Source organism: Butyrivibrio sp. VCB2006, assembly GCF_000420945.1.
Classification (GTDB): domain Bacteria; phylum Bacillota; class Clostridia; order Lachnospirales; family Lachnospiraceae; genus Butyrivibrio.
The window spans coordinates 1-57671 of record NZ_ATVX01000008.1 but is presented as its reverse complement, the minus strand read 5'-3'; the positions used below and the strand labels follow the sequence as shown (position 1 = coordinate 57671).

44 protein-coding genes, 2 pseudogenes, 1 riboswitch and 1 other annotated feature (1 of these 48 running past the window's edge) are annotated in these 57671 nt (G+C 40.1%); of the genes and pseudogenes, 44 read left to right on the top strand and 2 right to left on the bottom strand.

The window, feature by feature from the left end; all coding sequences use genetic code 11:
* The 25 genes from G613_RS0109360 to G613_RS0109240 form a co-directional block, all read left to right on the top strand.
* Window positions 1–381 carry the end of a hypothetical protein gene (locus G613_RS0109360; RefSeq protein WP_029232415.1) on the top strand. The gene continues 732 nt to the left of window position 1, outside the view, so 381 of the gene's 1113 nt are visible here — the last part of the coding sequence; its start codon lies off the left edge, out of view; its stop codon occupies window positions 379–381.
* The gene (locus tag G613_RS0109355) at window positions 378–1337 is read left to right on the top strand and encodes a vWA domain-containing protein (RefSeq protein ID WP_029232414.1); all 960 of its coding nucleotides are present in this window, start codon (window positions 378–380) and stop codon (window positions 1335–1337) included. Before G613_RS0109360 ends, G613_RS0109355 begins: the two co-directional genes overlap by 4 nt.
* Before the next feature lie 88 nt (window positions 1338–1425).
* Complete coding sequence (locus tag G613_RS0109350) at window positions 1426–2205, top strand: tetratricopeptide repeat protein (RefSeq protein ID WP_029232413.1); 780 nt, start codon at window positions 1426–1428, stop codon at window positions 2203–2205.
* 347 nt (window positions 2206–2552) lie between these two features.
* A complete protein-coding gene (locus G613_RS0109345; protein WP_051151058.1) occupies window positions 2553–3497 on the top strand; it encodes a hypothetical protein in 945 nt (314 codons plus the stop codon).
* Between the two features lie 110 nt (window positions 3498–3607).
* Complete coding sequence (locus G613_RS19865; protein ID WP_029232411.1) at window positions 3608–6247, top strand: flagellin N-terminal helical domain-containing protein; 2640 nt, start codon at window positions 3608–3610, stop codon at window positions 6245–6247.
* A 314-nt stretch (window positions 6248–6561) separates the two neighbouring features.
* Window positions 6562–7125: a hypothetical protein gene (locus tag G613_RS0109335; protein ID WP_029232410.1), complete on the top strand. Its 564-nt coding sequence runs from the start codon at window positions 6562–6564 to the stop codon at window positions 7123–7125.
* A gap of 62 nt (window positions 7126–7187) precedes the next feature.
* Window positions 7188–8672 (top strand): hypothetical protein, encoded by a 1485-nt coding sequence (locus G613_RS0109330; RefSeq protein WP_029232409.1) that lies wholly within the window; start codon window positions 7188–7190, stop codon window positions 8670–8672.
* A gap of 157 nt (window positions 8673–8829) precedes the next feature.
* Window positions 8830–9498 (top strand): acetyltransferase, encoded by a 669-nt coding sequence (locus G613_RS0109325; RefSeq protein ID WP_029232408.1) that lies wholly within the window; start codon window positions 8830–8832, stop codon window positions 9496–9498.
* A gap of 21 nt (window positions 9499–9519) precedes the next feature.
* Window positions 9520–10458 carry a hypothetical protein gene (locus tag G613_RS0109320; RefSeq protein ID WP_051151057.1) on the top strand — a complete coding sequence of 313 codons (939 nt, stop codon included), beginning with the start codon at window positions 9520–9522 and terminating at the stop codon, window positions 10456–10458.
* Window positions 10459–10465: 7 nt separating this feature from the next.
* Window positions 10466–11098, top strand: a complete 633-nt coding sequence (locus tag G613_RS0109315; RefSeq protein ID WP_029232406.1) for a class I SAM-dependent methyltransferase — start codon at window positions 10466–10468, stop codon at window positions 11096–11098.
* Window positions 11099–11110: 12 nt separating this feature from the next.
* A complete protein-coding gene (locus G613_RS0109310) occupies window positions 11111–11842 on the top strand; it encodes a WbqC family protein (RefSeq protein WP_029232405.1) in 732 nt (243 codons plus the stop codon).
* 28 nt (window positions 11843–11870) lie between these two features.
* Complete coding sequence (locus tag G613_RS0109305) at window positions 11871–12977, top strand: DegT/DnrJ/EryC1/StrS family aminotransferase (protein WP_029232404.1); 1107 nt, start codon at window positions 11871–11873, stop codon at window positions 12975–12977.
* Between the two features lie 16 nt (window positions 12978–12993).
* A complete protein-coding gene (locus G613_RS0109300) occupies window positions 12994–14088 on the top strand; it encodes a hypothetical protein (RefSeq protein WP_029232403.1) in 1095 nt (364 codons plus the stop codon).
* Window positions 14078–15187 (top strand): TDP-N-acetylfucosamine:lipid II N-acetylfucosaminyltransferase, encoded by a 1110-nt coding sequence (locus G613_RS0109295; protein WP_029232402.1) that lies wholly within the window; start codon window positions 14078–14080, stop codon window positions 15185–15187. The genes G613_RS0109300 and G613_RS0109295 overlap by 11 nt, the downstream gene beginning before the upstream one ends.
* Before the next feature lie 47 nt (window positions 15188–15234).
* A complete protein-coding gene (locus G613_RS0109290; protein WP_029232401.1) occupies window positions 15235–16452 on the top strand; it encodes a glycosyltransferase family 2 protein in 1218 nt (405 codons plus the stop codon).
* The gene (locus G613_RS0109285) at window positions 16452–18002 is read left to right on the top strand and encodes a glycosyltransferase family 4 protein (RefSeq protein WP_029232400.1); all 1551 of its coding nucleotides are present in this window, start codon (window positions 16452–16454) and stop codon (window positions 18000–18002) included. Before G613_RS0109290 ends, G613_RS0109285 begins: the two co-directional genes overlap by 1 nt.
* Before the next feature lie 4 nt (window positions 18003–18006).
* Window positions 18007–18981, top strand: coding sequence for a methyltransferase domain-containing protein (locus tag G613_RS18635; RefSeq protein ID WP_029232399.1), 975 nt, complete (start codon window positions 18007–18009; stop codon window positions 18979–18981).
* Window positions 18982–18990: 9 nt separating this feature from the next.
* Complete coding sequence (locus G613_RS0109275) at window positions 18991–20244, top strand: polysaccharide deacetylase family protein (RefSeq protein WP_029232398.1); 1254 nt, start codon at window positions 18991–18993, stop codon at window positions 20242–20244.
* A 33-nt stretch (window positions 20245–20277) separates the two neighbouring features.
* Window positions 20278–21399, top strand: a complete 1122-nt coding sequence (locus tag G613_RS0109270; protein WP_029232397.1) for a glycosyltransferase family 2 protein — start codon at window positions 20278–20280, stop codon at window positions 21397–21399.
* Window positions 21400–21439: 40 nt separating this feature from the next.
* A complete protein-coding gene (locus G613_RS18630; protein ID WP_051151056.1) occupies window positions 21440–22528 on the top strand; it encodes a glycosyltransferase family 32 protein in 1089 nt (362 codons plus the stop codon).
* 41 nt (window positions 22529–22569) lie between these two features.
* Complete coding sequence (locus G613_RS0109260; protein ID WP_196805051.1) at window positions 22570–23763, top strand: methyltransferase domain-containing protein; 1194 nt, start codon at window positions 22570–22572, stop codon at window positions 23761–23763.
* A 10-nt stretch (window positions 23764–23773) separates the two neighbouring features.
* Window positions 23774–24946 carry a radical SAM protein gene (locus G613_RS0109255; RefSeq protein WP_029674766.1) on the top strand — a complete coding sequence of 391 codons (1173 nt, stop codon included), beginning with the start codon at window positions 23774–23776 and terminating at the stop codon, window positions 24944–24946.
* Window positions 24947–24951: 5 nt separating this feature from the next.
* Window positions 24952–26118, top strand: a complete 1167-nt coding sequence (locus G613_RS18625; RefSeq protein ID WP_029232393.1) for a glycosyltransferase family 2 protein — start codon at window positions 24952–24954, stop codon at window positions 26116–26118.
* The gene (locus G613_RS18620) at window positions 26115–27221 is read left to right on the top strand and encodes a glycosyltransferase family 32 protein (protein ID WP_029232392.1); all 1107 of its coding nucleotides are present in this window, start codon (window positions 26115–26117) and stop codon (window positions 27219–27221) included. The genes G613_RS18625 and G613_RS18620 overlap by 4 nt, the downstream gene beginning before the upstream one ends.
* 487 nt (window positions 27222–27708) lie before the next feature.
* A riboswitch (TPP riboswitch) is annotated at window positions 27709–27810 on the top strand.
* A gap of 50 nt (window positions 27811–27860) precedes the next feature.
* Window positions 27861–28577 (top strand): energy-coupled thiamine transporter ThiT, encoded by a 717-nt coding sequence (locus G613_RS0109240; RefSeq protein ID WP_029232391.1) that lies wholly within the window; start codon window positions 27861–27863, stop codon window positions 28575–28577.
* Between the two features lie 146 nt (window positions 28578–28723).
* Here G613_RS0109240 and hflX read toward each other — a convergent pair whose 3' ends face one another.
* Both hflX and asnA read right to left on the bottom strand, forming a co-directional pair.
* The gene (gene hflX / locus G613_RS0109235; RefSeq protein WP_029232390.1) at window positions 28724–30055 is read right to left on the bottom strand and encodes a GTPase HflX; all 1332 of its coding nucleotides are present in this window, start codon (window positions 30053–30055) and stop codon (window positions 28724–28726) included.
* Window positions 30056–30366: 311 nt separating this feature from the next.
* A complete protein-coding gene (asnA, locus tag G613_RS0109230; RefSeq protein WP_029232389.1) occupies window positions 30367–31377 on the bottom strand; it encodes an aspartate--ammonia ligase in 1011 nt (336 codons plus the stop codon).
* 516 nt (window positions 31378–31893) lie between these two features.
* Here asnA and G613_RS0109225 point away from each other — a divergent pair.
* From G613_RS0109225 to G613_RS17985, 19 genes and pseudogenes are all read left to right on the top strand, one after another.
* A complete protein-coding gene (locus tag G613_RS0109225) occupies window positions 31894–32130 on the top strand; it encodes an HPr family phosphocarrier protein (protein WP_029674761.1) in 237 nt (78 codons plus the stop codon).
* 151 nt (window positions 32131–32281) lie between these two features.
* Window positions 32282–34741 carry an ATP-dependent DNA helicase gene (locus G613_RS0109220; protein ID WP_029674760.1) on the top strand — a complete coding sequence of 820 codons (2460 nt, stop codon included), beginning with the start codon at window positions 32282–32284 and terminating at the stop codon, window positions 34739–34741.
* 537 nt (window positions 34742–35278) lie between these two features.
* Window positions 35279–36892: a tetratricopeptide repeat-containing diguanylate cyclase gene (locus tag G613_RS0109215; protein ID WP_029232386.1), complete on the top strand. Its 1614-nt coding sequence runs from the start codon at window positions 35279–35281 to the stop codon at window positions 36890–36892.
* 73 nt (window positions 36893–36965) lie between these two features.
* Window positions 36966–37220, top strand: a binding site (T-box leader).
* Window positions 37221–37287: 67 nt separating this feature from the next.
* Entirely contained in the window at window positions 37288–39960 is a 2673-nt protein-coding gene (locus G613_RS0109210; RefSeq protein ID WP_029232385.1) for a valine--tRNA ligase, read from the top strand.
* A gap of 208 nt (window positions 39961–40168) precedes the next feature.
* Window positions 40169–41575 carry a bifunctional folylpolyglutamate synthase/dihydrofolate synthase gene (locus G613_RS0109205; protein ID WP_029232384.1) on the top strand — a complete coding sequence of 469 codons (1407 nt, stop codon included), beginning with the start codon at window positions 40169–40171 and terminating at the stop codon, window positions 41573–41575.
* A 58-nt stretch (window positions 41576–41633) separates the two neighbouring features.
* Window positions 41634–41798 carry a hypothetical protein gene (locus G613_RS19670; RefSeq protein ID WP_013281541.1) on the top strand — a complete coding sequence of 55 codons (165 nt, stop codon included), beginning with the start codon at window positions 41634–41636 and terminating at the stop codon, window positions 41796–41798.
* Window positions 41799–41800: 2 nt separating this feature from the next.
* On the top strand, window positions 41801–43219 hold the full coding sequence (locus tag G613_RS0109195) for a tetratricopeptide repeat protein (RefSeq protein ID WP_029232383.1): 1419 nt from the start codon (window positions 41801–41803) through the stop codon (window positions 43217–43219).
* A 50-nt stretch (window positions 43220–43269) separates the two neighbouring features.
* A complete protein-coding gene (locus tag G613_RS0109190; protein ID WP_029232382.1) occupies window positions 43270–44778 on the top strand; it encodes an MBOAT family O-acyltransferase in 1509 nt (502 codons plus the stop codon).
* Window positions 44779–44798: 20 nt separating this feature from the next.
* The gene (locus tag G613_RS17990; protein ID WP_029232381.1) at window positions 44799–45809 is read left to right on the top strand and encodes a GDSL-type esterase/lipase family protein; all 1011 of its coding nucleotides are present in this window, start codon (window positions 44799–44801) and stop codon (window positions 45807–45809) included.
* Window positions 45810–45877: 68 nt separating this feature from the next.
* Window positions 45878–46117, top strand: coding sequence for a hypothetical protein (locus G613_RS0109180; RefSeq protein ID WP_029232380.1), 240 nt, complete (start codon window positions 45878–45880; stop codon window positions 46115–46117).
* A gap of 19 nt (window positions 46118–46136) precedes the next feature.
* Window positions 46137–46514, top strand: a complete 378-nt coding sequence (locus G613_RS0109175) for a RidA family protein (RefSeq protein ID WP_029232379.1) — start codon at window positions 46137–46139, stop codon at window positions 46512–46514.
* A 29-nt stretch (window positions 46515–46543) separates the two neighbouring features.
* Window positions 46544–47593 (top strand): tetratricopeptide repeat protein, encoded by a 1050-nt coding sequence (locus G613_RS0109170; protein ID WP_029232378.1) that lies wholly within the window; start codon window positions 46544–46546, stop codon window positions 47591–47593.
* Window positions 47594–47718: 125 nt separating this feature from the next.
* Window positions 47719–48192, top strand: a pseudogene (locus G613_RS20115) (glycoside hydrolase family 43 protein); the annotation flags it as partial.
* Window positions 48193–48621: 429 nt separating this feature from the next.
* Window positions 48622–49413, top strand: a complete 792-nt coding sequence (locus G613_RS20110; RefSeq protein ID WP_051151059.1) for a carbohydrate-binding protein — start codon at window positions 48622–48624, stop codon at window positions 49411–49413.
* Between the two features lie 22 nt (window positions 49414–49435).
* Window positions 49436–51379, top strand: coding sequence for a heparinase II/III domain-containing protein (locus tag G613_RS0109155; RefSeq protein WP_029232377.1), 1944 nt, complete (start codon window positions 49436–49438; stop codon window positions 51377–51379).
* Window positions 51380–51397: 18 nt separating this feature from the next.
* Entirely contained in the window at window positions 51398–52579 is a 1182-nt protein-coding gene (locus G613_RS0109150) for a glycoside hydrolase family 88 protein (RefSeq protein WP_029232376.1), read from the top strand.
* Between the two features lie 78 nt (window positions 52580–52657).
* Window positions 52658–54712 carry a DUF2264 domain-containing protein gene (locus tag G613_RS0109145; protein WP_029232375.1) on the top strand — a complete coding sequence of 685 codons (2055 nt, stop codon included), beginning with the start codon at window positions 52658–52660 and terminating at the stop codon, window positions 54710–54712.
* A 148-nt stretch (window positions 54713–54860) separates the two neighbouring features.
* On the top strand, window positions 54861–57290 hold the full coding sequence (gene leuS, locus G613_RS0109140) for a leucine--tRNA ligase (protein WP_029232374.1): 2430 nt from the start codon (window positions 54861–54863) through the stop codon (window positions 57288–57290).
* A gap of 179 nt (window positions 57291–57469) precedes the next feature.
* Window positions 57470–57671, top strand: a pseudogene (locus G613_RS17985) (IS5/IS1182 family transposase); the annotation flags it as partial.

Genomic DNA, 57671 nt, shown 5'->3' with positions numbered 1-57671 from the left:
ATGAGCACGGACAACGAGCTCAATGCCTTCGCAGGTCAGATCATGAATCTGGATGAGGCGTCTACCTACTGCAAGAACAAGAATGTTACATTGTTTGCTATTTTCCCTGCCAGGGAAGTTTTCTATGATCCGGAGCACTACGACTACGATACCTGCATGAACCAACTGGAGAAAGCAGCTAATAAAACAGGAGGGCTTTTGTATGTGAGAACTGATGACCTTCCGGTTTCTGCAATTGTTCAGGATATTCAGAGGCAGGAGGTTATGCTGGTCAACATGGTAATGACCAGAGAAACTCAGGATATGCCGCAGACTCCCTTTATAGCATTATTTATTTGCCTCGCATTTACCTGTGCGGCAGGATTGGTGTTACAGAAATGAAGATGAGACCTATTTTACCACCTGGCCTGATGCTGCTGGTTTTTGCCATCTTTATGGTGCTGACAGTATTTATCATAGCCAGGAATAAGACTAGTTTAATAGAAAAAGCAGGCTCCATAGGTAGAATGGCAGTTATTTATCTGCTGGTTCTCATAATAGGCCTTAGACCTGTGACCATCAGAACGGACTACGAGTTTGCCACCAAGAACCTTGATGTTCTATTTGTAATCGACGGAACCCTCAGTATGTGGGCCCTGGATTACAACGGACGTGAGGAGAGAATGGAGGGTGTTAAGCAGGACGTAAACTTCATCCTGTCAGAGCTTGCAGGCAGTAACTTTGGACTTGTGACCTTTGATGACACCGCCCACGTTCTGTCTCCTTTTACTCAGGACCTTAAGTACATCTCAGATATGGTGGATGTAATGGCAACTCCGGAGACCTACTATTCTTCCGGATCTAACCTTGCAACCCCATACAAGGACATGGAGGCGCTACTTCTATCCTCCAATAAAAAAGAGAACCGGAAGACCATAGTTTTTTTCCTAAGCGATGGAGAAGTAACTAACGACAGTCTGGAGGGCTCCTATGAGGAGTTTGCCCAGTACATCGATGCAGGCGCGGTTCTTGGCTACGGCTCTGAAGCCGGCGGCAAGATGAAGGAATATCATAGCTATGTCTACGACTATGATACTCACGATGACGCCATCTCCAGGATCGATGAGGAGAATTTGAAGCGAATTGCTAATGAAATGGGCGTTCAGTACATGAACATGAATGGGGGCAACACAGCCCTTACAGGCCTCATCGAGATGATAAAAGAGCAGAGCGCCACCGTGGTTGAGCAGGCAGACGGCGCAGAAAGGTATGTGGATACCTACTATTACTATGCGGCTGTTCTGGCAGCTATGCTGATCCTCGAGACTGCGGTGTTTATCAGGAAGGGAAGGCTGTGAACTTAATCAGGATCATATCTATCAGGTAAATATGATATGAAGGAATTACAAGATATGTTATCTGAGATAGAATTGAAAGGACATAAGTATGGACTTCAAGAAAATTCCAATTAAGATATATGGATTAATAGTGCTGGCAGTTGTTCTTGCAGTACTTGCAGGGATTTTGACCACGCGAATACTGGTTAATCACTCCTTTGTTAAGGCTTATAACAAGGGAGATTATCAGACCCAGAAAGAGGAATCTCTTTTGGTGGGTAATGTGCCTGAAGGATATCTTCCTTATTATAATCTCGGAAATGTTGCCTTCGAAAGAAAGGATTATAACAGTGCAATCGGATACTACAATAAGGCCCTTGAGCGCTATCCTGTAGGGAAAAAAGAGTGCGACATTCGAATCAACCTTGCTCTTGCCATGTGCTACAGCATCGATTTTGATGCTCTCACAACCCAGGAGGCCCTTGATACAGCGCAGCTTATTCTCATCAAGGCCAGGGACATTCTTCTTGAGAACAACTGGGCTACAGATAACGGTGTGGGTCACAGAGATGATGATGCCCAGCAGCTCAAAGAGGACATTGACCGTATGCTGGAACAGCTCCAAAACAAGAATGGCGACCAATCCCAGGATGATGACGAAAACGCCCAGCAAAAGGACGATAATAAAGGCCAGAATTCTGACGGCTCTGACCAGTCCAAGAATAACTCCGAAAAGGAAAAACGCCAGAAAGATAAACTGGACAAGAATAAAAAGAATGCCATGGAAGAGCGCCAAAAAGATCAGGACTTCCTTGATAAATACGGCAATTATGGCAACGATGAAAACGGCAACGAAGTAGGCGGCGGTGGAAGCTATAAGCCATGGTGAATATGAACTTCCGGGTGGTTACTACATGTAATTACTCGGAAGTTTTTTTATTTGAACTTTTAGGCATGTGCTATGGAAAATAATGTTTATCAACAAATGTAAAATAGCAAACTTTTTAAGATTTTCTTAATGTTGAACTCATTATATTTACATTTCTTTTCCTAAATGATAGTCTGTAGGTCGTACTGCTCCAGTCGGAGCAATCGGTTAACGCAGCATATAGTCACTGCGTAAATGTGATTACAGTCAGTAGTCATATTTTCCCAACAAATAATAAAAAATATGATAGTATTAATGTAGTCTAGAAGTACGTCTTTTCTGCATTAGTGCGGAAAGGATGTGAATAATTGGGAATCAAGAGAAGAAAATTAGTATTTAAGAAACTAAGATGGCCATGGGCTAACAGGAAGTACAAGGATACTGTGTTTAGGCTCCTGTTTAAGGAGGATAGGAAAGCGCTTCTGGATCTATATAATGCAATTAACCATTCGCATTATAACAATCCGGATGAACTTATCGTCAACACTTTGGACAATGCCATATTTATGGGGATGCACAATGACCTGTCATTTATCATTGACACCCACCTTAATATTTATGAGCATCAATCTACGAAGTGCCCTAACATACCACTTAGGTGTCTCTTCTATGTTAGCAGCTTGTATTCACAGCTAATTGATGAGGACAAGATCTATGGAGATAGCCGAATTAGCATTCCTGAGCCACATTTCGTAGTATTCTACAATGGTACAGATGAGATGCCAGAGGAAATGACATACCGTCTGTCAGAACTCTATGAGAGTTGCTCTGATTCTCCGGATCTCGAACTTACCGTAAAGGTGCTCAATATCAATCACGGTATGAACAACGACCTGATGCATAGCTGTCAGAAACTCAACGAATACTCATTGTATGTGGCTAAAGTCAGGGAATACTCTCAGACACTGTCTCTTACTCAGGCAGTTCAAAGAGCCATTGATTATTGCATTGATCATGATATCCTTAAAGATTTCTTGATAAAAGAGAGAAAGGCGGTCATTATGTATAGTTTGTATGAATATAATAAAGCTGGTCATATGAAAGCCATCAAGGAAGAATCATTTGAGCAAGGGCGTAGTGAAGGAAGAGAAGAAGTCAGAGATGAGCTGACACCCATTATTGAGGAGAAAGATGCAGTCATTGCTAGCAAAGATGCAACTATTGCAGACAAAGATGCCACTATTGCAACCAAAGACGCTACAATTGCGGAACTTCAAGCCAAAATCAAAGAGTTGGAGAACAATAAGAATTAAGATTTTTTTCCATATAGAAATAACTCAATTATGCCGATACATATCTTGAAACCATGTAATGTCAACAACTATCAATTCGTATCCAAGAAACGGATGTCTGGGAGAATGATATGGTAATACAGCATAATATAGCGGCAATGACAGGAAGCCGCGAGTTAAATATTGTTACTAATAATAAAGCTAAATCCGCGGAGAAACTTTCTTCCGGTTATCGTATAAATCGCGCAGCTGATGACGCAGCAGGTCTGGCCATCAGTGAGAAAATGCGCAGAGAAATTCGTGGCCTTTCTCAAGGCTCACGCAATATTCAGGAAGGCATAAGTCTATGCCAGGTTGCAGACGGTTATCTTGCCGAAGTTCATGACATGATCCAGCGTATCAATGAGCTGGCTGTTAAGGGTGCTAACGATACCCTGACCAGTAGTGATAGGAGCTTCATTAATGATGAAGTTCAAGCTATCAAGACTGAAATGAGTCGTATATTTGACACTGCAACATACAACGAGATCCCAATTTTTCATGTTCCATATATGCTGGAGGTTGAACCGGATCCTGAGCCTTATGACATCCAGCTCTTTTATTCAAGTAGTGGAGTTATAGGTGGTTTGGAGTTTAATAATATTAGATATAGTATTGAAGAGCTTAGAAACATTCCTGCAAGCCAGGGGCAAAGCATGAAACTGGATGCAAATGGTATTGCAACGGAAGATCAGGAAGTTACCTTTAAACTAAACTACGAAAGTGGAGAAGAGGTAAAATTAAAGCTTAAAAAGGGTCAATCCCTTGCAGAAGTTAAAAGAGAATACAACTGGAACGCGGACGATACAGGTATTTACGTTAATAATGTTTTGGCTGCGACATGGGCAGAACTAGGAATATCTAGTACTGATAATGCTGCAAGAAATGTAGCATTTACCCATAGAGGAATGAAAATCTCCTTTGATGTTGAAGAAGGCCATGGCATTAATGATATTAAAAATGGAATAAATGGTGATAGCTTTACCTCCGCCGCAACTTGGGATATTGGTGTTTCAGGAGCAACAGGAAGAGCTATAGCTCCTATTGTTGGGAATAGTACAACCCGCGTAGCGGTTACAAATTCCAATAAAGATGATATTAACGATAAATACTACATTTCAGCCACATCAGACGGCCTTGCAATTACCAAGACTGAAGCGGATGGCTCAAATTCCACTACAACTTCAAGAACAGCCTGGAATAATATTAGTTACAGCGGCAATCCTATAGTTGACTGGGGTGAAGATGTAGATAACAACGATAGTAGCCAGATTAGTTTTGACAATAATTCAACATATCATTATGTAAGCCCTGATTCAGGTGTACCGATTCAGTATTATTTCAAACTTGCAGATGCGGCAAGTAAGCCGGAGGTAATAAACATTCTTGATGGAACTGCAATTACAGGAAGTATTGTCTGTCCAACCAGCACAACATCAAGCAATTCAGCTTTGACCATATCTGATAAAAGAATCGACGGCAACAATGATGACGCATTTGCACTTCAGAATTCCTATGGCAGAAATTTTGATAGTAGCCAGAGTAGCGGCTCTACAGCACTTGGCGGAAATGTGACATGGAAGAAAATTATCGTAGGTGATGCCAGACAGAATGAGTACGATGATCCGGAAACAGGAAGGGTGGTTACCGGTTCTACGGATAATACTACAGATGTTGAGCGACTCTACAAAGTTGATCAAGGAGATGGAACCTATAAGTATTATAAGGTTACCGAAACTCAACATGATCAGAACTGGAACTATGCAAGGTACAAAACATATCATTGGGAAGAAAAATGTAAGCTTGAGTATTCAGGCCAGCTTGGCAGTGCAGTGATGGATTCCATTGAAGGTAATGAGATATCTTTCAATGTGTCAAGAACAGATACTACATCATATACAGGAAATGAAAAATACAACTATTATAGTAACATGTTAGAAATAACGGATTTGGATTCAGCTGGATTGGTAGATGGTGATTTTACCGAGAAAACATATAGCGAATTTGAAGTTGGAAGAAGATATAATACACAGGCTGAACGCTATTCTGCTGAGACAACCAGTACCGGTAGCAATGTGATTAGTAATGGCAGTAATAGCTATACTACGAGTGGTGAGTTTGTTAAAGACGGAGATAATTCAAGCGACTATGCATTTAAGTTTACGCACAGAATAACATATCAAGAATTATACAACATGATATCAGGATCAACGGGTTCTTCGAGCATTACTACTAAGTCATCGGGAGCAGCATATAGGAATTTTACACCAAATCAGCCTGTTGGAACGTTGTCAGAGCCGGATTTTCTCAGCATAACAGTAAACCCTCCCAAGAAGCACTGCATTATTCAGTGTGCGCCTGATGTTGAGGATCAGCATGAGATAAATATGGAGTGGAGCCCTCTCAATCTTTCCATAGCGGGTATTTCCGGAGCAGATTGCACCACAAAAGCTAGAAGTTTATCTACAATAACTCTGGCAAAAGAGTCACTTAATATTATTGCTGAAGAAAGAAGTACTTTTGGATCATATCAGAACAGGCTTGAGCATGCAGCGAGATATACAGATAATACGGTTGAGAATACTCAGGCTTCTGAAAGTAGAATTCGTGACACTGAGATGGCTCACGAATTGTCTTACTATAGCAATGCCCAGATAATTGCACAGGCTGGACAGATGATTCTTGCACAGGCAAACCAGACGACGCAAGGCGTTATGAATCTATTACAGTAGATTTATGAAAACTTTACTATTTTTTATTTTATGTTAATAGCAATAATAAACCAAAATGCTAAACTAATGAGACAGATAATCCGATATAACACATAGTAAACGACCGTTGATAGCACATCACTGTGATAGTCAAGAGAGAGGTGATGCCAATGTATCAGAATATTAGTAAGAGTACAAAACGGCCTAAAGATAATTGTTTAAAAAGGGAGGTGGGAGATCTTCCGCCATAAAGGTGGACAAGATAAGCAAATGGAAAAACATGAAACTACTAACCAATATGTGAGGATACCTTAATTTAGGAGGAATGAAGACCAATGTCTGATTCAAATCAGAAGAGTAATAAGGGGCTAATCATTATTTTGATACTATTATTTATTATAGTTATAGTATTAGTTGCTGTTATAGCGTTTTTGCTGGGACGCAATGGAAACAGCGGCAATGATGATTCGGCAGCCAGAGCTTCTGTGGCGACAAGACAGGTCGAAGAATCCGCCAGGGTTATACTTGATGAGGAAAGCGCAGACAAAGTAATGGAAGAGATGCGCAAGGAAGTAGCAGAGGGAATGTTCGAATGCCAGATGTCTATGACATGGACCTTTGACGATGGGAAGTCTGAATCAAGGGATGCGTATGTAGGCAATAGTGAGAATAATCAGTTTCCACTCTACTTTGATGTATATCTAGAGGACACCGGCGAACTATTGTATTCATCTCCGGTTCTGCCTGTAGGAACAAATCTGACAAATATAAAGTTGGATAAAGAACTTCCGGCGGGAAATCACAGAGCAAAAGTAATGTACACTATAATCAGAGATGAAACAACACAAGAAGTAGTCAGTCAGGCTGGATTTATTATTAAACTCAATGTCCTAAATTAAGATATTAAATAATTAAATATGATTATTTGTAACAAACTGAAAACCAAGGAGGGAATATTCAGATGAAATTTTCAAGGAAGATAATAGGATTTGCAGCAGCTTTAACATTATTCGCTACACAGTTTACACCAGTTATGGCTACAGAGGGTACTGGTACCGGTCAGATTTTGGAGTATGCAGTTGATACTGTATTGGTACCAACTACATTTAAATTTGCGATAAATCCACGTCAGTATCCGGTTACATACACATACACGCTGATTACAGCTGCTAGTAACGCAACAGCAAAGACATATTCACCTACAACAGTGTATTTTACTCCGGATACTACACCTGGTACTTTTAAGAAAGACACAACTATTGTAAGCCAGACAACATTAGATGATGCTATTACAGCTGGGACTGTTTATTTAGGCGAGACCTCGACTGATCAGGTTGTTTCTCTTGGCTATGGTATAGCTAGTAAGGCAACAGAGGCTAAGAATGTTAACATCAAATTAGAGGTACAGGCGTATACTCCTGCTCAGAATAAGACTGCAATAGAGTTCGTTTCAGATGTTGATTCTGCAACACTTAAGACTTCTGGCGGATCAGGAACTGCAGAAAATGGCGAGATGAAGATGTATATGGCTGTTGCGTCTACCAGTGCAACACCTACTGTTCAGTCATATAATCCTACATATGAAAAGAAGCCTTTGACATATGATTGGGCAGCGTATGATGCAGAAACAACTAAGCCTACGTTGTTTGTAAAAACAGGAACTGGTGATGCTGCAACGTATGCAAAGACATATGATAACACAACAACGATTGCGGAAGCTGATTATCCTACAAAATTAGCAGCAGGATTGTATACTGAGACAACAACTATCGGACCGGAAATCAGAACAAAGGATCTTGCTGATGTCACTTTCGCTAAAGCAGCTGTAGGCAATGCAGTTTTTGCAGATAATGGTGGTTCAAACAAGGCTGAGACCAAGATTGGCTATAAGCTTGATAAAGCAACATACACACCTAAGCCAGGAACATTTATTGGTTTTAGTACAACAGCAGCAAATTTAAGTGATAATCTTGAACTCACAACTCTTGGTGAAGTTACTGCTTTTACTCTTACAGGTGCTCTTAACAAAGGTGCTGACTGGTCAAAGGCAGATGCAACAAGCTTGAATATTATTGCTACATATGAAATTACAGCATCAGATGGTAGCGAGCAGCTTGTAAGCGGAACAAAGTTCCAGCTTGAGCCAAGTGAGAGGCCGAGTGTATCTGGTAGTTTAGCTATTTTGAAGAATGGTGAAAATGCTGTTTTAAGTGTTGATTTAGGAGTTGGATCTGCAGCAGCTACAGCTGTAACAGGCTTTGTAGTTAAGTCTACAAATAGAGATTGGCTTGCTGAAGGCGGTGTAACGTATAGCAACGGTGAGATTACTATTCCTGCTACATATGTTGAATATTTGATATCAACAGAAGCAGCAAGAGTTGTCACAATAGTGTTTAATGATCCTGCAAATACTTCTGTAGATGTTACTCTTGCTTTAAAACAGTAATTATTTAGATTGACATAAGATTTATTTTGTGAAAAAGGGCTGTCGCTAAGTGGCGACGGCCCCTTTTTAAATAGTAATTTTTGAATTAGGGTTGATAGTACATTTTACATGTCACATCAACTTTTTTTTGTTATTATATATATGGAGGAACGTATATATGAGCGATAAATTAAAAATTGTTTTGTGGGGCACAGGCCAATTATCTGAAGTGGCATATTTTTATATTAGCCGTGAAGCTAGATATGAAGTTATAGCATTTTGCATGGATTCAGAGTATATCAAATGTGAAGAATTTCATGGGTGTCCCGTTGTAGCGTTTGAAAAGTTAGAAGAGAAATATTTGCCAAGTGAATGTAAGCTTTTATTTTTAATAAGTTATAACGATATGAACAGATTAAGAGAAAAAAAATACCTAGACGCTAAGAGACGAGGGTATGATTTTATTTCTTATGTTAGTCCCAATTGTACATACTACGGATCCGAGATAGGCGAAAATGTCTTCATTTTTGAAAATAATGTTATTCAGCCTTTCTCTAAGATTGGGAATAATGTGATTCTGTGGAGTGGTAATCATATTGGGCATCATTCGTATATACAAGATAATTGCTTTATTGCGTCTCATGTAGTGGTGTCAGGAGCAGCAGTTATAGGAAATAATAGTTTTTTGGGAGTGAATAGTACTATACGAGATAATATAAGAATTGGATCATTTAATCTGATAGGCGCAGGGGCAACCATTCTTAAAGATACAAACGACTATGAAGTCTTCAAAGCTAATGGTGCGATTAAAGTTGATAAAAAAAGTACTGATATCAGCAAAATCTGATAATCACCAATGAGGGTTATTATGAAATGGAGAAAAAAAGGTATTATATTTGATCCACGGAATAGAAACGAGTGGATGAATGCTTATGCACAAATCCCATATCCGCTTGAACTAGATGATAGGATAAGAATATTTTTTGCTACTCGAGAAGCATATAAGAATGATTTATGTAGAAGTTTTGGAGCATATATTGATGTCGATAAAAATGATTTTTCAAATATTCTCAGTGTTTCTGATACACCGGCAATTTCGCCGGGAGGGATTGGAGAATTTGATGAATTTGGAACAATGCCAGCAAGTGTTGTTGAGATGGGCGATGAATTCTATATGTATTATTGTGGCTGGACGAGAATGGTAGGAGTTCCGCATAAGGAGGAAATAGGAATAGCATTTAGTACAGATGGGAAAAACTTTAAGAAAAGATGGAAAGGCCCAGTGCTAGGGGATGATTTATTTGAGCCATTTACTCAATCATATCCGATAGTTGTAAAATTCGATAATAAACTACACATGTTTTACCATTCTGGCCAAAGATGGATAGACGACGGAATAAGGAAAGAAGAACAATATGTAATTAGACATGCAGAATCTAAAGATGGTATATATTGGAAAAGAGATTATAAAGACTTGATTGAACCAAAACTTGAATTTGAAAGCCAGACGTCCCCTTCTGTTTTTTATAAGGATGGGGAATATCATATGTTCTTTTGTTATAGAAATAGTACCGACTTTAGAGATAATAAAGAACGAAGCTATAACATTGGTTATGCAGTGTCTAATGATTTACATACGTGGGAAAGAAAAGATGAAGAATGTGGAATAGCAACATCTGATAAAGGGTGGGACTCAGAGATGATTTGTTATCCATCTGTGAAGATGCTAAATGGAAAATACTATATGTTCTATTGTGGAAATCATTTTGGTAGAGATGGATTTGGATATGCAGTATTAGAAGGATGATGTACCAATGAAAAATGACGAATACTACAAAATAATAAATCATTATGAACAGTGTTATATAAAGAATGGAGATAACCACTTGGGCGTAGATTGGCCTAATGAATGTGATGCAGAAAAGCGCTATGGGGTAATGCTTGATGTTATACGATATGATAGTACTCCAGATATTGAAAAAACTAATATTTTGGACTTTGGCTGTGGACTAGGGCATCTGTATAACTATATTCAAAATCATGGAATTAATGTTCGTTATACAGGGTTGGATGTGTCTGAAATATTTGTGAAGAAGTGTTCAGAGAAATATCCGGAAGTGAATTTTATTTGTAGTGATATTTTGAAAGCTGATCTAAAGGGAAAATATGGATATATCATAATGAATGGCGTTTTTACCGAGAAAAGAGAATTATCTTATGAGAATATGAAAATATATTTTATGAATGTTATTACTAAGGTATTTGATCACTGCGAAAGAGGAATTGCTTTCAATGTGATGTCTAAAGATGTTGATTGGGAAAGAGAAGATCTTTTTCACGTTCCTTTAAATGAACTTAGCGCATTTTTGACAAAGAATATTTCAAGAAATTTCGTAATAAGAAATGATTATGGATTGTATGAGTATACTACTTATGTTTATAGATAATAAGGAGTAAGTATGAAAATAGCTGTTATGCAGCCGTATTTTTTCCCATATTTAGGATATTGGCAGTTGATTAACCATGTTGATTGCTTTGTCGTTTTTGATGATGTGAATTATATAAAGCGGGGATGGATTAATAGAAATAGGATATTATCTGAAAAGAAATCTTACATAAACCTGCCACTTTTGGCTGTTAGTCAAAATAAATTGATAAATGCTATAGAAATAAATCAAAAGGATCTTTTTTCTAGACGACTTTCTGCTATTATTCATGAAACTTATAGAAATGCTCCATTTTATGATGAGACTCATGTATTACTTGAAAAAAGTTTATATTTGGAAAAAAAGATTCTTTCATATTATTTATATGATCAGATTAAAATAATGTGCGTTGGATTAGGAATTGAAACAGAAATTGTTTTGTCTTCTGATATTCCCAAAAAAGAAGGGCTAAAAGGCCAAGATAAAATATTAGCTATATGCAAGAAATTAGGTGCGGATGAATATATTAATCCAATCGGCGGGATAGATTTATATAGTGGCAAATTTTTTGTTGACAATGGTGTTCAATTATGCTTTCTAAAATCCAAATTAACACCTTATGAGCAATTTGGCGGTGAATTCATTCCTGCACTTTCAATAATTGATGTATTGGCATTTAATGGAATAACTGGAACAAGAAAAATGTTGGATGATTATGAGATTATCAATTGTAATTCAATGTGGCAATCTTTAAAAAGTTGTTGAAAACACGCTATTGCGATAAAATAATAGTATGAAAAAAGATATCTATGTAACTAGATCTTCTATGCCAACTTACGAAGAGTACTGTGAAGCCATAAAGCCATTGTGGGAGTCACGATGGCTCACCAATATGGGACAGTATCATCAGGAACTGGAGCAGAAGTTAAAAGAATATCTTGAAGTTCCAGAAGTGTCGCTGACTGTTAATGGGCACATGGCGCTAGAACTTGCAATTCAGTCTTTTGGGTTTTCTGAAGGTTCTGAAGTGATTACTACGCCATTTACATTCATTTCCACAACCCATGCAATAGTAAGAAACAGACTGCAACCGGTCTTCTGTGATGTCAAAGAATCTGATGGAACAATTGATGAAACAAAAATAGAAGAGCTAATAACGCCTAAAACGGTAGCTATTCTTCCGGTTCATGTCTATGGCCATATATGTAATGTTGAGGCAATTCAACAGATAGCGGATAAATATGGCCTGAAAGTAATATATGATGCTGCTCATGCTTTTGGCGAAAAGTATAATGGAGTGGGTGTGGCCAATTTTGGCGATGCATCAATTTTTAGTTTTCATGCGACTAAGGTATTTAATACCATCGAAGGGGGCGCGGTCTGCTCCAAGAATCACGAAATATATGAAAAATTGTATAATCTGAAGAATTTTGGCATTAGAGGTGAGGAACTGGTGGCTTCTGTCGGCGCTAATGCTAAAATGAATGAGTTTTGTGCAATTATGGGGTTGCTAAATCTTAAGCATTTATCTGAGTCTATAACAGACAGAAAAAGGGTACATGAGGAATATTGTGGGGCATTGACGGGAGTCAACGGAATAAAGGTATTTGACATGGAAGATTGTAGTATAACGAGAAATTACGCATATTTTCCGATACTAATCGACGAAAACTATTCACTATCAAGAGACGAATTATATAATAAATTAGCAGAAAATGGGATACATGTGAGAAAGTATTTTTATCCGGCAACTGCAGATCAAGCTTGTTTTAAAAATTTGTATAAAAATGTAGAACTTAATTACGCTAGAGAATTGGTAAAAAAAGTATTGGTACTTCCCATTTATGAAGGTATGTCACAAGAAGATATTTCCAGAGTAATCGATACTATAATTCAATAAAGCAATAGGAGCATAAATGGTAAAGAAAACAAATAAAAAATACGAGCTTGCGTTTACAAATTTTGGTTATTCTCCGTTGGATGATTCGCTATATGGTTTTACAGATACAGGCTTTTTAATAAAGATTAATTGCGAGAACTATACAGTCAAGTATATTTCTCCTGAACGTTCAGGAGAACAGTATGATTTTATCGTGGCTGAACACTCAATAACAGTTGAGGGAAATATAGTGTTCTATGACAGTAGGGGAACAGACTTCTTAGTATATGACTTAAGGAAGAATGTGCTTAAGAAAAAAAATATACCCAATATAGTGCCGTCGCAATATGATGAACGATCCAATATTCTTTGTGTTTTACAGTGCAATGGGCACTTAATAGCACTAATTAGGAATTCCAGTGAAATTATTACAATTGATCGGAATACATTTGAGATAGTAGATAGGACTGAGCTGGACTTTTCTTTGAAAAACGCATTTGCAGCGACCAAAGGAAATAAAATATATGTTTTCTTTGACAATACTTCTGTTGTTAAGGAACTGGATCTAAGTGCGAATTCTATTTCTGAACTTGATAGCGGTTTTGTTTTCAATGATTTTCAATGTGTAAATGTTTTTGATGATTTTTTCTATTTACTCTCCAATACAGGAAAAGTTTGCGAAACAGATTTACAGAATAATACAAAGTTTTATGACATCGGAGGTCGCAAAAACGAGTTTTGTCTTGATGTAAAGGCCTGCAATAGAATATGGGTATTTCCATGGACTGGAGATGATATTTACTATATTGAAAATGGAAATATTCATTTATACCAGGAATATGATGATGATTTTGAATATGGTGCCAGCGAGAGGATGTTTTCTATAGGAGGTAAATACATAAATTATGTATATACAAATAGAGGCGTTTTTTTACCGGCTAGAGTTGGAAACAAGATTGCACTAATTGATGAGAATGGGGACTTAAAATGGAAAAAAATGATTATTCCTAATCGGATTTATAGGCTAAGAGCGGAAATGCAAAATAATGGCTATGTTAATGAAAAAGATTATGATCTGAAGCTATTGATTAAGCAGATTGATTCTAATGGAGTCATAGAGGATGTTAATTGACAAGAAAAAAGTAGTTCATATTGTCACACATGATAAATTCACGAAAGGATATATTATTTTTTTTAGAAGATTTTTTGCTGATTATGACAATATTTTTTTAGTTCATGAGTATTCTTGTTCAAAAGATGTTTCGTTATGGGACGAGAAGGACTTTAACTACAGTGATGTTATAAGCTATTCGAGATTTGGAGATTTAGTCAGGGATTTCAATATAGTGGGTGTTTTGGAAAAAGCTGATAGGATAATAGTTTCAGGCATATTTGGCTTTGAGGAGCGATTGTTTGAATTGCCCAAAAGTATAAAAAAGAAAATGTATTGGCAGTTTTGGGGAGGAGATTTGTTGAGATATGATGAAAGCAACATATCTCATGATGCAGATGGATTAGAAAAGAAAAAAAGGTTTGTGTCGTGTTTGGAAGAGATTAAAGCTTGTATCTTTCTGACACCATTAGAGTATAAGGAATATGTACGAATATTCGGAACGGAAAAGGAACATTATGTAGCTGCAATGCCATATGATCCTGAAGATTATTGTTGTGATTACACGTTATTCATTAGTAAAGAAAAAAACTCTGCTTTAAGAATAATAGTTGGAAACAGTGCTTCTTCAGAGAATGAACATGAGCGAGTTTTTGATTTGCTAAGCCCTTTCAATGATCAAGATATTTTAATAATATGTCCCTTGGTATACGGAGACGAAGAATATAAGGAAGACGTTATAGCTAAAGGGAAGAAGATTTTTGGAAATAAATTTTTGCCTGTCACCGAGTGGAGCAACCTTAAACAATACCATTATTTTTTGGGAACAATGGATATTGGAATATTTGCCATGAAAAGGCAACAAGCAATGGGGAATATTCTTGCATTATTAAAAATGGGGAAAAAAATTTACTTGGAAAAAGATGGACTGAATTATAGGCATTTCACAAAGAACTATGGATTTTATTGTTATGACATTGGTGAATTGGATGACATGCGTTTCGTTGACTTTGCTTATATCGATAAAGAAATAGCAAGGACAAATATGGAAATAGGGCTAAGAGACAACCCTATAGATAATATGGTAATGGAGTGGAAAAAGGTATTAAAGGACATGTAGTAAATACGATACTAAGGATATTGGTTTAAGGGCCGGGAATAGTCATTATGAAAATAGCCACTGTATTATTTACATTCAATAGACCAAAGCATACGCATGCTGTTTTGGAGGCGTTAAGAAAAAACAGCGAGTTGCCGGATAAACTGTTCGTGTTTCATGATGGTTATAAAGATGGCAAGAATCTATCGGAGTGGGATGAGGTAACAAAAGTCATCACTCAAATCGATTGGTGTGAACATGAGATAATTACGGCTACAAAGAATAAGGGGTTAGCAAATTCAATAATTGATGGCGTTAATCATGCGTTTAAAAGCTACGATGCAGTTATTGTACTGGAGGATGATTGTGTTCCGCATAGGTTGTTCATGGAATACATGATTTTGGCGTTAGAAAAATACAAAAATAACCCCAAGGTTTATTGCATAGGAGCTTCATCAGAACCTGTTATGGTTCCATCGAATGGCTGTGACGCTTACTTTATGGGAAGAATAAACTCATGCGGATGGGCCACGTGGAATGACAGATGGAAACATTTTTCCAGAGACTATCGCCTTATTGGAGATATCAAGAAAAATCCGGAACTAAAGGAATGGCTGGATATTTGGGGACAGGATATTGAACCTATGATAATCGGTGATGCTTTGGGAAATGTGGATACATGGGCTTCTTTTTGGGCGTTATCTGTAATAAAGAAAAAAGGGCTATGTTTGGCTCCGTATAAATCATTTATTGACAATATTGGATATGATGGCTCAGGTATTCATAGTGGCGGTGAAAAACCGGATTTTATATATGTTGATGAGAATAAGAAAGAAATAGTATTGCCAGATGAAGTGGAAATAATTGCGGATTACCAAAATGTGTTTGCTGATTATTATCCATGGACAGAGCCTTCTATTAGAGAATTGTACTATAAAAATGTGCTGTTAAAATGGCTCGATTTAGAGCAACAACACTATGACTATAAGAAATGGTTTGAGACTCATCGGATAAGTAAAGCTTGCATTTGGGGAATGGGAGCTATAGGTAACAAATTATTAAATTTGTTGGAGAATATTGTAGAAGTATTGGCTATCATTGAATCACATCCTAAAAGTGATGAAATAAAAGGAATGCGATGTGTTCATCCGGACAATATTCCGGAAAATGCTGATTGCATTATTGTTGTTCCTGGATATGACATGAAGCGAATAGCTAGGATGGTTGATGAAAAAACATCGAAAAAACTAATATCAATTGATGAATTCTTTGAGAGTATGGCTTAGTGAGAATAATTTATTTTCTTGATTACGGAAAATATTATGGAGGGGCAGTAAATACCCTTATACAGCAGGCATGCATCATGAGAGATGCAGGCCATAGTGTTGTTGTATTTTTTTCTGATTATCATGGAGACGGATTGGGACAACAAACTAAAGAAAAGTTGGATGAATACAGAATTATACCTAACCGAATGACTTATCAGGTGACCAATAATCCTGAAGATATAGATGTGATGTGCATCGATGAAAACTATGAAATGGATTATGAAATAATAAAGGGACTTAATGCTGATATTCTTCATTCAGTTCAACTTAATCCGTTGGTGGAACTAATTAGTCGCGAGCTTAATCTTCCACATATTATGAATATCTATCCATTTCTTGATGATTTTTTTAAAGTGCATTATTCAGATATTTTTCCAAAATACATGACATGTGATTCGAATTATTGGGGGGATAAATGGAAACAAAAAATTAATGTTGACTTCGTATGTATAAGAACAGCAGTAAAACATTGCGAATATGCTGGGCGAAGAATAAATCCAAATAACATTCGATGTATTATGGTTGGCGATATATACAAGGGAAAGAATCAGCTAAATGTTATAAAGGGATTTAGAGAAGCTGTGGATTCAGGGTTCGGTGGTATTTTGGAGCTATACGGTAATAATCTGAGTGATTATGCTAAAGAATGTAAAACATACGTAATTGATAATGATATGGAGAGCAGAGTTATTTTTCATGGCTTTGTTTCTGATATTGATAACGTATATAAGAACTCAGATGTACTAATATGTGGAAGCATCAGAGAATCTTATCCCAATGTTATTTCAGAAGCGCTATCTCATGGATTGTTGGTTGTTTCTACACCAGTTGCGGGCATTCCCGAAGTTGTTGTTGATGGTAAAAATGGGTTATTGACAGATGGATATGAGAAAGAGGACTTTGCAAAGGCACTTATTAAAGCTAAGGAATATGTAATAAACGGAAAAGTTGGCAAAATAGCGTTGGAAGCAGTCGAGACTGCAAAAGTAATCCATTCAAAAGAAAAGGTTTATGAAGGACTATTTGCACTATATAACAAAGCAACGAAAGAGAGTTTATGCTGTGATAGGCGATATTTAATAACTGATTTTCGAAAAGAGTTTTTTGAACTAATTAATTGCTATAAGAAGAAAGAAACGACTTTTTCTGATAAGGAATTGATTAGACTGAAACTATGGTATTTGCGCTACTGGAAAAAGGCAATTCTAGATTCTTTAGGAAAAGGAAAGCATTTTTATTTATGGGGCGCTGGTAATAATGCGAAAAAGGTCCTGGAGATAATTTCTGTTTTTTTGCCTGAAGTTAGACTTAAGGCTGTTATTGATAGTAATAAAAAAGGAATGTTTGAGAATTACCAAATAATATCACCCGAAGAGTATTGGCGCGATGTGGAAGGAGCAGCTATATTATCTCTTTATAATGGCCAAGCAGATGTGGTTGATCTATTTAAGGGTAGAGGGAAGCAATATGGAACGGATTACTTTATTTTAGGGCCGAGGGAGTGGTAAATAATTGAGCTTTAATGAGATATTAGATAATAATCAGAATTTTATAATATACGGTGCAGGTAATTATGGACGAAAATTATGCGATTTACTGATGACACTAGGGAAAACAGTCGATTGTTTTGTGGTATCTGATAATGCACAAGGGGGTCCTGATAAAGTATCTGGCATTAAAATATATCCATTTTTGGAGTGGATTTCAAAGGATAAGGCGCAGAAGAGAATCTTGCTTGTTGCTGTTAGCGAGTGCTTTAGAACTGAAATAGAGTCTACATTGGAAACGCAAGGAATGGACTACTATTACGTTGAAAACAGTGATTACCAGCTATTAACTAGGAAAGCGCATCCTGTTTCGAGCAATTCGTTTTTGCAGTCTACAGAGCCAGTTAGTGTTGAATTTGGATTTGACAGAGGCCTTCCTATAGATAGATATTACATTGAAAGTTTTCTTTCGGATAATGCATCGAGAATTAAAAATGTGAAAAGTGCTATTGAAGTAGGTGAAGACAAATATTTAAGTAGGTTCTTTGGGGGTGAAGACTGTCAAAGAGATATACTCGAGTATGATAAAGGAATGAATTTAACTGATTCAAAAACATTACCTTTTGAGAAATATGATGTTTTCATATGTACTCAGGTTTTTAATTTTATTTATGATGTTAAACAAGCAATAAAAGGCAGCTGGCAGTTACTTAAGCCTGGTGGGGTAATGCTTGCGACGGTTGCAGGAAACATAAGCCAGGTAAGCTGGATGGATATGGATGATTATGGGGACTATTGGAGGTTTACTTATAAAGCCGTTGAGAGGTTATTTCAAGAGAACTTTGAAGGGAATATCGAAGTAATCCCTTACGGCAATGTGGTAGCGGCTACAGCGTTTGTTCAGGGCTGTGCCATTGAAGATTTACCTGATATTAACGTATTAAATAGAGTTGATTCCGGATTTGCAATATGTATAGGTGTTGTTGCCAAGAAGAGGTGAAATTACTTGATGCTTTCCAATGATGTAATTGAGTATGTAAAGGGGCATGATGTAGTCTATTGTTATGGAGCGGGAAGATTCGGTAAGATAGCTCGTGTATTTCTTTCTGAAAATGGGTGTCCCATTGATGGTTTTGTCGTTTCTAAGATTGAAAATGGGCAAAGAGAATGTCTGGAATTGCCTATTTACGAGATTTCCGAGGCCGCGGAAAATATTAAAAGTGGTGCGGGAATAATAATATGTGTTAATCAGACTCTGGTCGATATTTTTGTGAACCATTTAAAGGAAATTGAAGCTAAGGATTATTTGATTGTTGATGAAAATGTCATAGCTCAAATGGACCAGATGAATAGTTATGATAAGGTTTTTCACCAAAAAGGCAGAACCAGAACTCTTTTATACCATAGGATACAGAAGCTAGAAAAAGATATTTGGGGGATCGCATGTTCACCACAAAGCTTTGAGCTACAGATGAAGATACTTAAGGAGCATTTTGAGGTTGTGCCAATAGACGATATTATTGTATGTACTGATAAGGATAGAATAATTATTTCTTTTGATGATGGATATAAAGATAATTATGAGAATGCTTTACCTATTTTAGAAAAGTATAATATTCCGGCAGTGATTTATGTGAGCACAGGAAATATTGGAAGTGATAAAGAATTTTGGTGGGATGAGATAGAAAGAATAATATGTAGTAATGAAAAATGTCCGGATAATATTTTGTTTATGGGGGATGAATATGCTTTAACCGATATGGGATTAAAAGTTGGCGCGTGCTATAAAATCAGGGAAAATTTGCTTCGGATGCTACCAGAAGAACGGGATGAACAACTAAGCATATTGCGTGAAATAACTCTTGATGATGGGGCAGGAAGAATGGATAACAAATCCATTTCAGCGAATGAGCTGAAAATGTTGGATAAAGCAGCTGTAATTACGATAGGTGGACACACAGTTTCTCATAGCAGACTTTCAGCTGAGCCTGAAGAAATGCAGCGATGGGAAATTGAGGAGTCAAAACATGTAATAGAGAACTATATTGGGCATGTAATAACTACCTTCTCTTTTCCATTTGGGGGAATAGAAGATTATGATGAAAAAACTATAAGCGTCGCTAGAGAAGCAGGGTATGAGATAATCGCAGCGGTTACAAGGAAGTACTATGATCCTAAAATGGATGAATATAACTTTGGACGGATATGTGTACAAAATATTGAGTCGGCCAGGGATTTTAAGCGCTTTTTGAGTTTAAATTAAAAAGTCTCAAAATGATCTGCTATTGAGGTTAAGATGAAGCATTCCATAATAACTGTAACATATAACTGTGCATCAACAATAGAAAGAACCATAAAATCGGTTCTTTCTCAGGAAGATTGTGCCTATGAGTATATAGTTATTGATGGGGCGTCTACGGATGGCACGGCGCAAATTATAGATAAATATAGAGATAAGCTCGCATACTATGTATCTGAACCGGATAGTGGAATGTATGAAGCTATGAATAAGGGACTAAGACACGTCACTGGTGATTTGGTCCTGTTTCTTAATGGGGATGATTATCTTGTTGATAATACAGCTCTTTCAAGGATGGTGAAGCACTATGTGGATGAGAATACTATTTTGATTGGAAGGCTTTATCAAGGTGAAAAGCTATCTCCTGATAATACACATACTGTTTTTAAATCAAAGTATTATGGTATTTTTTATCCTCATCAGGCAACTTTTGTGCCCAAAGCACTATATGATACAATTGGCGGCTTTGATGAAAGTTATAGAGTGTCGGCAGATTTTGAATGGATATGTCGTGCAATGCTAAATGGATATCCTATTGAATGGGTAGATGAGATTGTAAGTGTTTTTAGTGTCGGGGGATTGAGTTCGACAATTCAGTGCAAAATAGATGAATATAACATTTCAAACAAGTATATGACTCTTTCAAAAGATCCGTACATGGATGATATGGTCGTGCAAACGGTAGACAAAGCGCGGAGTTTCTTTTTCAGAAAAATGCTTGTTGATGAAAAGTGTATCATAGCATTTCAGAAATTATTTGAAAATGAAGGGATTATTGGTCCTGTGCAGCTCTGGGGGGCAGGTGCGTGGGCGTCATATTATCTAAATATACTTAGAAAATGCAATATTAGCGTAGACTATATTTTTGATTCAGATAAGAGCAAGCGGGAATTTGATGGGATTTCGATAATGCCTTTTGATAAAGATAGGGCTACTTATGTGATTGTCTCTACTGAGAATTATGATGATGAAGTAGCAGAGCAATTGAGGGTATATGGTTTAGAAGAAAAGAAAGATTTCTTAAAATTTCACACTTTTAGGGATAATATTCTTACACAATTTGATAGAGAAGATGAAGAATACATTAGCTTTATAAGCCAAACAGGGCTTAATGTTTAAAAATAATTTTTGAACTAATAAGGCAAAGAGTGGTGACGCAATGATTATAAAAAAATGCGGAGTTAGAGACTTTTCTGCGGCTTTAGGTAATAGGAAGATTGTTGCTTTTGGAGCTTCAATTTTGATGCAAGTTATTTCGGATAATTATAAAGAGCTTGGATTAGAAGAAAAAGTAAGCTATATCATTGATAATGATCCAAATAAAAATGGCACAAAGTACCAGCTTGGTCAGAGCATGAAAGACATTCATTCTCCTGATTATTTGCTTAATGATAATTTAGAAAACATAGCAATTTTACTTGCGTCAGATGCCTATGCTTATGAAATGTATAGGCAGCTTGAGGATAAGAAAGAGCTTGAGAATGTTCCATGTTTTTGCCTTTCAACTATGCTTATGAGTAATGTTGATGACACCTGTGAACATATGGATATTCCTTCAACTCAGAATATTCCCAAAATCATACACTGCTTCTGGTTTAGTGGTGATGAAAAGGATGATCTTTCCAAGAGGTGCATGGAGAGTTGGAGAAAGTATTGTCCTGACTATGAGATAAAAGAGTGGAATACAACTAATTATGACGTGACTAAGAATCCGTATATGTATGAAGCATTTAAGGCGAGAAAATGGGCATATGTCACGGACTATGCAAGACTTGACATGGTACATGAGTACGGAGGCTTTTATTTCGATTTGGACCTTGAGCTTGTTAAGAGTATTGATCCTTTGCTTGGAGCTTCATTCGTGGCTGGCTTTGGACCTATTAGAGATGTGGAATTGGCAGCGTTCGGAGCAGAGAAGGGGTTTGCAGTTGTAGCCAAGTTTTTGAAAGGTTACGAGGACAGAGTATTTGATCCTGGGCAAAAGCTTACACTTAAGGATGTTCAGCCTCTCTATATTGGAAAAATCATGGAGAGAATGGGCTTTGAAATCAATGGCAAGTATCAGAACAGGGAAGGAGTAGTTCTTTTGCCAAGGGATTCGTTTTCTCCAAGAAATTGGTTTACCGGAGAAGTGAGTGTAGAACAAACATCCTATGGAATCCATCACTGTGCAGGAGGATGGGCTTCAAGGGAAGAAAACAAGAAAAAGCAGCAAAACATGATGTCAGCTAGAGAGATTTTTACTTAAAGGTAAATATGATGAAAAATGAGAAATTGCTGGAAAATACCTTGAACAAGAATAATAGCTATGTAATTTGGGGGTGCGGTTACAGCGGTAAAGGCATAGCTAACATATTGACAGACCTTGGATATCATGTGGCTTGTTTTATCGATATTGATGAGGATAAAAACGGGAAGCTATATAATGACATCCCTACAGTTACACCGGATTGTTTTGCGGAATTAGAATGCGGGGAATGTACGATTATCATCGGGGTAGAGAGTTTAAAGGATGAGACCGATATTTTAGCTTTCATTCAGCAGATAAATAATCGAGGACAGGAGTGCATTAAGAATTTACTAAGATATACGGAAATAAAAAACTGTTTATGCATGGAATGTACTGACTTCTATAGGGAGAAAAGAATATACAGATGGGAGATTGATTTTGATGAGAGCTTAAGAAACTGGGTCGGTAATATAGATTCGGAAATTGATTATTGGAAAGGGGTCTGCTATAACCATGGGCCAGCCCATGATGAGTATGTTTCCAGAATCAAAAATGAGAGTTTTTCCGGAATGTATAAAAACACAGTAGATATTGAAGATAGATTGTCAAAAGGGGATATTGTTGTAGATCTGGGCTGTGGACTGACTTCTATGTACGGTAAGCTTGCAAAAAATGGTGAAATAAAGCTCATTTCGATGGACCCGCTGGCTGCTTATTACAATAAGCTTAATAAGGTTTTTTCAGCGAAAGAAAATGTTAGTATTGATAAGTGCCGCTATGGTTTATTTGAGTTTTTGGATTGTTTTCTTCCTGATAATTATGCGGATTGTATTATTATTAATAACGCATTGGATCATTGCATAGATCCTTTTAGAGCTATTTGCAAGTGCCTGAAAGTGTTGAAAGTCGGCGCTGTTCTCCATATGAGACATCGTCAGTCTGAAGCTGTATACGAGGGCTGGATTGGACTTCATAGATGGAACATTGATTACGAGAATGATGATCTAGTAATTTGGAATAAAGAAAATGCCATAAATGTATCAGATGAGATAAGATCTTTTGCCAAGACTGTAGTGACTAGTCCGGCAGATGATATAAATGCGGGTAACAAATATATAACAGTAGACATAATTAAGACGTGCGATATTGAAGAGAATATCAAGGAATATAGCAAGGAAAAAGCTGAATTGGCTCTACTATCTGAACTGTTGCTGGAAAAGGATGCGGAGCTAAGGCTCAACGGTTCTATGTGAAAGGAAGTATATGGCTACTTCTAAATATCTGATTTTTGGTGCCGGCTTCTATGGCGAAAATGCTTTAATTCAATATGGTTCTGACAATGTGGATTTTTTTATTGATAATGACAGTAAGAAAATCGGCACTACATATCATGGAAAAGAGATTGTTTCTCCGGCAAAGGCAGCAGAACTGTGTAAAGATGGTAATTATACAGTTATTATTGCTAGCCTTTATGCTGAGAGCATGGCTGCGCAGCTGGAGGAACTTGGGGTAAAAGATTATTCTTTTTACCTAAGCCCTGTTCATGGGATGTATGAGACTGATGAGCTTATTGTAAATCCATATTTGCAACAGAAAGAGGCAAAGTCTGAAGAAGAGTGGTCTGATTCTCAGAAACTCGAGTTTTCCAGAGAAGAAGTTAATAAGGCGGTAGAAAGGCTATACAAGAATCTGCCTTTGTTTAATCATGTGGAGATAGAGACTATCAACAGATGTAATGGTATATGTAGTTTTTGCCCTGTTAATAGGAATTCGGATCCACGAGAAAAAGCAGTTATGTCTGAAGAATTGTTCAAGGATATTATTAGGCAATTGGAGGAACTGCAGTATTCAGGCAGGATTACTACTTTTTCGAATAATGAGCCGCTACTTGATGATAGAATAATTGATTTTAACAGGTATGTCAGGGAGCATTTGCCAAAGGCCAGAATTCACATGTATACCAATGGGACGCTTTTTACTTTGGATAAATTCAAGACTTTGGTTGAAGTGCTGGATGAATTGATAATCGATAATTACAATCAGGAGCTTCAGCTGATAACACCGGTAAAAGAGATTGTTGAATATTGTGAGACTCATCCTGAACTTGAACTTAATAAGAAAGTGACTATCGTACTTAGAAAACCCCAGGAGATACTTACATCCCGTGGCGGTGATGCGCCTAACAGAAAGGATTTAAGGGAATATCCGGATGATAGATGTCTTTTACCATTCAAGCAGATGATAATAAGGCCAACAGGTCAGGTATCTCTTTGTTGCAATGATGCCCTTGGTAAGTGGACATTGGGAGATTTAACCAAGGAATCTATTACGGACGTCTGGTATGGAACTAAGTTTACAAAGGTCAGGGAAGCTTTGTACAAGGGGAGAAAGTTCTGCGGCAATTGTAAGTACTGTGACACGTTTACGATGGGGTAAAAAATATGCTGATTACAGTTATAGTCCCTATATATAACGCAAGTACATATCTTGAAGAGTGCCTGGAATCTATAGTTAATCAGGATTATAAGGATTTGGAGATTATTCTGGTTAATGATGGTTCAACTGATGGAAGTTTGGCTATATGTGAAAAGTATGCATTGGGTGATGAGCGGATTAAGGTAATCAATCAGGAAAACAAAGGACTTGTCCGTTCCCGTAAGGTTGGGATTAGTTCTGCATCAGGGGAGTATATTTCTTTTGTTGATGCGGATGATTACATTGATCAGAATATGTATTCTGAGCTTGCAAAGTATGTAAGCTGGAGAGATTGCGAGACTAAAGGTGATTGGTCGAATGATTTGGATATAGCAAATGCTCCGGAGATTATTAGCTTTGGTCATGTGGAGGAATATGCAGATCACAGTGTCACCAGAACGGATGGTTTTGATCCGGGAAGGTACGATAAAGCCCGAATAACTTCCGAAGTGATTCCGCAAATGCTTAGCAAAGGGGGATTTTTCAGCTTCGGCATGCTTCCGAATATTTGGTGCAAGTTAATAAAAAGGTCTTTTCTTGAGCCTTGTGACCTGCAGGTTTCCGACATAGTAAGAATCGGCGAAGATGCAGATATGTTTTTCCAGTTGCTTCCCCAGGCAAATAGTTTGCAGATAGTTGATTTCTGCCCATATCACTATCGAAAGCTGGATTCTTCTATGATGCAGACAGAAACCAATCTTGAGGCGATTGAGGCACTTTACAAGGATTTATATAGTTCTTTTACCAGATTGAACATATTGGATGTGATGGAGAAGCAGTTTGCGGAGTATATGGCGTTTATAAGGCTTTTGAAGGCGCCGGAAACTGTGGAGGAAGTTGAGTCGGTATTTGGAACCGGTAAGCGTATTGCACTGTATGGCGCAGGAGGCTTTGGAAAGGCACTGTACAGCAGATTCAAGGATAGTATCACTTTATGGGTTGATGCTGCATATGACAGATATAGTGCCAGCGGACTCGAGGTTTGTCCGGTTGATAAGCTTGTGGAATGTCAGGATGAATACGACCTTGTCTATATAGCTATTTTGAAAACGGATATATGCAAATCGGTGATGGAAGATTTGCGTGGCAGAGGAGTCAGTAAGATCATTAGGTATTACGGATTGGATTTATGAAGATAAAAAACGTTCCTTTTGAGGACTTTGTTTCCGATATCAGACAGTTTAATAAAAGAATTGTTGTCTTTGGAGCGGGCGTGATTGGGACTGTGACGGTTCCGAATGTTCTGAGGCAGTACGGAGAATTAGAGAGACTATTTTGCTACATCGACAATGATGTTAATAATCAGGGGACTGCTGCGCCTATTGAGGGCATAAGTGTCCCTGTTTTTGGTGCCAAGTATCTTGAGAGCCTTAATCCTTCTGAGTATGTACTGGTGCTGGCTATCAGCAGATTTATGGAAGTGCTGGAACAGCTTGAAAGTTACGAGTGGACTAAGGAATGGGAGTGCTACCTTGCGCCTTCCATGTCCATTGAAAGCTTTGCAGGCACCGGCGGAAAAGGAGCTGTTAAGGATTTTGATCATCCGGTTATTCCAAAGAAAATCCATTATATGTGGCTTGGAGGAAAGCCTATTCCGTCATTCCTTGAAAAGTGCATGGAGAGCTGGAAAAAGTTCTGCCCTGACTATGAGATCATCAGATGGGATGAGAGTAACTATGACCTAAATAAAAATCTTTATATGCGACAGGCCTATGACAATGGGGCGTACGGATTTGTGCCGGATTATGGCCGCATTGACATTTTGCTTGAGCACGGCGGGATTTATCTGGATACGGATGTGGAACTTATCAGGCCCATAGATGATTTGCTGTATCAGGAGGCTTTCTGCGGCGTTGAGAAGTGGCAGACTATTAACCTTGGAGGAATGAGCGGAAGTATTCCGGGCCAGGCGGGGATGAAAGCTCTTTTGACTAATAGGGAAGATTTGGTATTTGTAGATGCTGATGGAAAGCTTAACAAAAGAACTTGTGGCTTCTATGATACCAAAGCTCTGATTGCCCATGGCTACAAGCTAAATGGGCAGATTCAGAAGATTCTGGGTATGAATGTCTATACCAGTGACTTCTTTCACCCTTATGATTACATGTCAGGAAGACTTGAGCAGACTTCAGATACTTATTCTATTCACCACTTTAACGGCGGCTGGCTCACAGAGGAGATGCGTAGGCAAAATGAGCTCATTAGGAAGAAGTATGATGAGCTTTTGCAGCATTAAGAATTCTGATGCGCGATATATAGTCAAATTCTTGCGATTTTCTTAAGGCTTTCTTAAGATTTCTTTAAGATTGCCCCAAACCTATTTACAGAAAACAAACCTTTTGCTAATCTGTCAAAGGTGCGTTTGAGAATGTAAACAAAAGCCAATGCTGATGAGGACCTGGCGGTCACATCAATGGCTTTGCGTGATACATAAACTTCAAAAACTCTGCTCCATTCGGAGCTACCGGTTATGCAGACAGCGCGTCTAATGCGCTGCACTTCCTTGAACAAGAATTCTGGCATGACTGGTGTCTTTCAAACACTTTACCTATAGGGATTATCCTTTAGACTCCGTGCACATTTGTCTGTGCTTTCTTTAGTGCGCCCATTTTCGCGTGGATAGCGCATGTCTTTGATCCCTATAGGTGGGTGTATTGTCTAAACTGACACAAAATGCATCTTGACATATAGTATCTATGAGTGTTTAATGTAATAGAACTTAATAAAACCGCTAGGGGAGCTTTGCTGAGATTGATGCCATGTGCGTCTAACCCTTATTACCTGATTCGGATAATACTGACGTAGGGAAGCTATTATTTTACGAGGAACTTAGAATCCTCCCTGGATGCGGATAGACTTCAAGGGAGGATTTTTTATGAGCTTATTTTTAGAAAAGGTAGTAGAAGATGGATATGTAACCTACAACATTACAAAGGGGGGATATTTTCTCATTGTAGTGTTGGCAATTCTGGCATTTGCCACAATCAGCTTTTTCAAAAATGCTGACGGTAAGGGCAAGATGAGTATTAAGCAGATCACTGTTTCTGCGCTGTGTCTGGCTTTGGCGTTTGTTCTATCAAACATCAAACTTTTCAAGCTTCCAATGGGTGGATCTTTCACAGTATTTAGCATGTTCTTTGTTACATTTATTGGATATTTGTATGGCCCAAGAGTTAGTATTTCAGCTGCTTTTGCATATGGACTTCTTCAGATGATCGCTGATCCTTATATTATCAGTATTCCTCAGATGCTCTGCGATTATATTCTGGCGTTTACTGCACTTGGTCTTGCCGGATTCTTCCATAACACTAAATGGGGAATTTACAAGGGATATCTGGTTGGAGTTCTTGGAAGATACTTCTTTGCTGTTCTTTCCGGCGTGATTTTCTTTGCTGACTATGCACCTGAGAATATGTCTCCACTTGCATATTCAATGGCTTACAACGCAATCTATATTTCAGCTGAGGCTGCGCTCACCGTAGCAGCACTTCTTGTTCCACCTGTAAGAGCTGCACTTAACAGGGTTAAGGCTGAGGCTCTTGAAAAGGGAGTTGCCAAGGGAGCAAACATCGAACTTGCCAAGCAGGCGTGAGATGGTATTTGAAGAAATTATTTGAGGATTATTATAGGCTTTTAATTTAAAAAAGATTTGTTACCAATTCCGATATGGTAAAGGTAACAAATCTTTTTTATTGAATAGATAATTTTGGAATTACTGTGACAGCATCTTATGATTTATTATTCTGTAATGAAGGATGCGTATTTATTTGACTCCGCAGGATTTAGCAGTACGCTGATCTTCACTCCTTCAGCAAGATATTCTGTATTCTTCACCTTGCCAGCCTCTGTCAGCATATTGAGAATGCCGCCTTCTGAATAGGGCAGGAGCATTTCATAGAGAGTATCCTCTGCTCCAAGTTTTTTCTCAATGAGCTCGATCAGAGCATCGAGACTGTCCTGATTCTTGGCACAGATGTAGGCTCTGTCATCAATGGTGCGTGGAACATCCATTACGAGCTGATTGTTGCCACGCTGTTCATTCTGCACTAAATCTGACTTATTGAATACGTAGATAATCGGAATGTCACCGGCACCAATCTCTGCAAGAGTATCTCTGGTGACATCCATGTGAAATCTATACTCAGGATCAGAGAAGTCAATTATTTCTAGCAAAATATCTGCATACTTGGCTTCTTCCAAAGTTGATCTGAAAGCCTTAACCAGCGTATGTGGTAGTTCACTGATAAATCCAACTGTATCAGTTAAAAGAAAAGGTCTCTTTCCTGGAGCTGTAATCTTGCGGACAGAGGTATCGAGAGTGGCAAAAAGCATATCCTTTTCCAAAACCTGCTTGTCCTCTGAGGCTTCGCCGCCGTACAGACGAAGGAGATTGTTCATAATAGTGGACTTGCCGGCATTGGTATAACCAACCAAAGATACCTTGGGAGTTCCAGAGTTTACGCGCTTTCCGCGCTGAGTGTCTCTTTCTTTTTCTACAGCTTCCAGTTCTCTTCGAAGCTCAGCCATTCTGTGCTCGATGCGTCTTCTATCAAGCTCAAGCTGTTTCTCACCTGAACCCTTATTGGAAAGTCTGCCGCTTCCGCCGCCCTGACGGGAAAGGGAACTTCTCATTCCTACAAGCCTTGGCAGCATGTACTGAAGCTGAGCATATTCAACCTGAAGACGAGATTCTCTGGTCTTGGCGCGCTTTGCAAAAATCTGCAGGATAAGTCCTGTTCGGTCAATTACCTCAGTATCAAGTACCTTTTCCAGGTTTCTGATCTGCATGGGAGAGATGTCGTCGTTGAAAATCACAATGTCAGCGTCAAACATCTCAACGGCGCCTTTGATTTCTTCGACTTTACCGCTTCCAACATAGGTACTTCTGTCGGGAGTTGGAAGATTCTGAATTGTAGTGCATGCAACCTCTATGTCCAGGGCTTTTGTCAGCTCTTTTAACTCATGCATTGATCTTTCGAACTCATCGTCAGTCTTGTTGGTATTCAGACCAACCAATATCGCTCGAACCTGCTTTGTATCTGCTACTACTTGATGAATAACATTTTTCATTAATTTCTAGTCTCCTAAATTAAACATCATTCCAGATATCATTTATCTGGGAATTAGCATAGTTACGCATTCATGCCTTTATAAATCCAAATGATCATGTTGTTCACCTCCGAAAGAATCAATCTTTTCTATTACCAACCCTTTTTTATTCAAAGGCGGTATTCTTTTATGAGCTACAGCCTGTTGTATATATTCCGCCTTTCAGCGCAACACAAAAGGGTGCATCCCCGGCTGTACAATGATTGATGCAAAATTTGTGCATCAGAATATGCAACCGGATGACACACCCCTAATTTTAACCTATTAACCAATTACAGCAAATGAATTCCATTCTTGTCACATTCGCTTACCATCTCTTCAGGCCAGATAGAGCACTGAACCTCACCGATGTGAGCTTTTCTAAGGAAGAACATACATATTCTGGATTGGCCGATACCGCCGCCGATGGTGTATGGAAGTTCCTTATCCAAAATAGCCTTCTGGAATGGGAGCTGAGCTCGCTCTGTGCAACCAGCCTTCTCAAGCTGCTCTGCAAGAGACTTCTCATCAACTCTGATACCCATACTTGAAAGCTCAAGAGCGATATCAAGAATAGGATAGTAAACAATGATATCAGCATTGAGCTTCCAGTCATCATAGTCTGGAGCTCTGCCGTCGTGCTTGTCGCCGGAAGCAAGTTCGTCACCAATCTGCATGATGCATACAGCACCCTTAGCCTTGGCGATGTAGTACTCACGCTCCTTGGCTGTGTACTCAGGGAACATATCCTCAAGTTCCTGAGTTGTGATAAAGAAGATATCATCAGGAAGAATCTCTTCTATATAGTCATACTGAATTGACATAAACTTTTCAGTCTTGCGAAGGACCTTGTAAACGTCACGGACTGTAGCCTTGAGGAAGTCCATGTTACGGTCTTCCTTGCGGATTACCTTCTCCCAATCCCACTGATCTACGAAGATTGAATGGATATTATCAGGTACCTCGTCTCTTCTGATAGCATTCATATCAGTATAAAGACCTTCACCTACATTGAAACCATACTTCTTGAGTGCAAATCTCTTCCATTTAGCAAGAGAGTGAACGACCTCTGCAGGTCTCTGATTTTCATTGAGAATATCGAATGCTACAGGGCGCTCAACGCCATTAAGGTTATCGTTAAGACCGGACTCAGGTGTTACAAACAAAGGAGCTGTTACACGCTGAAGATTAAGTCTTGTAGCCAGCATACCCTGAAAAAAGTCTTTAACTGTCTTGATTCCAACCTGGGTATCGTGAAGATCCAGAGAGGACTCATAGTTCTTGGGAATCTTTAGGTTCTCCATATTAGTTCTCCAATTCAATAAATATGTGTTATCTAAATTACTACAAATTATGCTCAATAATGTTTAATCTGATAAAGTGTCTTTAACACATTAAATCAATGCATAAATTTACTTATTACATATTAAAACCATGATTTCTATATTGCAAGATATTTATATGTTAAATTCACCATCGTTTCATTGATGATATATGCATTTTTATAAATATCTCAACTAAGATAACTAATAGCTTTTAAATCATGGTAGTTATTTATCATAGCGTTATAGTAGCATGATAAAGCACAAAAATGTGTGGAAAAGAGTAAAAAACCATGACCGCAAAGCCCCTATCCATGCGACTTTGGAAGCGGTTACATAAAATTCGAATTTTCGTCACAGTTTCGTCACAAAAAACTATTTACATAAACGATTTAGTTATGTATATTACTCATCATAGTACGTAACAGAATTACGTTTTTATTCCACGGATGGATGGAGTGGTTTTCGGGATTATTACTTGTCCCAAGGAGGTTTTTTATGTTAGGAAATGTTATTAAGAAGCATATTATGTTACAGCCTGCTCAGGTTGAAGATTTTGTAAAAGAAGCAACTAAGTGCGATTTTGATGTTGATATATACTACAACAGATACGTTGTTGATGCTAAGTCAATTTTAGGAGTATTTGGTCTTGATCTTACCAAGACTCTTACAGTTGAGTATCAGGGTGTGAACCAGCAGTTTGAGCAGTTCCTTAACGGTCTTGCAGTAGCATAAGATAAAGGCGAATGGCCTCCACAGTTAATCTGTGGAGGTTTTTTTATGCCATAATACCGGCAGGGCAATGCGGATATGTCCATATTCATGATACAATAATGCCTGTAAATTCATGCGATTATTTCAAATAATCGCATTTGGGGAAAAGATAATGACGATTTCAATTTCAGTCCGTGGTCTGGTGGAGTTTATCCTAAGGAGCGGAAATATAGACAACAGAATACATCAGGCACCTACTGATGCAATGCAGGAGGGTGGCAGAATTCACCGCATGATCCAAAAGAGCATGGGGCCTGATTATCATGCAGAGGTGCCCCTGGCCTACGTTCATCACACTGATAACTACGACCTTCTTATCGAAGGAAGAGCTGACGGAATATTAGATAAGTATATAGATGACGAGAACGCCTATGATGCTCAGGAGAGCTTTATTGAAAAGCCCAAGCCTGCGCCACTTATTGATGAGATCAAAGGGACTTACAGGGACCTCAAGAAAATGAAGGAACCTGTTGATGTGCACCTGGCTCAGGCTAAATGCTACGCAGCCATGTACTGCAAGGACAGGCATTGTCCAAATATCAACGTTCGCATGAGTTATTGCAACATTGATTCTGAGGATATGAAGTATTTTGATTATTCTTTTACCTATGAGGAAATAACCAAGTGGTTCGATGACCTCGTCCAAATGTATCTCAAATGGTCTGATTTCGAATTTGAGTGGGGCAGAATACGAACCACCTCCATCAAGGCTGTTCAGTTCCCGTTCCCTTACAGAGATGGGCAAAAAGACCTGGCGGCTGCAGTTTACAGAACAATCATTCACGGAAAAAAGCTGTTTCTTGAGGCTCCTACAGGAACCGGCAAGACCATAACCACAGTATTTCCTACCGTTAAGGCAATCGGTGAGGGCAAGATCAGTAAGCTCTTTTACCTTACAGCCAAGACAATAACAAGGACTGTGGCAGAGGAGGCTTTTTCTACCCTTCGAACCGCTCAGAATCTTAGATTCAAGACGGTTACAATCACAGCAAGAGACAAGATATGCTTCCTGGACGAGGAAAAAAGAAATTGCAATCCGGAGGCCTGCCCCTATGCAAATGGACATTTTGACCGCATAAATGATGCTATCTATGACCTTCTTACAAACGAAGATTCTTTTGACAGGGAAAAGATTATTGAGTATGCCACAAAACATCAGGTTTGCCCCTTTGAGATGTCTCTTGATATGAGTCTTTGGGCTGATGGTGTGATCTGCGACTACAACTATGTTTTTGATCCCTTTGTGTACCTTAGAAGGTTCTTTGCTGAGGGTAAAAAGAAGGACTATGTATTTCTGGTGGATGAGACCCATAACCTTTTGGACAGAGGCCGCGATATGTACAGCGCTGTCATTAGAAAAGAGAGCTTCCTTGAGTTAAAGAGCTCCATCAAAGAGTTTCATCCAAGTATTGCAGGGCACCTTGATAAGTGCAATAAGGCAATGCTGGAGCTGAAAAGAGAGTGCGATGGCTGCAGCGTATTGACATCAATAGATAAGGTTATAAATCCCTTAAACAGGCTCTCCGGTATTATTTCAGAGTATCTTGAGGATCATAATGAAGGCCCTTGCAGAGATGAAATATTGGAGTTTTATTTTGAGGTGTCCAGATTTTTGACAATCTATGACCTGGTGGATGACCACTACGTGATTTATAGCGAGTTTGCAGAGGATGGAAGCTTTCTTTTGCGCCTATCCTGCGCTGATCCATCAAGAAACCTGGCTCAGTGCATGGAAAGAGGCAGATCTTCGATTCTCTTTTCTGCCACACTTCTTCCTATCCAGTATTACAAAAAGCTTTTGGGCGGAACCGAAGAAGACTACGAAATATACGCAAAGTCCATATTTGATCCGGCCAAACTTGGCGTGTATCTTGGGGTTGATGTTACAAGCAAGTATTCAGAGCGAGGCGAGACAATGTATTACAATATCGCCAGCTATATAGACAGCGTTGTAGGGGCAAGAAACGGCAATTACCTTATCTTTTTCCCATCTCATCAGTTCCTGGAGGAAGTTCTCTACATATATGAAGAGGAATTTCTTGATGAGGAGAATACCGAGCTTTTGGTGCAGCGGGATTTCATGAGTGAGGAAGCCAGAGAAGCATTTCTTGACCGCTTCTCGGTTGGTAATAATATGGACCTTTCCGAAGTTATCCACATGGACCTGGAGATTGTAGAGGACAAGAATGTACTGGGCTTTTGCGTAATGGGCGGAATCTTTAGTGAAGGGATCGACCTTAAATATGACAGCCTTATTGGCGTTATTGTTGTGGGAACCGGAATTCCGATGGTTTGCAATGAAAGGGAAATTCTAAGACAGTACTTCGAAAAGGCCGGCTATGACGGCTTTGACTATGCCTACAGATATCCCGGAATGAACAAGGTTTTGCAGGCGGCAGGCCGCGTTATAAGAACAGAAGAGGATAAGGGAGTGGTTACACTTTTGGATAATCGTTTCACGCTCAGCTCATATAAATCTCTTTTCCCAAGGGAGTGGAAGGGTTACAAAAACGTAACGACCAAAACAGTCAAAAATGAGATATCCCAGTTCTGGGCTGACAAAAACGGGTGACTTTACAGTACGAAAAGGCAAAAGCGGCAAAAATAAGGCAAATTTGATTGACATAAAACAATATCGAAAATCTTTATGTAAACCAATAAAAATCGCGAATTGTATCAATTGTTCGAACAATAATGCTCTTTTTAGGAAAAATGATAAAAAAGCTATGAAATAATGACGTGTGTGTCATGTGGATAACTCTGTGGAAATTGGGGATTAGTTAAAAATTATGAAAGCGGAAGTCAGTAAATGCGCGGTTTTCCGAATGTGGTAAAATAGACTAATTAACGAGTAAAAATAATCATGTGACCAAACAAGTCAATGACTATATGTAAACCATTATTATCTATGACAGCAATGTCATAAAAATTTAAAAAAGCTAGTATTCATGCGCGTTTCACATAGGAATGCCTAAATTATGGGAACATAAATTTCTTGATTGGAAACTGTTCGATGTTGTAAAATTGTATTTACCCAAAAAACGTTTTGGGGATCATTGTGGATAACTTTTTGTAAGTATGGAAAAGTCTTATCACCGGGGGCACAATAATGAATATTAATGAATACAGCAGCGAGATTCAGACCCTAAATAATGAGATGATGGTTGCCAGATCATCTATGTCCGACAATTATATCAGTATTTGTAATAAACTTATCAAAGCGGCCAAGGCGATTAATGACAGCAAACTATTGGGCTATGGCTATTATTATCTTGCCGATGCCTATTATCTTTTGAGTACGGATTACCGTAAGTTCAACCTCAATCTCCTTAAGGCAATAGAATATCTTCAGGAAGTAGGGGACATGGAGCATCTTGCCAGGTGCTATAACCTTCTGGGCATAGATTCCATGAACCGCGGCAACTATGAGCTGGCGGTGGATTTCTTTATGCGGGGAATCAGCTACTGCGAGAATCTGGAAAATAGTGGAATTCCCGGTTTTATGATGTTTAACATGGGGCATGTTTATTACCGCTTTGGTGATATCAAGATGGCTCTTTCAAATATCAGAACTGCCTACAAGCACATAAGGCAGAACCGCAAAGAAAGTCTTTATTATAGGAACATCCTGTTTTGCCACTGCTTTGAGGCGGACTGCTATATCAAACTTGAAAAGTATGATTCAGTCAGAAAGTGCCTTGAAGCCATGGATAAACTGGCTAACTATCAGGAGTTCAATGAGGAATATCTCATGGGGCTTCCTGTTCTTGATACCAAGATGAGGGCGTACTATTTCCTCGGGGATACCAAGAAGTTCGAGTATTACAGCGGACTTCTCAACGGAATAATCTGCGACAATAAGTTTTCTCTGGATGATATGGAGGATGTGTACAATACGGCCAGGTTCTATCTTGAGATTGGAAAAGAAAAAGAGGCTCTTAATATAGCCCACATCACAGCCACGGTTTTGGGAGAGCTTAATATAGCGCATCTTCGCCTTGACCATGCTAAGCTCTGCTGTGAAATATATGAAAAGATAGATGACAAAGCTGAGAAAATAAAGGCTCTTGAGAACTTCTATAAATACAGTCAGGAATTTGAAAAAGAGAGAATGGTCAACTACAAGTTCTTTGCAGCCATGAGGACCAAGCTTTTAAATGTTGAGATAGAGAATAATAAGCTTCAGATCCAGGCAGGGACAGATCAGCTTACCGGACTTGGCAACAGGTATAGTCTTAATCGCTATGCGGTAACAGCCTTCGAAAATGCCATTGCCAGCGGCAAATCATTGGCGGTAGAACTTTTGGATGTGGATAATTTTAAGCTCATTAATGACAAGTTTGGACACCAGGCCGGAGATCAGTGCCTTAAGTATATTGCAAAGTCCATTATCGATATGTGTAATCGCAACAAAGGAATACATGCCTTTAGATATGGCGGAGATGAATTTGTCATCGTCTATGAGAATATGAAGGACGAGCAGATTTTAGAACATGCCAGCAAACTTAGGGAGTCGGTCAAGACGGTGACAAGAGACTCTGATATGTTTGGCGGCAATGCTGTCAGCATTTCACAGGGAATCAGGAATTCGGTGCCCCAGGAAACGACCAGGCTTTGGGATTATATGTATGAGGCAGACAATGCCTTATATGAGATCAAGGACAAACAAAAGGGAGAAATAGCTTTGGCCCATAAAACCAAGATTTCCAAGGATTCTTTGTGATAGATTATGAGAAGCTGAACCTACGCCTTGACATATTTTTTTTAAACTAATATAGTTAATTGTAATTTAAATACTAAAGGTTATGAGAAAGAGGAGTACATATCTTTTTTGAGTCTAAAGAGAAGGTGGCATTTGCTGAGAGTCACCGGCCATGGAGATATGGAAGGTAGCTTTTGAACCGGGCACCCAGAACGGGATTGTATTTATCCCATAAGTGTTCCCGCGTCATCTGCGTTAAGGGATGAGTGCATTCGGATTATCCTGATGCATACTGAGGCGGATTTTTATCCGTGAACTAAGGTGGTACCGCGTATTTTACGCCCTTAGAAGTCAAAAAAGGCTTCTGAGGGCTTTTTATTTGTCCTCATGGCCAATAATCGAAAAGGAGACAGATTATGAAGAAAGAACTCGCAAAAACCTATGATCCCAAGAGTATTGAGAGTCGTCTTTACTCTAACTGGGAAGAGAAAAAGTACTTCCACGCAGAAGTTGATGAAACTAAGAAACCTTTTACTATCGTAATCCCACCGCCAAACATTACAGGTAAGCTTCACATGGGACACGCTCTTGATAACACAATGCAGGATATCCTCATTCGTTTCAAGAGAATGCAGGGCTACAATGCACTTTGGCAGCCTGGAACAGACCATGCGTCTATCGCAACTGAGGTTAAGATCATTGATACTCTAAAGGCTGAAGGCATCGACAAGAGAGACCTTGGCCGTGAGAAGTTCCTTGAGAGAGCATGGGAATGGAAAAAAGAGTATGGCGGAACTATTATTCAGCAGCTCAAGAAGATGGGCTCTTCCTGCGACTGGGACAGAGAGCGTTTTACAATGGATGAAGGATGTAACGAGGCTGTTACAGAAGTTTTCTGCAAGATGCATGAAAAAGGCTACATCTATAAGGGAAGCCGTATCGTAAACTGGTGTCCTGTTTGTAAGACATCTATCTCTGATGCTGAAGTTGAGTACGAGGAGCAGGCAGGCCACTTATGGCACATTAAGTATCCTGTAATCAACGAGGATGGCACAGTTTCTAAGACTGATTTCATCGAGTTTGCTACAACACGTCCTGAGACAATGCTTGGTGATACAGCTGTTGCTGTAAACCCTGATGATGACAGATACAAGAGCTTCAAGGGTAAGAAAGTTCTTTTACCTATAGTTAACAGAGAACTTCCTATCGTAGAAGACTCTTACGTAGATATGGAATTCGGTACAGGTGTAGTTAAGATCACTCCTGGCCACGACCCTAACGACTTTGAGGTAGGTAAGCGTCACAACCTTGAGGAGATCAACATCCTCAATGACGATGCTACAATCAATGCAAACGGTGGCAAGTTCGAGGGCATGGACCGCTATGCTGCAAGAGAAGCTATTGTAAAAGAGCTGGATGAGATGGGACTTCTTGTTGAGATTGAAGACTATTCTCACAATGTAGGTACACACGACCGTTGCCACACAACTGTTGAGCCTATGATCAAGGCACAGTGGTTTGTTAAGATGGATGAGCTCATTAAGCCAGCAGTAAAGGCTGTTAAGGAAGGCGAGATCAAGCTTATTCCACCTCGTATGGAAAAGACATACTTCAACTGGACAGATAACATCCGCGACTGGTGTATTTCCAGACAGCTCTGGTGGGGACACAGAATTCCTGCTTACTACTGCGATAAGTGCGGAGAAGTAGTTGTATCCAAAGAGGCTCCAACAGTATGTCCTAAGTGTGGTGAGACGCATTTCACACAGGATCCTGATACACTTGATACCTGGTTCTCATCAGCTCTTTGGCCATTTGAGACTCTTGGCTGGCCTCATGACACCAAGGAACTTAAGTACTTCTTCCCTACAGACGTACTTGTAACAGGTTATGACATTATCTTCTTCTGGGTAATCAGAATGATCTTCTCAAGCTATGAGAACATGGGAACATATCCATTCCACACAGTTCTTTTCCATGGTCTTGTAAGAGATTCTCAGGGACGCAAGATGAGTAAGTCTCTTGGAAATGGTATCGATCCTCTTGATATCATTGAGAACTACGGTGCAGATGCTCTCAGACTTACACTTATCACAGGTAATGCACCTGGTAACGACATGCGTTTCTATAATGAAAGAGTAGAGAACAGCCGTAACTTTGCTAACAAGGTATGGAATGCTTCAAGATTCATTATGATGAACATGGCTGAGGATGCTAAGAGCGCTATTCACCAGCCAATGCCAGCAGGTCTCGAGCCGGTTGATAAGTGGATTCTTAGTAAACTTAATAACACTGTAAAAGAAGTTACAGATAACATGGAGCACTATGAGCTGGGAATCGCAGTTCAGAAGGTTTATGACTTCATCTGGGATGAGTTCTGTGACTGGTACATTGAGATGGTTAAGCCTCGTCTCTATAATTCAGACGATGCTGCAAGCCATGAAGCAGCTCTTTGGACACTTCAGACAGTACTCCTCAATGCACTTAAGCTCCTTCATCCTTATATGCCATTCATTACAGAGGAAATCTTCTGCACAATGCAGGATGAGGAAGAGTCAATCATGATCTCCGACTGGCCTGTATACAAGGATGAGTGGAACTTTGCAGCTGATGAGAAGTCTATCGAGACAATCAAGGAAGCTGTTCGTGGTATCCGTAACGTTCGTACACAGATGAATGTTGCTCCATCAAGAAAGGCAAAAGTATTTGTTGTAAGTGATAAGGATGATGTTCTTGACATCTTCAGAACAGGTAAGCTGTTCTTTGAATCACTTGCTTATGCTTCTGAGTCTGTTTGCCAGAAGGATAAAGAGGGTATTGCAGAAGATGCTGTTTCTGTAGTTCTTGCAGATGCAACAGTTTATATTCCTTTCTCTGATCTTGTAGATCTTTCTGCAGAGATTGAGCGTCTCACCAAGGAGCAGAAGAGACTTGAAGGCGAGCTTAAGAGATCTCAGAATATGCTCAGCAATGAGAAGTTCCTTTCTAAGGCTCCTGCAGAGAAGATTGCAGAAGAAAAAGAGAAACAGCAGAAGTACCAGCAGACTTACGACCAAATTACAGAGAGACTTGCACAGCTTACAAAATAAGGGGCTCGTGATGCACAGATAAACCTCTGATGATTTGCAATGCGGATGATTCGTATATTCACATCCAAACCTCCGATGATGCTTTGCATCAAATCGGTTTGGCTGCAAATATACTTATCATCATGCATTTGCAAATCTAATCGGTTTATTTGTGCAATCACTTCGCCTTTTTTAGCATACACTTATACGACTTTTTTACAGGAAATATATGGATAATGAAAAAAATAGCTTAGAAATGCTAAATGGGGAAATAGCTGAGTTTATTAGCCGTGCAGATGCCGGAAATGAAATTCAGCTTTTTGAATGCGATGATTTCCTCAACAGTATTCCTAGCTTTACAGATAAACATACAATTGAAGATACAAAGAAATTCCTGGAGTTCCTTGGTAATCCTGAAGAGAACATGAAGATAATTCATGTAGCGGGAACAAACGGAAAAGGCTCGGTTTGTAGCTATGTTTCATCAGTATTGATGAAGGCGGGGTATTCTGTGGGAATGTTCACATCGCCTCATCTTGTGAAGATCACTGAGAGATTTCAGGTGGATGGTAAGCCGATATCGGATGGACTTTTCACAGAGATTTTTGTGGAAATGTTAAGGCGAGTTGCCGAGTACAATGCCGATTTGGAAGCTCCTTATTTTCCAACATACTTCGAGTTTCTTTTCTTCATGGCGATGCTTCTATATGACGTGTATCCTGTGGATTATCTGGTACTGGAGACAGGACTTGGTGGAAGGCTTGATTCGACTAATGCTGTGGCAAAGCCTCTTGTTTCTGTAATTACAGAGATTGGCTACGATCACATGCAGTACCTGGGTGAAACCATAGAAGAGATAGCCGGTGAGAAAGCCGGAATTATCAAACCGGGAGTACCCATTGTCTTTTTTGATAAGAGAGCAGAGAGTACGGAAGTAATCAAGAAAAGAGCGCTGGAACTGGATACCAGAGCCATTATGGTTGAAAGCAAAAATATTCAGGATACAAGGCGCGAAACGGACGAAGCAGGGAACAAATACGTTGCTTTTTCGCTAAATAGCTTATATGATAAATATGTTGACTTAAGGCTTTCTACAGAGGCTCTTTATCAGGCGGAAAATGCGAGTGTGGCTGTGGCAACCCTTGAAATTCTAAGGGATAACGGCGCCGAGATTTCTGAACTTGATATCAGAGAAGGGCTTATGGCCACTAAGTGGGAAGGCCGAATGGAAGAGGTTCGCCCCGGAGTATATGTGGACGGAGCTCATAATATTGACGGAATAACAGCTTTTCTTGACTGCATTGAGCATATGGAATGTTCAGGCAGAAAGCTTATGCTTTTTGGCATAGTAAGTGACAAGCAGTACAAAGAGATTGTACAGGAGATACTTAAGAGAGACCAGTTCGAGGGAATCTACGTTGCTGTACTTGAGACCAGCAGATCTTTATCTGTATCTGATCTTAAGGGAGCTTTTGAGAATGCCAAGGATGAACTTGGAATCTTTGGAGTACCGGTCAAGTATTACAGCAATGTCAGAGATGCCGTGACTGATATCATAACCAGCAGGAAGTCCGGAGATATGGTATTTGCCGCAGGTTCGCTGTATCTTGCAGGTCAGATAAAAGGAATGCTCTAATCCTCGTTATAGCTGTTATAATAATTTATGGATATTACATCTGAGGGAATGAAAATATATGATTAACTTTGAAGAAGAATTAAAGAAGTTCAGACCTAGTCTTGAGATTGAGGATGCAGAAGACATCATATACAATCAGGATCTTGACGATATGTCGGATGTTTTGGTTAAGCTTTTAAAAGAAGCTAAGGGTGATTTTGATAATCAGAAGAGGACTAAATAACAATGAAGTGCAATCGTTGTGGGGCTGAACTTGATAAGAGTGATGTTTGTCCTGGTTGCGGAACAAACGTCAGAATATACAAGAAAATAGTGAGCCTTTCCAACAAGTTTTACAATGAAGGTTTGGAAAAGGCAGCAGTAAGAGATATGACAGGAGCTGTAAACGCTCTTAGACAGGCTCTTAAGTTGGACAAGAATAATATAGATGCAAGAAATCTTCTTGGTCTTGTGTATTATGAGACAGGCGAGGTTGTTGCGGCTCTTTCCGAATGGGTTATCAGTAAGAACCTGCGTCCTGAGGAAAATCTTGCAGATAAGTATATGGACTATGTGAGAAATAGCCCATCTCAGCTTGATACTATCAATCAGACAATCAAGAAATTTAATATAGCGCTCAATTACTGCAAACAGGATGGCCTGGATCTTGCAGTTATTCAGCTTAAGAAGGTGCTTTCTTTAAATCCCGGATTTATTAAAGCGCATCTTTTGCTTGCCCTTTTATACCTTAAGGGCGGTAATTATGACAGAGCCAAGATTGAGTGTCAGAAGGCACTTAAGCTGGACACCGGAAATGTAATGGCTAAGCGCTATCTCAAGGAAGCTGATAGTATGCTTCTTCCCGGTGAGAGTGGCAAGCTTGTTTCAGATATTGCCACATCCGACAGCGAGGATGTTATCAGATATAACAGTGGCAACGAGATGATCATTCAGCCGGTTAAAAAATCTGCTATAACCAGGACCGGTTCTATTTGGGGAATCGTACTTGGTGCAGTTTTGGGACTGGCGGCAGCATGTTTCCTTATTTTGCCACAGCGTATTCAGAGCATAAATAATAATAACCAGAGTAAGATTACACAGATCAGTGAAGAATCCGATGCCAAGTCTGCCAAGATCAATGAGTATGAGCAGCAGGTCAAAAACTTGGAGACTCAGATTAATGATCTTCAGTCCAAGGTTACGGATTATGAGGGAGTTGATAGCACATCAGCAGCTATGAACAGCCTTATGAGTGCAACTAATATCTATATGACAGATTCTTCCAATATTGAAGCTATGGCACAGGCTCTTGCCGGTGTTGACCTTAATGTGATCAGCGACGATGTATCTCCTGAGTTTACAGCTCTTTACGATACACTTATGTCACTGGTTGGAACTGATCTTGCATTGTCATATTACAATGCTGCTAACGATGCATACAAAGCTGAGGATTATGAGTCTGCAATAGCTAATTATTCCAAAGCTTATCAGTATGATAATACTAATGTTAATACTCTTTATTATCTGGGCAACTCTTATTATGAGAGTGGTGACCTTGAAAATGCCAAGACTATTTATGATCTTGTTATCACCAATTTCCCCGATACCCAGAGTGCAGCTGGAGCTCAGACCAAGCTTGCAGAGATTAATAATTCAGGAAACTGATATGCAGTAGCTTCTTCTGGCTTTGATATATATAGGACAGAAAGTTTATAATGGTTAATTTTTCAGATTTGATTTTTATATTCAGGTTTTTACCTGTATTTATAGTGGCCTTTTTCCTTACTCCTATAGAATTCAGGACAATGACACTTTTGGTGGGCAGCCTTGTGTTCTATGGGGTGGGTGATCTTAAGATGTTCCCGGTTTTATTGGGGGCAGTAATAATAAACTACATTTTCAGCAGAGCTTTAAAGGGCGGCGGAAGCAAGGTCCTTCTTAGCTTTGCTATTGTTCTTGATGTCATTATGCTGGTCGAGTTTAAGCTTCTTGGCCAGTTCGTGGATAGCTCATTCCTGCCTATTGGCGTGAGCTTTTTTACCTTCAAGATGATTTCCTTCCAGATTGACAATTACAGAGGAAAAGTTGATGAGAAAGCGGGATTCATGGATATTGCCGCTTATTTTGTCATGTTTCCACAGATTGTTTCAGGACCTATCATGAGGTTCGAAGATTATGTCAAGAATCCTTTCATGAAGCTCTGGAGCAAGGAAGAAGCAGAGGTTGAAGGAATTGTTGATGCAGACAAAGCACCGGATTTTGAACCGTTAAAAGACATAGAGAAAAATGATAGTGATACAGCTGAAATGGAAGTCATAGATCTTGACAAGGAAGATGCAGCCGAAGAAACGGAAGTAGAAAAGCCCAGCAAGCTTGCCGCTATTGAGGATGGCCTTAGATTTTTTGTTCTTGGCCTTGCTCTCAAGGTGCTTCTTGCAGACCACCTTGCTATGCTGTGGAAGGATATAGGAACCATCGGCTATGAGAGTATTTCAACACCTCTTGCATGGCTTGGTGCTTACACTTATTCCATGGAGCTGTATTTTGATTTCTGGGGATATTCTCTCATGGCTGCCGGAATCGGCGTTATGATAGGCTTTCCTTTTATCGTTAACTTTGACCAGCCCTATGAATCAAGGAATGTGTCTGAGTTTTACAGAAAATGGCATGCTACATTAGGTGCATGGTTTAGGGATTATATCTACTTCCCTATGGGCGGAAGCAGAAAAGGAAATCTCCGCACAGTACTGAATCTCCTTACTGTATGGCTTATTACAGGCTTTTGGCATGGAGTAACCCTTAATTTTATTTTGTGGGGGATGCTTATTTTCGTTATAATTTTATGTGAGCGTTTTGTGTTGACCAAACTCCCTAAATTCATCGGAGACTTTTTTGGCAGAATAAATGTGCTTGTACTTATTCCTCTTACCTGGGTAGTGTTTGCGATTCCGAATTTCGACATGCTCTGCACATATTTTAAGAGGTTATTCCCATTCTTTGGTGCTGGTATTTCTGTTAATCAGGCAGATTTTACCAAGAACATTGGTATTTACGGCATTGTCTTGGGTACAGGACTTATCCTGATGATACCGTTTGTATACAGATTTTTTGAAAAGCACAGGAAAAATCCGGTATTTACAGTGGCGCTTTTAGTGCTGTTCTGGGCCTGTGTATACAGCATATCTAATGCAGCAGGAAATCCCTTCATGTACATGAAGTTTTAATTATTTGAAAGAGTGATTTAATGAAACTGTTAAAAACTTGCCCACTTCTTATTGGAATTGTGGCAATTAGTTTAATATTGACGGCTACCTCTTTTGCCTTGGAAGACAGCACCTATGCTTCTTACAAAGAGGATTACGATCCCGCCAAGCTCCCTCACTTTATCCTGGTGATGAAGGGGCTTACTGATGGTATTTACCCCTGGGATGAAAAATCCGGAGGCGGCACAGAAACCGGCTTTGATGATTATCTCGTGGAAGATGAAAAACTGGAAACCGAGGACGGCGATACGACCGGAAACGAGCCGGAGAACGAGGATGCATCAGGCTCATTTGATTCCGGTGAGGCTGTGAATAATCAGGAAGAACTTTTGATTGTTTCCGGAAATAGCGCAGAAGACTCCGTTTCTGATAATGACGCGGATAGAACCTATGAGTTTGAGCCTGTGGATGAGGACTATTTTATGGACGCTCTTTTCATAGGAGATTCCAGAACCGTAGGCCTTTCAGAGTACTGCGAGCCCCTGGATACCAGAGCTACTTTCTATGCCAAGGTTTCTCTTACGATCTACAAGGTGCTTCAGAAGCAGATTGTTAAGACTGATACTGATATGATTACGATAGAACAGGCACTTTCCGAGAATCAGTTTGGCAAGATCTACATTATGCTTGGTCTTAATGAGATTGGAACCGGTACAGCCGAGTCTTTTGCTGAGGAATATGGAAATGTGGTTAACAGAATCAGAGAGCTTCAGCCTGATGCCATTATATATATTCAGGGAATAATGCACGTTACAGAGCATAAGAGCAGTAATGATAAGTACTTTAACAATGACAATATCAACAGGCGCAATGAGGAGCTTTCCAAGCTTGCGGACAACAAGACTGTCTTTTACATGGACATGAACGAGGCCGTAGATGACGAGAATGGTAACCTGTTAAAAGAACTTTCCGGGGATGATGTTCATCTTAAGGCGTTTGCTTATGAAAGATGGTATCAGTTCCTGCTTGACCACGGAATTGTTAAAGATTAATCCTAGTAAATAACCTGAGGGTTTTGATTTGCCCAGGGATAAATGTGATAGAATTGAAGGTGATTTAATTGGCAAGAGAAATGACTTTTAAAATGGAGAGACCGGGGCTCCTTCATGAAGGCGATGAGGTCACGGTTACAGAGGGTGTTCTTCCCAGTAACTACTACTATACAATTGATCCATCACTGGCAATGTCAGGAAACTTCCCATTTAGAGACAGGATGCTTGCCAGAAAAGGTGTTGTAACCAAGGTTGAAGAGAATGCCAGAGGTTTCTATGTAACAGCTGTGTTCGAGGAGAACACTTGATAATAAGGAGGAGAACATTATGGAGTACGTATCAACTAACAAGGCACCGGCAGCAATCGGACCATATTCACAGGCTATCAAGGCAGGAGATTTTCTTTATGCATCAGGACAGATTCCGATCAATCCTGAGAGCGGTGAAATAGAAGAGACTACTATTGCTGAGCAGGCAGACAGAGTATGCAGAAATATCGGCGAGATATTAAGCGCTGCAGGAACTGACTATGAGCATGTTGTAAAGACTACATGTTTCCTTGCTGAAATGGCAGATTTTGGCGCATTCAACGCAGTTTATGAGAAGTATTTCGTTGGAAAGCCTGCAAGAAGTTGCGTAGCAGTTAAGCAGCTCCCAAGAGATGTTCTTTGTGAGGTTGAAGTAATAGCTTATCTTGGACAGTAATATTTAATAGTAACTATTTTGGAGTGGGGATGAAGAAAAGAGTTGTTGCCGCTATTATGTGCGTAGCCTTTGTGATGACAGGCTGCGGAAGCCTTGCAGGCAGACATAATATAGATTCCGGATTTACATATATTGAGAGTCGCGACTACGTGAGTGCTCTTGAAAGCTTTGAGGCTGCCACGGAAAAAGGAGAGGATGAATGTCTTATTCACAGAGGAATAGGCATTGTGAAGCTCCAGACCGGGGATTATCAGAGCGCAGTAGACGAACTCCTTGCATCACTGGCAGCGGATGAGGGAATAGTTGATGACATGGATTTTGACACCAACTTTTACCTGGCAGAAGCTTACTATCGTCTTGGGGATTATGCCAAGGCCAAAGAGGTATATGATGCCATTTTGGCCCTTAGATCCAAGGATAGTAATGCCTATTACCTTCGCGGTGTATGTGAGCTGGCTTCCGGTGGGCATGATAGTGCATATTCGGACTTTTCCAAGGCAATAGCCCTTAACTCCAGAGACTACGGCGTTATAATCCTGATCTATAAGTCTCTTGCAGAGTATGGTTATGAGGATGAAGCAAGAAATATTCTTCAGACAGCCATGGATAATGGAAGTTCTTTTATGACCAATTATGAAAAGGGACAGATTTCCTACTATCTTGGCAACAATGCTGATGCTCAGAGCTATCTTGAACTTGCCAGAAACGAACGCGACCAGGAAAAAGAGCCGGTGGTTCTCATGCTTGGTCAGACCGGCGAGAAGCAGGGCGACTATAACTACGCTATCAGCGTTTACAAGACATACCTGAATGAGAATCCGGAAAGTGCCACTGTCTATAATCAGCTTGGAATGTGTCAGATAAAGCAAGGAGATTATGACGGAGCTATTTCATCCTTTGAGGCAGGGCTTACAGTTGACGACAAGGGTGTTAATCAGGCTCTTCGCCTGAATGAGATTACAGCCTACGAATATATGGGGCAGTTCAATATGGCCCAGTCACTTATGGCCACATATCTTCAGGATTATCCCGGGGATGAGACCGCTATCAGAGAGAATATTTTCCTGTCAACAAGATGATAAAACAATCATTTTTTCTCAGTGCAGAATATTCCGGATTTGTACAGTAAACCGCATTGATATTGGACCTACAGTCATTTAAAATTATGGCTGTAGGTATTTTTTTATTGTAGGAGAAAAGAAAAATGGCATATTTATTTGTTCATTTTACAAGTGGGGAAAAAGATTCAGAGAGCATATATTTTTCTGTAAGTAAGGATGGCCTTAACTTTACAGATTTAGGCGGAAATCAGCCAATTTTGAAAGCTGAGCTTGGTTCCAAAGGAATCAGAGATCCATACATGGTTTTCGATGAAAAGCTGGGTAAATACTTCATTATAGCTACAGATCTTAATACTTCCGATGGAAACTGGGAGAGAGCTGCAAACAGAGGCAGCAGATCACTTTTTGTCTGGGAATCCGAGGACCTGATTAACTGGTCCAAGGAAAGACTTATAGAAGCCGGCATAGAAGGCGCAGGATGCGTTTGGGCACCGGAGGCTGTCTACTGCAAGGAAGAAGGAGCCTGGTTTGTATTCTGGGCATCCAATGTTAAGGAAAGCGGTGAGGATGCGCCCAAACAGCGTATATATGGCTCTTTTACCAAGGATTTTAAGGAGTTTACTCCTGCGTTTAAATATATTGAGAAGGACACCCATGTTATAGACACTGACATAGTATGGGAAGATGGCTACTACTACAGATTCTCCAAGGATGAGACTAACAAAGTCATTCTTCTTGAGAGAAGCGCCGATCTTGTTAAGGGTCCTTACGAGAAAGTTGAATCCAAGACTCTCTCAGAACTTAAGGGTGTAGAGGGCCCGGAGGCTTATTACCTCGAAGAGCAAAAGAAATGGTGCCTTATCGTGGATCAGTTCCAGACTAACGGAGGGTATCTTCCTCTTGTCTGCGATAAATTGGAATCCGGAGATTTTCAGAAACTTACTGCTGATCAGTATAATCTTGGAAAGCGCAAAAAGAGACACGGCGGTGTTATTGCAATTACTGATAAGCAGTACGATGCGCTTACAGAGGCTTTTGGCAGGAATATAAGAATCAGCGTTTATAACGATTGGGATCATGTGGACAAAGCTGCATCGGAAGGAAAGGGCAATGTTGTTCTGGCCTGGGACGGCGAATATAGGAAAGGCGATATTATTGAGTTTTCAGGAATGATTCCTGGGAAATACTATGTTGTTAAAGTGGATGCGGCTATAGACCCTGCGCTGGTGCTTGTACAGCAGGAGACTGTCACATTTACAGTGCCTTTTTATGAGAAAAAGACAAGCTATAATCCTATAGCATTCTTTGGAAACAGACATTATGTCAGCATCAGAGAAGCTGCGGATTATGAGATAAACGCATACAGAAATCTGGCGCTTAATCCCTTTGACCAGCATGAGGTATCAGGAGTATACCCACATGCCAGTGCCAATGTGGAAACAAGAGGAGAGGCGGTTTTTGCGGCAAGGAATGCAATAGATGGCTGCATTGCCACACTTTCTCACGGAGAATGGCCCTATGAATCCTGGGGCATAAACAGGCAGGATGATGCGGAGTTTACCCTTGATTTTGGAACTGAGGTGGATTTTGACAAGATAGTTCTTTATACAAGAGCAGATTTTCCTCATGACAACTGGTGGACGCAAGCCGAGTTTTCTTTTTCCGATGGAAGCAGCCAGGTGGTACACATGGATAAAAAGGTGGCAGAGCCCCACGTGTTTGATATTAAGAAATCCGGAATCAGTTGGATTAAACTTGGCAAGCTGATTAAAGCTGATGATCCAAGCCCATTTCCGGCGCTTACACAGATTGAGGTGTATGGAACAGTACATGCGTAATGAATCAAATTGAGGTTTTGATATGAAGCATAGAACGTTAGTACATGATTATTTCTCTAAAGTTAATGAGGTTTCTCTTTATAGGCGATATCCGGATATCGCTGACAGAAAAGCCTGGGAAGGATTATCTGATGATCTTCGTGCAAAACTCATAAGAGCCGGAGAAGAAGCCCTTGATGAGCCCTGGACACAGCTACTGATTTCTGACTTTACGGAGTTTAAGAAAAGCGGCAACAGAGTCCGATTTGAGGATAAGTATTTTCCAAGACGTAGGAAATTAAATAAGCTTGTTATGGCTGAGTGCGTCGAGAATAAGGGAAGATTTACAGATGCTATTTTAGATGGCCTGTACCTTATTTTGGAAGAAACTACCTGGTGCCTTCCACCTCACACAAGTTATGAGAGGGACGCAGAACAGGAGAATATTCCTGACGTTACAAGGCAGATTATAGATCTTTTCCAGGCTGAGAGCGGAGCGGAAGTAGCTTTTGCTGAGTACCTGCTAAGACCTGTATTTGCGAAGATCAGTCCTCATATCAGTATTTACGTGAATGAGAGACTTAAAGAGCGCATATTTGATCCTTATCTTAATCAGTTCTTCTGGTGGATGGGAGACGGAGAGCAGACCATGTGCAACTGGACTCCCTGGATTGTTCAGAACGTGCTGATCTGTGCGCTGACAAGACAAGAAGGGTACTGGGAAAAGAATAAAAATGTACTAAAGACATTTCTGGAAAAGGCTTCTGTGTCCTGTGACTATTTCCTTGATGAGTACGGTGAGGACGGCGGTTGCAACGAGGGAGCTCAGTACTATACTCATGCAGGCTTATGCTTGTTTGGTTGTCTTGAGCTTATTGATGGGGCTACAGATCGTGGTTTCTCTGACATTTATAAAGAGAAGCTTATTCGCAACATGGCCACTTTCATTGTTAAGATGCATGCCTGTGGAGACTACTACGTGAATTTTGCCGACTGCAGTGCACTTCCCGGAAGGCGTACCGCCAGAGAGTTTTTGTTTGGTAAGGCTGTAGGGGATGAGGCCCTTTCAAGCTTTGCCGCAGCGGACTTTAGAGATGAGGACGACAAGGATAAGCTTGTTAACGGCGAGATTAATCTCTTTTACCATTGCATGCAGGCTTTTGCCTATGATGAGATGATGCAGTATCCGGTGAGCGCAGTACTTCCGGAAGATTCCTGGTTTGAGAGCATGGGACTTATGGTGGCCAGGGATGATACTTTCGTTCTTGCTGCCAAGGCAGGTAATAACGGTGACAGTCACAATCATAACGACGTTGGCTCTTTTACCATTTACAAAAACGGAAGGCCCTTTGTAATCGACCTGGGAGTAGAAACTTATACTCAGAAGACATTTTCAGATAGGCGCTACGAGCTGTGGACAATGCAGTCCCAGTTCCACAATGTGCCTACGTTTATTGATGGCAATATTATCAGCAATTTGGGAGATGACTCTGCTGCGGATGCCGGTAATCCGAAAGTTTTCATGCAGAAGGATGGCAAAGAGTTTGGTGCATCTAATGTAAAGTGCGACCTAAGTTCCGGCACCCTGACCATGGATATCGCAGGGGCATATTCTGAAGGAAACGCAGAAAAAGCTTTGCAGGGCATTAAATATGTCAGAACAGTTTCTCTTAATAAGGGCGAGAACATCGCTGTTAGGGACCACTATGAAGGTAGTCTTCCACTGGTTATGAGCATTATGACCTATGAAAAGCCGGAGGCCTTAGATGCTGCAATGGGAAAAGACACCAAGAAAGACGGAAACGGCCCGGTAAAAGTTAAGGTCGGCGATGTGGGCTTTATCACAGCAAGTGGCGCTCGGAATGTTAATATCCGTGAATACTCAATTACTGACGAAAGGCTTTCTATAGCCTGGAAACACAGTGTATACAGGATACTTATTGAGCTTGATGAGACAGCCGGAGACTATGAATTTGAATTTTGCTAATCGAGGAGAGAAATGGCAATGAATATAAGTGCAGAAGATAAGAAGTGGATAAAAGAGGCTCTTGATCAGTTTGGGACCAAGATGGAAACTGTGGCAAGCCGCAATCAGGGGAAGATTCCTTATACTACCGACGATAAGGGCAGATTTGATGATCGCTCCGGAGAAAAGGACATCTGCTGGTGGACCAACGGCTTTTGGGGCGGTGAGCTTTGGCAGCTTTATAAGCTCACAGGAAAAGAAATATTCAGGCAGGAAGCTATTGGCACTGAGGATAAGATGGACGCTGCCTTTATGAATTACAACGGAATGGACCACGATGCGGGCTTTAGGTGGCTTCCAACTTCTGTAGTAAGATACAAAATGGATCACAATCCAAAGTCCAGGAATAGAGGACTTCTGGCAGCAGCGAGCCTTTCAGGACGCTTTAATTTAAACGGTAATTTCATCAGAGCCTGGAATGACTGGGGCGATGACAGGGATACCACAGGCTGGGCAATTATCGACTGTATGATGAATTTGCCTCTTTTGTATTGGGCATCAGAGGAACTTGGGGATCCAAGATTTAAAGCTATAGCCGTGGCTCATGCGGACACAGCCATGAAGAACTTTATCAGAGAAGACGGCTCGGTGCGCCACATTGTAGGCTTTGATCCTGCAACCGGTGAGTTTGACAGAGACTACGGCGGACAGGGCTATGGAGAAGGCTCATCCTGGACAAGAGGCCAGAGCTGGGCACTATACGGATTTGCGCTTAGCTACATCTACACCGGGGAAAAGAAATACCTTGATACAGCAAGGAAGGTTGCAGATTACGTGATCTCTGAGCTTGACAGCAAGTTTCCTGAGTATCTTGTTCCTGTGGATTACAGACAGCCTGCAGAGCCTTATTATGAGGATTCTACGGCAGCAGCTATTACAGCGGGAGGTCTTATTGAACTTGCTAAGTGTCTTGATAGCGCAGGTTATTCTGCAGAAGCTAATGAAAAGGTATGCTCAGACAAGTACCTTAATGCAGCTATTAAACTCCTAAAGACTCTCCATGAAAAGAGATGTGACTACACTTTGGATAAAGATAATATCTTAGAGAAGTGCACTGCGGCATATCATGATGAGAAGCATGAATTTGCCATCATTTACGGAGACTATTATTATCTTGAGGCGCTGATGAAGCTTGATGGAAGCGCGCTGACAGTATTTTGATATCTGATGAGTATAGAACAACACTATGCATGTAATAGTAATTACCATTACTTGATTTAGATTACGAAAGGAAACACCATGGTTTTTAAGCCGCAAACTACAGATTTTGAACTTAGCCCATATACCGGACTTAACCGCCAGAGTTGGATAGAGGCAGCAGAATATCTTCTTGGGGGAATCTTTGGAAATATTAAGGATATCGAAGATCCTGTTGTAATGCCAAGATATGAGACAGAGGTTACATACCCGTCCAAGGTTGCACCCGAGTGGCGGAGAAAAGCGGAAGTGTTTGAGGGCCTTTGCAGATCTTTTTTCATATCTGCGCCCCTTATTCATATCGAGCCGGAACTAGTCCTTAATGGGATAAATGTCCGTGACTACTACAAAAAGCAGGTCCTCTATGCGGTGACTCCAGGGGCTGACAACTATGTCCTCAATTACTCTGACATGCGAGCCCTTGATCAGAGCAACAATCCTACTGCCTGCTATCAGCAGACTGTTGAGACTGCAGCTCTGGTTATATGCCTGTGGCTTTGCCATGAGGAAATCTGGGATACCTATACCAAAGAGGAAAAAGACCGCATTGCAGTTTTCCTCACAGACTTTGCTCATTCCAACACTGTGCCTCAGAACTGGCGTCTTTTCAACATGCTGGATATGGCCTTCCTTTATATGAATGGCTACCCAATTGACGAGGATATCATGCGTGATCACGCCCAGAACATCCTTAACTACTATGTTGGAGATGGCTGGTATCGCGACGGACAGTCTTTTGACTATTATTCCTGCTGGGCTTTCAATATGTATACTGCCATTTGGAACAACTGGTATGGCTATGAAAAAGAACCTTACATCGCCCGGAAATTTGAAGAAAATTCAAACGAGCTTATGAGGACTTACCCGGATTTCTTTGACGGGGACGGCTTTACCAATATGTGGGGCAGAAGCGGAATCTACAGAAATGCAGCTACAAGCGCCTTTGATGGGAATCTTATGATGAGAAACAGTACTGTGGACCCGGGACTGGCCAGACGCATCTGTTCAGGGTCACTACTTCAGTTCCTTGGCCGGGATGACTTTTTGTGGAATGGCGTTCCAACCCTTGGCTTCTATGGCCCATTTATTCCGCTGGTTCAGGGGTATTCCTGTGCTGAGTCTCCCATGTGGCTTGCTAAGGCACTACTTTGCCTGCATTTACCTGAGAATCACCCCTTCTGGACAGCTAAAGAGAACAATGGAACCTGGGATAAGCTTGTAGAAAGAGAAACCAAGGTCACAACCCTTGACGGACCGGCGCTTTGCATGGCTAATCATAAGGCAAACGGCATAACAGAGCTTAGAAGCGGCAAGATGGTAAAAGATAAATCGGACAGCCACGGAATCTGGAACTACGGAAAGCTTGTGTTTAACACCAAGTTCCCTTGGGAGTCCAAACCCGCAGCGGACGTGGAATCCCAGCAGTATGTGCTGCAGTATATGGATGGGGGCGACGATGTCCAGGCTAGCATTACACCTAACGTTATGTTCTGGCACGGTGAAAAGAATGGAGTCCTCTATCGCCGCCAGTTCTGGGAGTACGAGATGGAAACTGAAGATCACTGGCGCACAGCCATTAACCTGGCTGATTTTGCTGTTCCTTACGGAATACTTCGCGCAGACAAAATCCGACTCTTCAGACGTCCGATTCGCCTGACCCTTGGCTCTTTTGGCTTCCCTGATAACGGAACAGAAGTTATTACAAGGGAAAAGGATGGCTACAAGGCTGTGATCCTAAAGGGCCATGACCATACAGGAAAAGAAAAGCAGCTTGCCTTCACTATTATGGATGGCTGGAGCGATATTAAGCTTGTAAAGAGTACTGACACAAACCCTGACAGCAAGAATTCCATCGTGGTTTATGCTGAGACTACAAGGGACAAGCAGTACGGGTATGAACCATATTTCCTGATCTCACAGACTATTACCAAGGAGGATTTATCTGACTTTTCAGAGGAAGATCTTTTCCCGGTAAAAGAGATCATTTATACCGATCCGCAGAAGTGCGGAGGCTATGGCCCTGTGACCATAAGACTCAAAAACGGCGACGAGAAGATTATTGATTTTTACGGAATCGAGGGAAGACTTGAGTTGTAAAGTAATAATTGATCTGTAATATTATGAAGAAAAAGATAGTACATAGAAGATTGTGCTATCTTTTCTTATTTGTAAAAAAATTTTGAAAAAGAAATATGTTGTGGTAAAATCAACGATGTATATGCAATAGAAAGAAGGAGCAAATAGTATGTCAGAAGTATACAACCATCATGCGATTGAAAAAAAGTGGCAGGAATACTGGGAAAAGAACGAAACCTTTAAGACAGATGTCTGGGATTTCTCTAAGCCCAAGTATTATGCGTTGGATATGTTCCCATATCCATCAGGAGTAGGATTACACGCAGGTCATCCAGAGGGATACACTGCTACAGATATTATGTCTCGTATGAAGCGTATGCAGGGATATAACGTTTTGCATCCTATGGGATATGATTCTTTTGGTCTTCCTGCGGAGCAGTATGCAGTTACAACAGGTAACCATCCTGCAGGATTCACAGAAAAGAATATTGAGACCTTCTCCAAGCAGCTTAAGGAGCTTGGTTTTGACTATGACTGGTCTAAGATGATCGCTACAAGTGATCCTAAGTTCTATAAGTGGACACAGTGGATTTTCAAGAAGTTATATGAGGCTGGTTATGCCAAGCATATCGACATGCCTGTTAACTGGTGTGAGGAGCTTGGTACAGTTCTTTCTAATGATGAAGTTATCGACGGTAAGTCTGAGCGTGGAGGATATCCTGTTGTTAAGAAGATGATGAAGCAGTGGGTTATCGACCAGCAGGCTTTTGCTGAGGAACTTCTTGATGGCCTTAATGAGATTGACTGGCCTGAGTCAACTAAAGAGATCCAGCGTAACTGGATTGGTAAGTCAACAGGTGTAGAGGTTGACTTTAAGATTGTTGGTGGCGGAGAGTTCTCTATTTTCACCACATGTATCGAGACAATTTACGGTATTACCTTTATGGTTCTGGCTCCCGACGGAGAAGTTGTTAAGGGACTTATGGACCGCGTTGAGAATAAGGAAGAGGTTCAGGCTTACATCGATGAGACTCTTAAAAAGAACGATCTTGACCGTACTGATCTTAACAAGACCAAGTCAGGATGCCCTCTTAAGGGAATCTATGCAGTGAACCCTGTAAATGGCAAGGAAGTTCCTGTATTCATCGGCGACTTCGTACTTGCAAGCTATGGTTCAGGTGCAGTTATGGCTGTTCCTACACATGACCAGAGAGACTTTGAGTATGCACAGGTTCATAACCTTCCACTTATCCAGGTTATTAACAATACTGAAGGAACAGTGGATGTTTCCGAGCATGCATTTGAGAAACAGGACTATCTTGGAAAGGGCTGCATCCTTGAAAACTCTGAAGAGTTCAGTGGCATGACAGTAGAAGATGCCAAGAAGGCTATTACCAAGAAACTTGTAGATATGGGCGTTGCAAGAGAAAAGGTAAACTATCATTTCCGTGAGTGGATCTTTGCTAGACAGCGTTACTGGGGCGAGCCTGTTCCTTGCGTATACAAGGAAGATGGCAGCATTGCATTCCTTGACGATTCAGAACTTCCTGTAGTTCTTCCTGAGCTTGAAGACTATAAGGGACACGGCGGCAAGGCACCACTTGAGAATGCTACAGAGTGGAAGGCTTACGACAAAAACGGACTTAAGGGCACAAGAGAAACCTCTACTATGCCTGGTTCTGCTGGATCATCATGGTATTACATGAGATATATTGATCCTGATAACGACAACGAATTTGCTAATCAGGAGCTTTTAAAGCACTGGATGCCTGTTGACCTTTATGTCGGCGGACCTGAGCATGCAGTTGGACATCTGCTCTATTCACGTATTTGGAACAGATTCCTTTACAACAACGGTCTTTCTCCTGTAAAAGAGCCATTTAAGAAGCTCGTTCACCAGGGAATGATCCTTGGTGAAAACGGAATCAAGATGGGTAAGCGTTTCCCTGAGTTCGTTGTTAACCCAAGTGATATCGTTCGTGACTACGGCGCTGATACACTTCGTCTCTATGAGATGTTCATGGGACCTCTTGAGGTAAGTAAGCCATGGAATGGCGCAGCTGTAACAGGCGCAAGAAAGTTCATCAACCGTGTATATACTTTCTTTACTGAGACTGCTAACATCACAGAAGATAACAACGGAAACCTTGAGAAGGTTTACCACCAGACTGTTAAGAAGGTTACAAATGACTTCGAGGCACTTGGCTTTAACACAGCTATCGCTCAGATGATGATCTTTGTAAATGCAGTTTACAAGGAAGGAAGTTGCCCAAGAGAGTATGCAGAAGGCTTTATCAAGATGCTTTCTTGCATCTGCCCACACGTTGGTGAGGAAATCTGGCAGATTCTTGGTCATGATAATACAATCGCTTTCGAAGCATGGCCAACCTATGATGAGTCAAAGTGCGTAGAGGATACTGTTGAAATCGCAGTTCAGATCAATGGTAAGGTTAAGGCTACTCTGAACATTGGCAAGGAAGATCCTAAGGATGAAGTTATTGCCAAGGGTAAGGAGCTCATCGCTGATAAGCTTGAAGGAAAGACTATCGTAAAAGAGATTTACGTTCCGGGACGTATCGTAAATATTGTTATCAAATAAATATAAGCATAATAAGAATGCCGTCGCTTTGAGCGACGGCATCAGACTGTAGACAAAGTCCACGGCATTTGCCGTGGATTTTTCTTTATAAAAGTGCCGAAAACCCAGTATTTATCTGGGCTTGAGGCACTTTTTCTGGTATAATAGAAGTATCAAAGTTGGGGATGGGGATTGCCTTTATGATGACTTCTAATACCGAAAGAAAGCGTGAACAAATGCAGTTTGTGAGCATGGACGATCTGGTTCCACAGGACCACATGCTCAGGCTTATTGATAAAGCCATCGACTGGTCATTCATATATGATCTTGTTGAAAATAAGTATTCTTCAGACATGGGCAGACCCAGCATGGATCCTGTCACTCTCATTAAAATCCCTTTCA

Excerpts from the sequence above, each read along its gene's own strand:
- G613_RS17990 (WP_029232381.1), top strand. The coding sequence starts at position 44,799 with ATGAAACTGTTAAAAACTTGCCCACTTCTTATTGGAATTGTGGCAATT.
- G613_RS0109355 (WP_029232414.1), top strand. The coding sequence starts at position 378 with ATGAAGATGAGACCTATTTTACCACCTGGCCTGATGCTGCTGGTTTTT.
- G613_RS0109325 (WP_029232408.1), top strand. The coding sequence starts at position 8,830 with ATGAGCGATAAATTAAAAATTGTTTTGTGGGGCACAGGCCAATTATCT.
- G613_RS0109210 (WP_029232385.1), top strand. The coding sequence starts at position 37,288 with ATGAAGAAAGAACTCGCAAAAACCTATGATCCCAAGAGTATTGAGAGT.
- G613_RS0109290 (WP_029232401.1), top strand. The coding sequence starts at position 15,235 with ATGAAAATAGCCACTGTATTATTTACATTCAATAGACCAAAGCATACG.
- G613_RS0109275 (WP_029232398.1), top strand. The coding sequence starts at position 18,991 with ATGCTTTCCAATGATGTAATTGAGTATGTAAAGGGGCATGATGTAGTC.
- G613_RS0109320 (WP_051151057.1), top strand. The coding sequence starts at position 9,520 with ATGAAATGGAGAAAAAAAGGTATTATATTTGATCCACGGAATAGAAAC.
- G613_RS0109145 (WP_029232375.1), top strand. The coding sequence starts at position 52,658 with ATGGTTTTTAAGCCGCAAACTACAGATTTTGAACTTAGCCCATATACC.
- G613_RS19865 (WP_029232411.1), top strand. The coding sequence starts at position 3,608 with ATGGTAATACAGCATAATATAGCGGCAATGACAGGAAGCCGCGAGTTA.
- G613_RS18625 (WP_029232393.1), top strand. The coding sequence starts at position 24,952 with ATGCTGATTACAGTTATAGTCCCTATATATAACGCAAGTACATATCTT.
- G613_RS19670 (WP_013281541.1), top strand. The coding sequence starts at position 41,634 with ATGATTAACTTTGAAGAAGAATTAAAGAAGTTCAGACCTAGTCTTGAG.
- G613_RS0109215 (WP_029232386.1), top strand. The coding sequence starts at position 35,279 with ATGAATATTAATGAATACAGCAGCGAGATTCAGACCCTAAATAATGAG.
- G613_RS0109305 (WP_029232404.1), top strand. The coding sequence starts at position 11,871 with ATGAAAAAAGATATCTATGTAACTAGATCTTCTATGCCAACTTACGAA.
- G613_RS0109220 (WP_029674760.1), top strand. The coding sequence starts at position 32,282 with ATGACGATTTCAATTTCAGTCCGTGGTCTGGTGGAGTTTATCCTAAGG.
- G613_RS0109350 (WP_029232413.1), top strand. The coding sequence starts at position 1,426 with ATGGACTTCAAGAAAATTCCAATTAAGATATATGGATTAATAGTGCTG.
- G613_RS0109195 (WP_029232383.1), top strand. The coding sequence starts at position 41,801 with ATGAAGTGCAATCGTTGTGGGGCTGAACTTGATAAGAGTGATGTTTGT.
- G613_RS0109240 (WP_029232391.1), top strand. The coding sequence starts at position 27,861 with ATGAGCTTATTTTTAGAAAAGGTAGTAGAAGATGGATATGTAACCTAC.
- G613_RS0109155 (WP_029232377.1), top strand. The coding sequence starts at position 49,436 with ATGAAGCATAGAACGTTAGTACATGATTATTTCTCTAAAGTTAATGAG.
- G613_RS0109205 (WP_029232384.1), top strand. The coding sequence starts at position 40,169 with ATGGATAATGAAAAAAATAGCTTAGAAATGCTAAATGGGGAAATAGCT.
- G613_RS0109150 (WP_029232376.1), top strand. The coding sequence starts at position 51,398 with ATGAATATAAGTGCAGAAGATAAGAAGTGGATAAAAGAGGCTCTTGAT.
- G613_RS0109175 (WP_029232379.1), top strand. The coding sequence starts at position 46,137 with ATGGAGTACGTATCAACTAACAAGGCACCGGCAGCAATCGGACCATAT.
- G613_RS0109315 (WP_029232406.1), top strand. The coding sequence starts at position 10,466 with ATGAAAAATGACGAATACTACAAAATAATAAATCATTATGAACAGTGT.
- asnA (WP_029232389.1), bottom strand. The coding sequence starts at position 31,377 with ATGGAGAACCTAAAGATTCCCAAGAACTATGAGTCCTCTCTGGATCTT.
- G613_RS0109300 (WP_029232403.1), top strand. The coding sequence starts at position 12,994 with ATGGTAAAGAAAACAAATAAAAAATACGAGCTTGCGTTTACAAATTTT.
- G613_RS0109295 (WP_029232402.1), top strand. The coding sequence starts at position 14,078 with ATGTTAATTGACAAGAAAAAAGTAGTTCATATTGTCACACATGATAAA.
- G613_RS18630 (WP_051151056.1), top strand. The coding sequence starts at position 21,440 with ATGATTATAAAAAAATGCGGAGTTAGAGACTTTTCTGCGGCTTTAGGT.
- hflX (WP_029232390.1), bottom strand. The coding sequence starts at position 30,055 with ATGAAAAATGTTATTCATCAAGTAGTAGCAGATACAAAGCAGGTTCGA.
- G613_RS0109255 (WP_029674766.1), top strand. The coding sequence starts at position 23,774 with ATGGCTACTTCTAAATATCTGATTTTTGGTGCCGGCTTCTATGGCGAA.
- G613_RS0109170 (WP_029232378.1), top strand. The coding sequence starts at position 46,544 with ATGAAGAAAAGAGTTGTTGCCGCTATTATGTGCGTAGCCTTTGTGATG.
- G613_RS0109225 (WP_029674761.1), top strand. The coding sequence starts at position 31,894 with ATGTTAGGAAATGTTATTAAGAAGCATATTATGTTACAGCCTGCTCAG.
- leuS (WP_029232374.1), top strand. The coding sequence starts at position 54,861 with ATGTCAGAAGTATACAACCATCATGCGATTGAAAAAAAGTGGCAGGAA.
- G613_RS18620 (WP_029232392.1), top strand. The coding sequence starts at position 26,115 with ATGAAGATAAAAAACGTTCCTTTTGAGGACTTTGTTTCCGATATCAGA.
- G613_RS0109190 (WP_029232382.1), top strand. The coding sequence starts at position 43,270 with ATGGTTAATTTTTCAGATTTGATTTTTATATTCAGGTTTTTACCTGTA.
- G613_RS0109335 (WP_029232410.1), top strand. The coding sequence starts at position 6,562 with ATGTCTGATTCAAATCAGAAGAGTAATAAGGGGCTAATCATTATTTTG.
- G613_RS0109310 (WP_029232405.1), top strand. The coding sequence starts at position 11,111 with ATGAAAATAGCTGTTATGCAGCCGTATTTTTTCCCATATTTAGGATAT.
- G613_RS0109270 (WP_029232397.1), top strand. The coding sequence starts at position 20,278 with ATGAAGCATTCCATAATAACTGTAACATATAACTGTGCATCAACAATA.
- G613_RS0109330 (WP_029232409.1), top strand. The coding sequence starts at position 7,188 with ATGAAATTTTCAAGGAAGATAATAGGATTTGCAGCAGCTTTAACATTA.